Origin of the sequence: Corynebacterium striatum ATCC 6940 (genome assembly GCF_000159135.1) — a bacterium.
GTDB lineage: Bacteria > Actinomycetota > Actinomycetes > Mycobacteriales > Mycobacteriaceae > Corynebacterium > Corynebacterium striatum.
In genome coordinates, this window is sequence record NZ_GG667521.1 from 195039 (window position 1) to 244980 (window position 49942).

General features: G+C 60.1%; 41 protein-coding genes. 30 read left to right on the forward strand and 11 right to left on the reverse strand.

All coding sequences use genetic code 11. The annotated features are described in order from the left end of the window. From HMPREF0308_RS06045 to exaC, 6 genes are all read left to right on the forward strand, one after another. The coding region (locus tag HMPREF0308_RS06045; RefSeq protein WP_005529724.1) for an ABC transporter ATP-binding protein at positions 1-830 on the forward strand (830 nt) is incomplete at its 5' end. Positions 831-1059: 229 nt separating this feature from the next. Continuing rightward, the gene (gene dnaK, locus HMPREF0308_RS06050; protein ID WP_005529726.1) at positions 1060-2904 is read left to right on the forward strand and encodes a molecular chaperone DnaK; all 1845 of its coding nucleotides are present in this window, start codon (positions 1060-1062) and stop codon (positions 2902-2904) included. Next, positions 2904-3662 (forward strand): nucleotide exchange factor GrpE, encoded by a 759-nt coding sequence (gene grpE, locus HMPREF0308_RS06055; RefSeq protein ID WP_005529727.1) that lies wholly within the window; start codon positions 2904-2906, stop codon positions 3660-3662. The genes dnaK and grpE overlap by 1 nt, the downstream gene beginning before the upstream one ends. Positions 3663-3860: 198 nt before the next feature. Further along, on the forward strand, positions 3861-5090 hold the full coding sequence (gene dnaJ, locus HMPREF0308_RS06060) for a molecular chaperone DnaJ (RefSeq protein WP_005529729.1): 1230 nt from the start codon (positions 3861-3863) through the stop codon (positions 5088-5090). A gap of 11 nt (positions 5091-5101) precedes the next feature. After that, the gene (locus HMPREF0308_RS06065) at positions 5102-5527 is read left to right on the forward strand and encodes a heat shock protein transcriptional repressor HspR (protein ID WP_005529730.1); all 426 of its coding nucleotides are present in this window, start codon (positions 5102-5104) and stop codon (positions 5525-5527) included. A 241-nt stretch (positions 5528-5768) separates the two neighbouring features. Further along, complete coding sequence (exaC, locus tag HMPREF0308_RS06070; protein WP_005529733.1) at positions 5769-7289, forward strand: acetaldehyde dehydrogenase ExaC; 1521 nt, start codon at positions 5769-5771, stop codon at positions 7287-7289. A 30-nt stretch (positions 7290-7319) separates the two neighbouring features. Here exaC and HMPREF0308_RS06075 read toward each other — a convergent pair whose 3' ends face one another. Continuing rightward, positions 7320-8480, reverse strand: coding sequence for an alpha/beta hydrolase (locus HMPREF0308_RS06075; RefSeq protein WP_005529734.1), 1161 nt, complete (start codon positions 8478-8480; stop codon positions 7320-7322). Beyond that, entirely contained in the window at positions 8477-8737 is a 261-nt protein-coding gene (locus HMPREF0308_RS06080; protein ID WP_034657090.1) for a hypothetical protein, read from the reverse strand. Before HMPREF0308_RS06080 ends, HMPREF0308_RS06075 begins: the two co-directional genes overlap by 4 nt. A 103-nt stretch (positions 8738-8840) precedes the next feature. Here HMPREF0308_RS06080 and HMPREF0308_RS06085 point away from each other — a divergent pair, with 103 nt between their 5' ends. Further along, on the forward strand, positions 8841-9650 hold the full coding sequence (locus tag HMPREF0308_RS06085) for a carbon-nitrogen hydrolase family protein (RefSeq protein ID WP_005529738.1): 810 nt from the start codon (positions 8841-8843) through the stop codon (positions 9648-9650). 15 nt (positions 9651-9665) lie between these two features. Here HMPREF0308_RS06085 and HMPREF0308_RS06090 read toward each other — a convergent pair whose 3' ends face one another. Together HMPREF0308_RS06090 and HMPREF0308_RS06095 are read right to left on the reverse strand one after the other, a co-directional pair. Then, entirely contained in the window at positions 9666-10913 is a 1248-nt protein-coding gene (locus tag HMPREF0308_RS06090) for an FAD-binding oxidoreductase (protein WP_005529740.1), read from the reverse strand. A 77-nt stretch (positions 10914-10990) separates the two neighbouring features. Continuing rightward, the gene (locus HMPREF0308_RS06095) at positions 10991-12058 is read right to left on the reverse strand and encodes an LLM class flavin-dependent oxidoreductase (RefSeq protein ID WP_005529742.1); all 1068 of its coding nucleotides are present in this window, start codon (positions 12056-12058) and stop codon (positions 10991-10993) included. Positions 12059-12271: 213 nt separating this feature from the next. On the opposite strand from HMPREF0308_RS06095, the gene HMPREF0308_RS06105 reads away from it, so the two are divergent. The 12 genes from HMPREF0308_RS06105 to HMPREF0308_RS06160 all read left to right on the forward strand — a co-directional run bounded on the left by HMPREF0308_RS06105 (position 12272) and on the right by HMPREF0308_RS06160 (position 26209). Next, on the forward strand, positions 12272-13090 hold the full coding sequence (locus HMPREF0308_RS06105; RefSeq protein ID WP_005529744.1) for an ATP-binding cassette domain-containing protein: 819 nt from the start codon (positions 12272-12274) through the stop codon (positions 13088-13090). Then, positions 13087-13731 carry an ABC transporter permease gene (locus HMPREF0308_RS06110; RefSeq protein ID WP_005529745.1) on the forward strand — a complete coding sequence of 215 codons (645 nt, stop codon included), beginning with the start codon at positions 13087-13089 and terminating at the stop codon, positions 13729-13731. The genes HMPREF0308_RS06105 and HMPREF0308_RS06110 overlap by 4 nt, the downstream gene beginning before the upstream one ends. Continuing rightward, positions 13728-14405 carry an ABC transporter permease gene (locus HMPREF0308_RS06115; RefSeq protein WP_005529747.1) on the forward strand — a complete coding sequence of 226 codons (678 nt, stop codon included), beginning with the start codon at positions 13728-13730 and terminating at the stop codon, positions 14403-14405. The genes HMPREF0308_RS06110 and HMPREF0308_RS06115 overlap by 4 nt, the downstream gene beginning before the upstream one ends. Positions 14406-14574: 169 nt before the next feature. Next, positions 14575-15552 carry a glycine betaine ABC transporter substrate-binding protein gene (locus HMPREF0308_RS06120; RefSeq protein ID WP_005529749.1) on the forward strand — a complete coding sequence of 326 codons (978 nt, stop codon included), beginning with the start codon at positions 14575-14577 and terminating at the stop codon, positions 15550-15552. A 539-nt stretch (positions 15553-16091) separates the two neighbouring features. Beyond that, positions 16092-18650: an ATP-dependent chaperone ClpB gene (gene clpB, locus HMPREF0308_RS06125; protein WP_005529752.1), complete on the forward strand. Its 2559-nt coding sequence runs from the start codon at positions 16092-16094 to the stop codon at positions 18648-18650. A gap of 165 nt (positions 18651-18815) precedes the next feature. Next, positions 18816-19664 (forward strand): sulfurtransferase, encoded by an 849-nt coding sequence (locus HMPREF0308_RS06130; RefSeq protein WP_005529754.1) that lies wholly within the window; start codon positions 18816-18818, stop codon positions 19662-19664. A 54-nt stretch (positions 19665-19718) separates the two neighbouring features. Then, on the forward strand, positions 19719-20906 hold the full coding sequence (locus tag HMPREF0308_RS06135) for a type III secretion system chaperone family protein (protein ID WP_034657092.1): 1188 nt from the start codon (positions 19719-19721) through the stop codon (positions 20904-20906). 71 nt (positions 20907-20977) lie between these two features. Further along, on the forward strand, positions 20978-21523 hold the full coding sequence (gene pyrE, locus HMPREF0308_RS06140; protein ID WP_005529758.1) for an orotate phosphoribosyltransferase: 546 nt from the start codon (positions 20978-20980) through the stop codon (positions 21521-21523). Then, entirely contained in the window at positions 21510-22199 is a 690-nt protein-coding gene (locus HMPREF0308_RS06145) for a TrmH family RNA methyltransferase (RefSeq protein ID WP_005529761.1), read from the forward strand. Before pyrE ends, HMPREF0308_RS06145 begins: the two co-directional genes overlap by 14 nt. Before the next feature lie 73 nt (positions 22200-22272). Next, positions 22273-23469 carry a glycoside hydrolase family 76 protein gene (locus HMPREF0308_RS06150; protein ID WP_005529763.1) on the forward strand — a complete coding sequence of 399 codons (1197 nt, stop codon included), beginning with the start codon at positions 22273-22275 and terminating at the stop codon, positions 23467-23469. Between the two features lie 174 nt (positions 23470-23643). Beyond that, positions 23644-24678, forward strand: a complete 1035-nt coding sequence (gene fbaA, locus HMPREF0308_RS06155; RefSeq protein WP_005529764.1) for a class II fructose-bisphosphate aldolase — start codon at positions 23644-23646, stop codon at positions 24676-24678. Between the two features lie 322 nt (positions 24679-25000). Beyond that, on the forward strand, positions 25001-26209 hold the full coding sequence (locus tag HMPREF0308_RS06160; protein WP_005529766.1) for an FUSC family protein: 1209 nt from the start codon (positions 25001-25003) through the stop codon (positions 26207-26209). A 20-nt stretch (positions 26210-26229) separates the two neighbouring features. Here HMPREF0308_RS06160 and HMPREF0308_RS06165 read toward each other — a convergent pair whose 3' ends face one another. Further along, positions 26230-27129, reverse strand: a complete 900-nt coding sequence (locus HMPREF0308_RS06165; RefSeq protein ID WP_005529767.1) for a diacylglycerol kinase family protein — start codon at positions 27127-27129, stop codon at positions 26230-26232. Between the two features lie 217 nt (positions 27130-27346). Here HMPREF0308_RS06165 and gltS point away from each other — a divergent pair, with 217 nt between their 5' ends. The 4 genes from gltS (at position 27347) to purT (ending at position 33575) form a co-directional block, all read left to right on the forward strand. After that, a complete protein-coding gene (gene gltS, locus HMPREF0308_RS06170; RefSeq protein WP_200973396.1) occupies positions 27347-28567 on the forward strand; it encodes a sodium/glutamate symporter in 1221 nt (406 codons plus the stop codon). 182 nt (positions 28568-28749) lie between these two features. After that, positions 28750-30042, forward strand: coding sequence for an adenylosuccinate synthase (locus HMPREF0308_RS06175; protein ID WP_005529771.1), 1293 nt, complete (start codon positions 28750-28752; stop codon positions 30040-30042). Positions 30043-30546: 504 nt separating this feature from the next. Beyond that, positions 30547-31995 carry a hypothetical protein gene (locus HMPREF0308_RS13005; protein ID WP_005529775.1) on the forward strand — a complete coding sequence of 483 codons (1449 nt, stop codon included), beginning with the start codon at positions 30547-30549 and terminating at the stop codon, positions 31993-31995. Between the two features lie 230 nt (positions 31996-32225). Further along, a complete protein-coding gene (gene purT, locus HMPREF0308_RS06185) occupies positions 32226-33575 on the forward strand; it encodes a formate-dependent phosphoribosylglycinamide formyltransferase (protein ID WP_005529777.1) in 1350 nt (449 codons plus the stop codon). Here the strand turns inward: purT and HMPREF0308_RS06190 are convergent. The 3 genes from HMPREF0308_RS06190 to HMPREF0308_RS06200 form a co-directional block, all read right to left on the reverse strand. Beyond that, positions 33572-34042: a GNAT family N-acetyltransferase gene (locus tag HMPREF0308_RS06190; RefSeq protein ID WP_005529779.1), complete on the reverse strand. Its 471-nt coding sequence runs from the start codon at positions 34040-34042 to the stop codon at positions 33572-33574. The genes purT and HMPREF0308_RS06190 overlap by 4 nt on opposite strands. Positions 34043-34089: 47 nt before the next feature. Beyond that, positions 34090-34950, reverse strand: a complete 861-nt coding sequence (locus tag HMPREF0308_RS06195; RefSeq protein ID WP_005529781.1) for a PRD domain-containing protein — start codon at positions 34948-34950, stop codon at positions 34090-34092. 116 nt (positions 34951-35066) lie between these two features. Further along, complete coding sequence (locus HMPREF0308_RS06200) at positions 35067-37079, reverse strand: glucose PTS transporter subunit IIA (RefSeq protein ID WP_005529783.1); 2013 nt, start codon at positions 37077-37079, stop codon at positions 35067-35069. A gap of 388 nt (positions 37080-37467) precedes the next feature. Between HMPREF0308_RS06200 and pta the strand changes: the two genes are divergently transcribed. From pta to HMPREF0308_RS06215, 3 genes are all read left to right on the forward strand, one after another. Next, a complete protein-coding gene (gene pta / locus HMPREF0308_RS06205) occupies positions 37468-38826 on the forward strand; it encodes a phosphate acetyltransferase (RefSeq protein WP_005529785.1) in 1359 nt (452 codons plus the stop codon). Next, on the forward strand, positions 38827-40047 hold the full coding sequence (locus HMPREF0308_RS06210; RefSeq protein WP_005529787.1) for an acetate kinase: 1221 nt from the start codon (positions 38827-38829) through the stop codon (positions 40045-40047). It begins immediately after the preceding gene. 366 nt (positions 40048-40413) lie between these two features. Then, entirely contained in the window at positions 40414-41028 is a 615-nt protein-coding gene (locus HMPREF0308_RS06215; protein WP_169305112.1) for a hypothetical protein, read from the forward strand. A gap of 320 nt (positions 41029-41348) precedes the next feature. On the opposite strand, the gene HMPREF0308_RS06220 is transcribed toward HMPREF0308_RS06215, so the two are convergent. Genes HMPREF0308_RS06220 through HMPREF0308_RS06230 form a run of 3 tightly spaced genes read right to left on the reverse strand, consistent with a single transcriptional unit; the run spans position 41349 to position 46398 of the window. Then, the gene (locus tag HMPREF0308_RS06220) at positions 41349-43853 is read right to left on the reverse strand and encodes a serine/threonine protein kinase (RefSeq protein ID WP_005529792.1); all 2505 of its coding nucleotides are present in this window, start codon (positions 43851-43853) and stop codon (positions 41349-41351) included. After that, positions 43850-44917 carry a glutamate ABC transporter substrate-binding protein gene (locus HMPREF0308_RS06225; RefSeq protein ID WP_005529794.1) on the reverse strand — a complete coding sequence of 356 codons (1068 nt, stop codon included), beginning with the start codon at positions 44915-44917 and terminating at the stop codon, positions 43850-43852. Before HMPREF0308_RS06225 ends, HMPREF0308_RS06220 begins: the two co-directional genes overlap by 4 nt. Beyond that, positions 44917-46398, reverse strand: a complete 1482-nt coding sequence (locus HMPREF0308_RS06230; RefSeq protein WP_005529796.1) for a hypothetical protein — start codon at positions 46396-46398, stop codon at positions 44917-44919. The genes HMPREF0308_RS06225 and HMPREF0308_RS06230 overlap by 1 nt, the downstream gene beginning before the upstream one ends. An 83-nt stretch (positions 46399-46481) precedes the next feature. On the opposite strand from HMPREF0308_RS06230, the gene HMPREF0308_RS06235 reads away from it, so the two are divergent. The 4 genes from HMPREF0308_RS06235 to HMPREF0308_RS06250 are packed head-to-tail and all read left to right on the forward strand — an operon-like array spanning position 46482 to position 49926. Next, on the forward strand, positions 46482-46997 hold the full coding sequence (locus tag HMPREF0308_RS06235; RefSeq protein ID WP_005529798.1) for an NUDIX domain-containing protein: 516 nt from the start codon (positions 46482-46484) through the stop codon (positions 46995-46997). Between the two features lie 30 nt (positions 46998-47027). Beyond that, positions 47028-47993 (forward strand): ABC transporter ATP-binding protein, encoded by a 966-nt coding sequence (locus HMPREF0308_RS06240; RefSeq protein WP_005529799.1) that lies wholly within the window; start codon positions 47028-47030, stop codon positions 47991-47993. After that, positions 47993-48763 (forward strand): ABC transporter permease, encoded by a 771-nt coding sequence (locus tag HMPREF0308_RS06245; RefSeq protein ID WP_005529801.1) that lies wholly within the window; start codon positions 47993-47995, stop codon positions 48761-48763. Before HMPREF0308_RS06240 ends, HMPREF0308_RS06245 begins: the two co-directional genes overlap by 1 nt. Continuing rightward, a complete protein-coding gene (locus HMPREF0308_RS06250) occupies positions 48760-49926 on the forward strand; it encodes a multidrug effflux MFS transporter (protein ID WP_005529803.1) in 1167 nt (388 codons plus the stop codon). The genes HMPREF0308_RS06245 and HMPREF0308_RS06250 overlap by 4 nt, the downstream gene beginning before the upstream one ends. Positions 49927-49942 lie beyond the last annotated feature (16 nt).

A 49942-nucleotide genomic window follows, 5' to 3' on the forward strand; every position in this document is an offset into this window, starting at 1 on the left:
TCCCGATTTGCGCGCGTGAAAGGCCGGTAAAAATGAACGAACAAAAAGTGTATGACGGTGCGCCGGGCGTGAGGGCTGAAAGGCTGAGCATGTCCTATGGCAGAACTGCCCCGTTAATTCTCGACTCGGTGGATGTGTCTTTCCCCGCGGGCAAATTCTCAGCCATCATCGGCCCGAATGGTTGTGGAAAGTCCACCCTGGTGAAGGTGCTTGCGCGGTTAGAAACACCGAGCGCAGGTGCGGTGCATATTGGCCAAGAAGACGCAGCTTTACTCTCGCGGCGAAAATATGCCCAGCGCGTTGCTGTGATGTCGCAGCAATCCGTAGCCCCTGAGGGGATTAATGTCCGAGAATTGGTTGCGCGAGGGCGCTTCGCTCACCAAGGATTTATGGGGTGGAGGAGCCAGGAAGACGAGCGTGCTGTTAGTCGTGCGCTAGCGGAGGTAGGCCTTGAGGAATTGGAAGAGGCCGAGGTGGCGGCGTTGTCAGGTGGTCAGCGTCAACGTGCTTGGCTGGCCATGGCTCTCGCACAGGAAACGCCTGTACTTTTCTTGGATGAGCCAACGAGTGCCTTGGATATTGGGTATCAGCATTCCTTCATGAAGTTGATGAAAGAGCTGGCGGGTAGCAAGACCCTCGTTGCGGTAATTCATGACTTGGCGCATGTGTTGCGTTATGCCGATTACGTCGTGGCGATGAAAGATGGAACGGTGTGGGATGCGGGCGCGCCGCGCGATGTCATTAACCCTGCCCTGATCGAGGATCTTTACGGCTTGGCAGTCCGCGTTGTGAATGCGGACGGAGAGCCAGCAATCGTCCCAGTGGGGTGAGCCGCCAATTGAGCAGCTTCATTTCCCCAGCGTGCTGGCAATAAATAAAAAGTTGAGTCGATCGGGAACAACTTTGAGTTTGTCCGCGTTGTGTAGATTGAGTGACCGGCGCTCAGGTTTGGATGACTTTGAGTGTTGCTTCTGTTAGAGTCGCTGACTGGACGCGGCAGAAGTTGAGTCGCGCATTATCAACTTAAGAACAAACCCAACCAAGCAAGGAGAAAAGATCATGGGACGCGCAGTAGGCATTGACCTCGGTACCACCAACTCGGTCGTTTCCGTTCTGGAAGGTGGCGAGGCAACCGTTATTGCTAACTCTGAAGGTGCACGCACCACCCCGTCCGTCGTTGCTTTTGCAAAGAACGGCGAAATCCTGGTCGGCCAGTCCGCTAAGAACCAGGCGGTTACCAACGTTGACCGCACCATCCGTTCCGTCAAGCGCCACATCGGCACCGACTGGACCATCGACATCGATGACAAGAAGTACACCCCGCAGGAGATCTCCGCTCGCACGCTGATGAAGCTGAAGCGCGACGCTGAGGCATACCTCGGTGAGGACGTTACCGACGCAGTTATTACCGTCCCGGCATACTTTGAGGACTCCCAGCGTCAGGCCACCAAGGAAGCTGGCCAAATTGCAGGCCTGAACGTTCTGCGTATCGTCAACGAGCCAACCGCAGCTGCACTGGCTTACGGCCTGGAGAAGGGCGAGCAGGAGCAGACCATCCTGGTCTTCGACCTAGGCGGCGGCACCTTCGACGTTTCCCTGCTGGAAATCGGCGACGGCGTCGTTGAGGTTATGGCAACCGCTGGTGACAACCAGCTCGGCGGCGATGACTGGGATCAGCGCATCGTTGACTGGCTTGTTGAGAAGTTCAAGTCCGCTAACGGCATCGACCTGACCAAGGACAAGATGGCCCTGCAGCGTCTGCGTGAGGCTGCTGAGAAGGCAAAGATCGAGCTGTCTTCCTCCCAGTCCGCAAACATCAACCTGCCGTACATCACTGTTGACTCCGAGAAGAACCCGCTCTTCCTGGATGAGACCCTGTCCCGCACCGAGTTCCAGAAGATCACCCAGGATCTGCTGGACCGCACCAAGGCTCCGTTCAACCAGGTCATCAAGGACGCAGGCCTGTCCCTGTCCGAGGTTGACCACGTCGTTCTCGTTGGTGGTTCCACCCGTATGCCGGCTGTTTCCGAGCTGGTCAAGGAAATGACGGGCCGCGAGCCGAACAAGGGCGTTAACCCGGACGAGGTCGTTGCTGTCGGCGCTGCTCTGCAGGCAGGCGTTCTGCGCGGCGAGGTCAAGGACGTGCTGCTTCTCGACGTCACCCCACTGTCCCTCGGCATCGAGACTAAGGGTGGCGTGATGACCAAGCTCATCGAGCGCAACACCACCATTCCGACCAAGAAGTCCGAGACCTTCACTACCGCGGAAGATAACCAGCCTTCCGTTCAGATCCAGGTCTTCCAGGGCGAGCGCGAGATGGCTTCCGCTAACAAGCTGCTCGGCTCCTTCGAACTCGGCGGCATCGCTCCGGCACCGCGCGGCGTCCCACAGATCGAGGTCACCTTCGACATCGACGCCAACGGCATCGTCTCCGTTTCCGCTAAGGACAAGGGCACCGGCAAGGAAAACACCATCAAGATTCAGGATGGTTCCGGCCTGTCCCAGGAGGAGATCGACCGCATGGTCAAGGACGCTGAGGCACACGCCGAAGAGGATAAGAAGCGCCGCGAGGAGCAGGAGCTGCGCAACCAGGCAGAGTCCACCTCCTACCAGACTCGCAAGTTCCTGGATGAGAATTCCGACAAGGTTTCCGAGGACGTTAAGACCCAGGTCACCGAGGCTGCCGACGCCGTCGATGAGGCGCTGAAGGGCGACGACATCGAGGCAATCAAGTCCGCAGTGGAGAAGCTGGGCACCGTCTCCCAGGAGATGGGCAAGCAGATCTACGAGGCACAGGCTGCTGAGGCCGGTGCTGAGGGCGCCGCAGCTGGCGCCGAGTCCGACCCAAACGTTGTTGACGCAGAGGTAGTCGACGAAGACGAGACCAAGGATGGCGACAAGTAATGACTCAGGACAGCGGAATGCCGCAAAACCCAGGCGACCCGGACAACACCGATCCGGAAGCAACCTCGGCGGACCGCGCTGAGGCAGCTGCCGCAGAAGCTCAGGAGGCCCAGGCTGCACAAGATGCGCAGGCTGACTCCGCCGAAGAGGCAGTACTCGATCCCACCTTGGACGCTGACCTTGAGGCAGCGCTTGCCGACGTCACTGAAGACGACGCCGCCGCAGAGGCTGAGGCTGATGCCACCGCCGATGCTGCGGAGGAATCCGGCAACGGCCTCGAGGCGCAGCTCGCCGAGCGAACTGAAGATTTGCAGCGTCTGAACGCGGAGTACACCAACTACCGTCGCCGCACCGAGCGCGAGCGTCAAGCTGTCATCGAGACTTCCAAGGCCAAGGTCCTGGCAGAATTCCTGCCTATCCTTGATGACCTAGAACTCGCACGTCAGCACGGTGACCTCGAAGCAGGTCCTTTGAAGGCAATCGCGGACAAGCTGATCGGCGTGCTGGATAAGAACAACCTCGTGGCCTTCGGCGCAGAGGGCGATGCCTTCGACCCAGAGATCCACGAAGCCGTTCAGGATCTGTCTAACGGTGGCGAGCAGGCAGTGGGAACTGTCCTTCGTCGGGGCTACAAGGTCGGCGAGAAGCTGGTGCGCACCGCGATGGTGATCATCGCAGATGCACCTAGCGCGACCGACGCTTCCGCGGACGGTACGGGCGGTAGCGATACCGCGAACTCGGAATCTGATTCCGAATAGGGTGAGGTGGCGTCAGGGTCTTATACCTTGGCGCCATTTCAGTCAGTAGCCCAGAAGCTGGCAGCCCCGGAGCGCGGGGCCGCACTGACTCTTGGCCGCTTTTAGAACACTTAAATAGAATTAGAACAACTTTTTTAGAAGCTCTAGCCCCCTAAAATCCACCGCAGTGGTGGTTTTCAAGAAAGGAGGGGATGCCCAGTGAGCGCTAAACCCGAATGGGCAGACAAAGATTACTATGCGGATCTGGGGGTCTCCTCTTCCGCGTCAGCAGAAGAGATCAAGCGCAGCTACCGCAAGCTAGCGCGTGAGAATCACCCGGACACTAACCCCGATAACCCGGCGGCAGCAGAGAAATTTAAGCGTGTTGCCGAAGCCTATGACGTGCTTTCCGACGCCACGACGCGCAAGGAATACGACCAGTTTAAGGCCATGGTCCGCAGCGGCGGTGGGTTTGGACGGATGGGAGGCGCCGGCTTTCCCGGCGGGTTTCGATCTTCGCACATGGGCCAAGGAGCGGCGGAAGAATTCGACCTCTCCGACATCTTCGGAGGACGATCGACTGGAGGAGCGTCTCAAGGCGGCGGTTTTGGGGATATCTTCGGTGGCGTTTTCAACCGCGGCGGTAGTGCTGGCCACACAGCTCGGCCGTCGCGGGGGGCCGACGTCGAAACGGAAATAACCCTCGAGTTCCGCGAGGCCGCAAAGGGCACCACGATTCCTCTGCAACTCACGGGTGAAGCTCCGTGCACCACCTGTCACGGTTCCGGTTCTAAGTCCGGTAAGACCTCGCAGTGCAAGAACTGCAAGGGCACCGGATTTTCCTCCGAAAACCGCGGGGCCTTCGCCTTCTCCGCGCCATGTACCGAGTGCGACGGTACGGGCCAGAAGATCGAGGACCCCTGCACTGACTGCAACGGCTCTGGCACGGTCCATCGAACCCGTTCGATTACCGTCCGCATCCCTGCTGGCGTCATTGATGGCCAGAAGGTCCGGTTGGCGGGCCAGGGTGAGGCTGGCCCCAACGGCACACCGGCCGGCGACCTCTTCGTCGCCGTCAAGGTAAAGCCGGACAAGGTCTTCACACGGGAGGGCGACGACCTGCACGTCACCGTGCCGGTATCCTTCGCCGAACTGGCGTTGGGCGACACCATTACTGTGCCGACCCTCGATTCCCCGGTCCGTGTCAAGGTTCCCGCGGGCACCTCAGACAGACGGACGTTGCGCGTGCGCAACCGCGGCGTCGCCAAGCGTGGCGGCAAGTCCGGTGACCTTCTAGTTACGGTCCAAGTGACCGTGCCAACGAATCTCGATGGCGCAGCAACCAGCGCTTTGCGCACTTACGCGCAGGCTGAACGGGACTCGGGCTTCGATCCGCGCGCTGGCTGGGAGGGCAACGTCTCCCACGGTAGTGCCGCGGGCAGCGCTTAAAGGAGGCAACGATGAGCAAGGAAAACCAGGCAGGCACCAAGGCGGTCTACGTGATTTCCGTTGCCGCCGAGCTCTCCGGTATGCATGCACAAACCCTGCGCACCTATGACCGCATCGGGCTCGTTTCGCCCGCTCGTACCCAGGGCGGCGGACGCCGTTACTCTGACCGGGACATCGAGTTGCTGCGCAAGATTCAGGTCCTCTCGCATGACGAAGGCGTGAACTTGGCAGGTATCAAGTCGATTATCGAGCTCACCGAGGAGCGCGACCAGCTAGAGGCCGAGCGCGATTCTTTGCTCGCCGAGGTGCAACAACTGCGCGAGCAGGCAGGCATGCGCCAACCGCGCGGCGAACTCGTGCACGTTCCGCGGTCCACCTCAGTTGTGATGTGGACGCCGCGGCGAAACCGTCGCCGAAGCGAAGCAGGAAACGATTAGAACTACCCCCGCTATCTGGATTGGATATAAATCCGGTTACCGGGGTTTTTCTGTATTCAGTAGAACCAGGATGGCAGCTCATTAACCCCGTTGTGAAGATTTGAGGCAAGAAAACAACAACATTTTGCAAAGCTTGTTATGATGGCAGCCAGAAATTGTGGGATGTCACACATTCTCCAACAGGGGTGACGTCACGCAGTTACACACAGCAACCCAACCTGTTGAAAAGAAAGGCTTCACCATGACCCACTACGCAAATCCCGGTACCGAAGGCGCTATCGTCAACTTCCGCGAGCGTTATGACAACTACATTGGCGGCGAATGGGTACCTCCGGTCGACGGCGAGTACATGGACAACATCACGCCGGTCACTGGTGAGGTCTTTTGCCAGGTAGCCCGCGGTAAGGAAGCCGACATCAACCTGGCTATCGACGCTGCGGAGAAGGCCTTCGAAACCTTCGGCAAGACCACTCCGGCTGAGCGCGCGCTGCTCCTGCACCGTATTGCGGATCGCATCGAGGAAAACCTCGAGAAGATCGCCGTGGCCGAGACCTGGGAGAACGGCAAGGCGGTGCGCGAGACCCTCGCGGCGGACATCCCACTCGCCGTCGATCACTTCCGCTACTTCGCTGGCGCCATTCGTGCGCAGGAAGGCCGCCTTTCGCAGATCGACCAAGACACCGTGGCTTATCACTTCCACGAGCCGCTTGGCGTCGTGGGGCAGATCATTCCGTGGAACTTCCCGCTGCTCATGGCCGCTTGGAAGATCGCGCCTGCCCTGGCCGCCGGCAATACCATCGTCATGAAGCCAGCCGAGCAGACCCCGGCGTCCATTCTTCTGCTCATCGATATCATCGGTGACCTTCTCCCCAAGGGCGTGCTCAACATTGTCAACGGCATTGGTGAGGAGGCCGGAACGGCCCTGTCCGGCTCCGATCGCATCGCCAAGATTGCGTTCACCGGCTCCACCCCAGTGGGCAAGATCATCAACAAGGCCGCAGCTGACAAGGTCATCCCCGTCACCCTCGAGCTGGGCGGCAAGTCCCCGTCCATCTTCTTCGCGGACATCATGGACAAGGATGACGCCTACCTCGAGAAGTGCGTCGAAGGCTTCGTGATGTTTGCGCTCAACCAGGGCGAGGTGTGTACCTGCCCGTCGCGTGCGCTCATCCACGAAGACATCGCGGACAAGTTCCTCGAGCTGGCTGTCGAGCGCGTCAAGAAGATCAAGATCGGGCACCCGCTCGACACCGAGACCATGATGGGCGCGCAGGCCTCCCAGGAACAGATGGAAAAGATTTCCGAGTACCTGGAAATCGGCCCGAAGGAGGGCGCGGAGACCCTCGTCGGCGGCAACGTGAACAAGGTCGAAGGCCTCGAGAACGGTTACTACATCGAGCCGACCGTGTTCAAGGGCACCAACGACATGCGCATCTTCCGTGAGGAAATCTTCGGCCCGGTGCTCTCTGTGGCTACGTTCAAGACCTTCGAGGAAGCCATCCAGATTGCAAATGACACAAACTTCGGCCTCGGCGCCGGTGTCTGGTCGCGCCACCAGAACACCTGCTACCGCGCGGGCCGCGAGATTCAGGCGGGCCGCGTGTGGGTCAACCACTACCACGTCTACCCAGCGCACAGCGCGTTTGGCGGCTACAAGGAGTCCGGCATCGGCCGTGAGAACCACCTCATGATGCTGGCCCACTACCAGGAGACCAAGAACATGCTGGTGTCCTACTCCGAGGAGCACGCTGGTCTCTTCTAAGTCTTTCGTTTCGAGCAGCTGCTGCTTGGGTTAGCGCCGAGCAATCCTTCCTAGGCCCCGCAGGAATGCGGGGTCTTCGAAGTATGAGCTGTGGTCACCGGGCAGACGGTTAGCCCCTGGCAGGGGTGTGGCGCCGAAGGCCGCGGAGCTCGGGTCCGGGCCGTGGATTCCACCGCCTGGGCCTGTGGTGGTGCCGATGGGATCGTGCGCGTTTGTCGACGCCCATGTGCGCGCTCTTAGCTCGCTAGCTGTTGTGGCATCGGTGCCGGGGCTGCCGACGAAGACCACGTCATCCGCAACGTTGTCGGCGCGCACTGCCTTTCCCGCCACCACAGAACCGTAGGAATAGCCCACGATTATTCGCTGCGCGCTAGGAAAGCGTTGGCCCACGGCGCGCTGGAAGCGCTGTAAATCCTGTGCGCCGCGTGTAGCTGGTGCCTCGTGCAGCGCCCCGCTTAGGTTGCGTGGCGCGGAGTATCCCATCCACGCCACGGCTGGACCGCCGGTCGCGTGCGCGATTGCCCGCGCGCGTTCGATGCCCCGCTGCCAGCCGCCGGGGTCCGAGGAACCAACGCCGCCGATAAACGTGGTGACGCTAGCGGCCGCGGTTCCCACCTTTGTCGGATCGACAAGCACCGCGACTCGGCCGGGACCTGCTTCGAGAATCTTTACGTCGGGATTGTTGGCGGCAAGGGCGGCTGCCTCCGGTGGGGCGGTGCTCAGTTGCATTTGGTGCAGGCTGTCTAAAGGCATCTCGGAGAAGTCTTCGAAGTAGTTGCCGCCCGGGGCGAGCTCCGGGGTGCATAGTGCATCGATTTGGGCGGCGCAGGCCCAGTCGAGGGCGTCAGCAAGAGCGTCAAGTGCATTCAACATTGTGCCCAGCTGATTGGACCACGGCTGGACCTCATCCATTCGGGTAAGCATGCCGATTGCCTGGGCGCGGAGTTCTTCGACGCGAGTAAGTAGGGGTTGGTAGCTCTCCAACACCAGTGCCGCGGCGCGCATGGCCTCGGCGGGAATCATGAGCTGGCCGGTGGTGGCCGAAAGCTGGCTCCGGGCGGCCTCCGCAAAGTCGCCGAAAATTGGCAGGCGTACCCAATTATCGAGCGAACCCTTAATAAATAAGTCGAGCTCAGCGCCTGAGTTGTGGAGGTGTCGTGCGCTCAGTGTGAGGCTTGCTGCACGATTCATTGCAGGCCCCCGTCCAGTGTCTGCGCCAGGTCTATGTCTAAATGCTGGGCATGGCCCAGGAATTGATCGAGGTTGTTAAGGGCGGCGTCGTGAAGCGCGGCGTTCTTGCTCAGCGTTGAATCCCACTTAGCCTGAATGCGGGCCAGCGCCGTTGCGGTGCGCGGGTACTCAGGCGGTGGGGGAGCCGTTGGGAGGTGCCGGCGGCCAAGAAGGGAACTGACGGTGGAACGGGCGGAATCTGCGATAAAGAAGTTCATAAACCCAGCCTTGCGGAAGATGTCAAGGATTTTCCATACCCAAATTCTCTGCGAGGGCAGATCTGTGGATAACTCATCGCGACTTGCGCTATTTTGGGTAGTCATGTTGGTAGCTGCAGTGCAAATTCAGACCGGCGGAGACATCGAGGAGAACCTCGAGTTGGCCGTGGAGAAAATCCGTGTGGCCGCGGAAGGCGGCGCGCAGCTCATCGTGCTGCCGGAGGCTACCTCCCAAGCTTTCGGAGCAGGTCGCCTCGACAAGCAGGCACAGGGGCTCGAAGGCAACTTCGTGACCACCATTCGTGCGGTGGCGCAGCAGCTCGGTGTCACCGTGGTGCTGGGCATGTTCAGCCCAGCGGACACCGTTGAGCGTGATGGCAAGACCATCAACCGCGTGAGCAACACTGCGCTCATCGCGGGGCCGGACGTTCTTGGCGGTTACGACAAAATCCACACTTATGACGCCTTCAATTACAAGGAATCCGACACGGTGCGCCCGGGTGAGGCGCTTGTGGCTTTCGACGTCGCCGGCATCACCGTAGGCGTGGCAATCTGCTACGACATCCGCTTCCCAGAGCAGTTCAAAGAGCTGGCTCGCCAAGGCGCCCAGGTCATCGTGGTGCCTACGAGCTGGGCTGATGGCCCGGGCAAGCTCGACCAGTGGCGCCTGCTCAGTGCGGCGCGCGCGTTGGATTCCACCTCGTACATCGTCGCGGCGGGTCAAGCCCGCCCGGGTGGCAAGGAAAAGGCCGGTGAGGATTCTGGCCCCACCGGCATTGGTCACTCCGTTGTCGTGGCGCCTGACGGCACCCGCGTAGTTGAAGCCGGCTACGAACCGGAGATCATCTATGCCGAAATTGATGCCGCGCTCGTGGAGAAGACGCGCAAGGCAATCCCTGTGCTCGAGGCTTAAGGCTCGCCCACCACGCTATTGCTTTGTCCACTCGGACTTTTTCCATGCGGCCCATGCGTCCCAGTCCTCCCAGCCGTCGAGATCGGCTGCGGAAGCTGCCCACTCATGTCCGCGCTGCCAGGACGTTTCTTCGATGTGCTCAGCTGGGACCCCGTGGTTGAGCAGCGCTTCGCGGGAAACCTCCACGCGGTCGGCTGGGCCAACCAGGATGAAGCGCTTGCGCTTAGCTGCCGTGCCCTCGTGCAGGAGGACAGCCTCCATAGGGTCTTCGGTGGACTCCACGCTAAAGCCCTCCGCCTGAGGCTGCGCGCCCAGCAACCACGGGTCTTGGGCGCTACGCGCGATGCAGTGCAGCGACAGTCGCGGTGCAAGGGCTTGGACGTTGGCTTGGAAATGCGTGTCGTAGTGCTCGCCCGGGGAGGGCATCACGCTGTAGATGCTGAGTCCTGCGGGAAGGTCATTGGAGTTCAAGCAATCCAGCAGCGCTGCGCGTGCGGCCGCCCAGCCGGTTCCGAAGCTAATCAAGGCGGTACCTGCTTGGCCTGCTTGCGAAGCAGCTTTTGTACGCAGCTCAAGCGGCTCGCCGGCAGGCGCGCCCAAAGTCCACCAGTCCCCAGGTTTGGCCTTGGCCAGCATGGAGGAGGCGTCGCCAGCTAGCGCCACGTGGAAGGTCAGCTGCCCGGTCGCATCGGCGGGGTGGGCTGGAGTGAGCATGCGCCATGTGCCGGGCAGCAGCTGCGAGGTGATGGGAAAGTGCTGGCCGGTTTGGTAGTCAATGGGAGCGCCGGATTCCACCCGGATGATGGCGGTCTTGCGGTTGGGGTGCTCGACCGCCACGACCTGGGCGCTGTGCGCAGGGGCGACGTCGGCGACGTCGTCAGCATGCGCTGCCTCCGCCATGGCTTGGCACACCATGTGGAGGGCGCGAGTGGCGACCTGCTGTTGGTGGCTGGTGAGCGCTAGGGCTTCGAAGCCTTTAATGAGGGAAGCTTCGAACTTGGGATAGATTTCCGGTGGGAAGCCGTGGCGGCGGTGCTCGCGGCCGAGTTGCTTGATGCGCTCGAGGGTTTCCGCAGGCACTGTGCCGTCGTCTTCAGCGGCGTCGAGTACCCAGGCCACGGCCGGGCCGAGCGCTGGGTGCGTATCGCGCATGGACAGGGCGAAAATCTGGCGTGACTCCGCCACGGTGGCGAAGAAGTGCTCGTGCACCGCGTCGCGGTAATCGTCAGCGTGTCTGCGTACGTGTTCGCCCAATTCCTTCATGTCAGTCAATCCTACTTGGGGCCTTGGAAGAAAGAGGACGAAGAAAGTGGGCTAGTCCCCCTCGGTTGAGCCTCGCTTTAGGCAATCTCGTAGCCAGTGACTGGGCCTTGGTCGTTCGGGATCCAACCGAGTTCCGGCGCTACGTGCTTGGCAAAGCTTTCCAGGATGCGCACGTTTACGTCCAAGCCCATGGTGGTGGGCACCGTGATGAGGAGCGTATCGGCGGCCATGATTGCCGGGTCAGCCTTGAGCTGTTCAATCAGCTTGTCCGGCTCGGCGGCGTAGGTGCGGCCGAAGGTGGAGGCGCCAACCTCCGGCAGGAAGCCCACCTGGTCGTGCCCGGTGGCCTGCATGCCGAAGCGCTGCATATCTGCGCCATCGACGATGGGGAAGATGGAACGCGAGACAGAAACGCGCGGGGTCCAGTCGTGGCCAGCTTCCTTCCATGCGGCGCGGAAGCGGTTGATCTGGTCCACCTGAATCTCGCCGAGAGTCTCAGCGGAGGTTTCCGAAACGAGGGTGGAGGACATAAGGTTTACGCCATCCTTGGCGGCCTGCTCCGCGGTGTGGTGCGTGCCAGAACCCCAGAAGATGTTCTTGCGCAGCTCAGGGGAGTGTGGGAAGACCGGTAGCTGGGAACCCGGCTGATACATGTTGGGGTACTGGTTCTCCAGTGGGGCGGCGGTGGCCATGCCATAGCCGTCGATGGCGGCCATGAACTTTTCGAAGTTGGCGCGGGCCAAGTCCGCGCCGTTGGGGGCCTCGGAACTGTAGCCGAAGGACTCCCAGCCGCGGTCGGCTACCTCGGGAGCGCCGCGGGAGACACCCAAGGCCACGCGGCCGCGTGCGATTTGGTTCAGGGAGGCTGCTTCCTCTGCCAGGTACAGCGGGTTTTCGTAGCGCATATCGATAACGCCGGTGCCCACCTCGATGTGCTTGGTGGAACCCGCCACTGCGCCCAGGAGCGGCATCGGCGCGGAGGCTTGCGGCACGAAGTGGTGGACGCGGAAGGAGGCGTTGTTGACGCCGATTTCGTCCGCGGCTTGTGCAAGGTCGAGGTGGATCTTGGCCATGTCCTCGGCCGACGGGCCGCGCTGTCCGCCGAAGGCGTAATGACCAAAGCTTAGAAAGCCGAATGCTTTCATATCTAACTCCCTAATTTTATTGACGTAACAACAAAAAGGTTAACACTTTTAGCTTGAAGCGTCGAGTGTGCGGAGAGCTTACACGGCAGCCCGCGCCGCGAGCCCGGCCTGACCGGCGCCGATGACGGCGAGGTGAAAGTGGGGCTGTGGGATGCCGGCGTTCGAATTTACTCTCGCCACTGTAATACCTAGGAGGGGTAAGCTTGTTGGGCAATGATTGAATTCGACAACGTCTCGGTCCAGTATCCGAGAACCCCGACCCCCGCGGTGGAGAGCTTTTCCTATGCCCTGCAGCCGCGCAAGACCACCATTCTGGTAGGCCCTTCAGGCTGTGGGAAGACCACCCTTTTAAGGTTGGTTAACCGGATGGTGGAGCCATCCCACGGTCGAGTGCTTATCGATGGCATTCCTGTGGCCGAACGCGATGCTGTGCATCTGCGCAGGTCAATTGGTTATGTAATGCAGAACTCCGGGCTTCTGCCGCACTTTACGGCGCTCGACAACGTGGCCGCGGTGGCCAGGCTGAGTGGGGCCACTAAAAAGCAAGCGCGGGAACAGGCGGCCCAGTGGCTGGAGCGAGTCCACGTCGCCTCCGAATTCTTCGACCGCTACCCAGGTGAGCTCTCCGGCGGCCAGGCGCAACGCGTGGGCGTGGCCCGTGGCCTCGTGGCCGACCCCGACATCGTGCTCATGGACGAGCCTTTTGGCGCTGTTGATCCAGTGGTGCGCCGCGAGTTGCAGCGTGAGGTCCTGCAGCTGCAGGAGGACATCGGCAAGACCATCCTCATGGTCACCCATGACGTTGATGAGGCATTTTTGCTTGGCGACGACGTGGTGCTCCTCGGAGAGCGCGCCCACATCCGTCAGCACGGCAAAGCGGAGCAATTCATTACGAGCCCCGCCAGCACCGAGGTTGAGCACTTCGTGGGGTTGGAAGCTAAGCGCCTCCATGTTGAGACCTGCGACGGGCGCAAGGTGTTGGTGGGCGAAGACGGAACGGTGGCCGGAATATTGGCGGATGGTCCCGCATGAAGTGGGACTGGTTAAGCAGCAACTTTTCGCGCTTGGTGGAGCTGGGCATCGCGCACGCTAACTTGGCGTGGCCGCCTATCCTGCTTGCTTTGCTGGTGGCGCTGCCAATTGGCTGGGTGGCGCACCGCTACCGGCGAATTCGCGAGATTGTCGTGGGCCTGAGCAGCGCGCTCTACATCATTCCTTCGTTGGCGCTGTTCATCTTGCTGCCTTTGGTTATTGGAACTTCGGTGTTGTCGTCACTCAACGTGATCATCGCGATGACACTGTACGGGCTGGCCTTGCAAGTGCGCTCCACGGCGGATTCCTTCGACACCGTCCCAGCGGCGGTGGCTTCTGCGGCGACCGCGATGGGATACTCGCCGCTGCAGCGAGTGTTCCAGGTGGAGCTACCCCTTGCAGGACCTGGCATTATCGCCGGCCTGCGCGTGGTCTCTGCCTCGACGATTTCGCTCATCTCAGTGGGTGCGCTGGTGGGCGTGCACTCTTTGGGCACGCTTTTTACCGAAGGGTTCCAGCGCAACTTTCCCACGCAGATCATCGCGGGTTTTGTAGGTACCGTGTTGCTCGCTGTGCTCTTTGACCTGCTGCTTGTCCTTATCGGGCGTGTGCTGCTGCCCTGGGCTAGGAAAGCGTCATGAACTTTCTTCTAGAGGCCTTTTCATTCATCGCTGATGGCGCGAATTGGAGCGGTGCAAATGGGTTGGGGCAGCGCCTGTTGGCACACTTGGGCTATACCCTAGCGGCAGTGACAATCGCAGCCGTCGTCGCTTTGCCCTTGGGTGTCCTGATGGGGCACACGCGTCGCGGCGTGAACGGCGTCGTTGCTGTGTCGGGCGCATTGCGCGCGTTGCCTTCTTTGGGTCTGCTGACCTGGCTGACCCTGGAGTTTAGTTTCGGGGTGCGCATTCCCGTAATTCCGGCGATTGTAACGCTCGTCATTTTGGCTATCCCGCCGATGCTGGCGGGTACAGTTACCGGCGTGATGGCCATTCCGCGCGGGGTGGTGGACTCGGCCCGAGCTGCGGGATTTAGCGAATCGGACATTGTGCGGCAGGTGGAGCTGCCGCTTGCCGCGCCTTCCATCGTGGGCGGCATACGCTCTGCGGCGGTCCAGGTGCTGGCCACCGCGACCATCGTGGCTTATATCGGGTTGTCTGGGCTGGGCCGCTACCTCATTGATGGCTTGGCGCTGCGTGACTACCCGCAGATGCTTGTCGGCGCACTCATGGTGGCTCTTTTGGCATTAGCTGTCGACGGTGTCTTGGCGCTGTGCCAGCGATTGCTACGCCCGAATACGGGCATGCGGAACTAAGTCTGTGGCCGGAGGTAGCTACAAGAGTTGGACGCTGAGGAGGCATATAAAGAAGGCATGACGGAATGAATCTGGGTACCGTGGAGTTAGCGCAGTTAAAAACTCAACAGTTTTTGTCGCTACGTCTAGATACAACGCTCCTTACTCCCTAGCCCGGAAGGTATGTCTCATGCGCTCATTTTCACTTCTTCACTCTGGCCTGCAGCGCGGTACCTTGCATCGCGGCGTGGCCGCGGTTTGTGCAGCTGTCACCAGCGCGGCCCTTCTGGCGTCGTGTAGCTCCGCGGATCCTACGGCGGAGCCGGGGGCGTCGGAAAGCGCCGGCGATAGCAAGACCATCGTCATCGGTACCGCAAACTTCCCAGAGTCCGAGATCTTGGGCCAACTGTGGGCCGCGACCTTGGAGGACGCAGGCTTCGATGTCGAAGTGAAGTCCGGGATTGGTTCCCGCGAGATTTATATGAAGGCCCTAGAAGAGGGAACTGTGGACATTGTGCCGGAATACACCGGCAACTTGGCGCAGTTCTACAAGGCGAAACTTCCTAGCGGGGCTGATGAGCAGAAGGTTTATGAGGCACTCGAAGGCGTGCTGCCCGAAGCGCTTGCCGCTGGCGCATTCGCCCCCGCAGAATCGAAAGACGCCTATCATGTGACGCCTGAGGTAGCGAAGAAATACAAGCTAGCTTCCCTCGCTGACCTGAAGAACTTGGACGAGATTAAGCTGGCGGGAAACCCGGAGCTTGCGGAGCGTCCGTACGGCCCACGCGGACTCAGTCAAACCTATGGCGCGGACGAGGACAAGTTCACCATGCACGCAATTTCCGATGGTGGCGGCCCGCTGACTATTGCGGCGCTTTTGGAGGGTGAGGCCAACGTAGCAGATATTTACACCACCTCGCCCATCCTGGATCGTGATGGCAAAGAGGTAAAACTTGTGCGCCTGGAAGATCCCCAGAACCTGGTAGCCCCGCAGAACGTTGTACCTGTCTACCGCAGTGCGGATGTTCCGCAAAAGGCGGTGGAGGCACTCGATAAGTTTGATGGAAACTTAAAGACTGAAGACCTTGTAGCGATGAACTTAAGAAATTCCGGTAATGAGAAGGCGGAGCCGGCTGCTATCGCCCGCGATTTTATTGACGCGTCTTAAAAATTTTCCCTTATTTGGAGCCGATTTTTTCAATTCCTTCCTGACTTCCTGATTACCTGCACCGGCGCAAACTGGAATGCCTACGCGGACTTGACCTCCGGGAGCGCGCTGAACATATTTATGATTCGTTTCCTGAGGATACTTTCCTAATCTCGCGTACATCGGCAATGCCTGTGGCGTATATCGACATGGCTGTTTCGCGGCCAGTGCTTCTGCCGATACTTGTGTTTAACGTGGGAAAGGGCGGGCAGCGTGCTCGTAGTACGGCGACCTAGCTCTACTCTTGCGGTTTTCTCCCAATTTTCGGGGAAGGCCGCATTTCTTATGCATTGTGGTTGCACAGGGCGGCTCTGCACCCGGCATTCAAAACTTGAGTCTGGTACGCTCAGGCGGGAAAATGGAAAAATTTGAAGTTGAGTGGAACAAACTCAACTTTATGTGCGTTGAGATAAGTAGCAGCGAAGGAAAAGTCCTTCGAGCTGTGGAAACATAACAAATCTAACTTCACAAACTCCGACTTAACTTCCAAGGAGGAAGCCATGAGTGCTTTCAACCCCACCACCAAAACCCAAGAGGCCCTGCAGCAAGCGCTGCAGACTGCCTCGTCCAATGGCAACCCGGACATCCGCCCGGCCCACCTGCTCGCTGCAATCCTTAGCCAAGAAGAGGGCATTGCGGCCCCGGTCCTGAAGGCCACTGGCGTGGATCCGGAGACCGTGCTCAAGGAAGCGCGCGGCCTTGTTGATTCCTACCCCAAGGCTGAGGGTTCCGGGATGGCGAATCCCAACTTTAACCGCGACGGGCTCAACGTCCTGACCCGCGCGCAGGAGCTCGCCGGCGAGCTCGGTGATGAGTACGTCTCCACCGAGGTGCTGCTGGCAGCTATCGCAGGGTCCAAGACGGATGCTGCTGAGCTGCTTACCTCACGCGGCGCTACTTTCGACGCCCTCAAGGGCGCTTTCCCCTCCGTGCGCGGTGCGGCCAAGGTGACCTCTGAAAATCCCGAAGAACAGTTCCAGGCACTTGAGAAGTACGCCACCGACCTGACCGCTCGTGCGCGTGAAGGCAAGATCGACCCGGTCATCGGCCGTGACCAGGAAATCCGCCGCGTGGTTCAGGTCTTGAGCCGCCGCACCAAGAACAACCCGGTCCTCATCGGTGAGCCCGGTGTTGGTAAGACCGCCATCGTTGAAGGCCTGGCCCGTCGCATTGTGGCTGGTGACGTACCTGAGTCCCTCAAGGGCAAGACCTTGCTGAGCCTGGATTTGGGCTCGATGGTCGCCGGTGCGAAGTACCGCGGTGAATTCGAGGAGCGCCTCAAGGCTGTCCTCGATGAGATTAAGGCTTCCGACGGCCAGATCATCACCTTCATCGACGAGCTGCACACTATCGTCGGCGCAGGCGCCACGGGTGAAGGCTCGATGGACGCCGGCAACATGATTAAGCCGATGCTGGCTCGTGGTGAGCTGCGCCTCGTGGGCGCAACCACCCTCGACGAGTACCGCAAGTACATCGAGAAGGATGCTGCGCTTGAGCGCCGCTTCCAGCAGGTTTATGCCGCTGAGCCTTCCGTCGAGGACACCGTTGGTATCTTGCGTGGTCTGAAGGAGCGCTACGAGGTGCACCACGGTGTGCGCATCATGGACTCCGCGTTGGTTGCTGCGGCCGAGCTGTCGAACCGCTACATCACCAACCGCTTCCTGCCAGATAAGGCAATCGATCTCGTGGACGAGGCTGGGTCCCGCCTGCGCATGGAAATTGACTCCTCCCCGCAGGAGATCGACGAACTCGAGCGCGTGGTCCGTCGTATGGAAATCGAGGAGCTGGCGCTCAAGAAGGAGACCGATGCTGCCTCCCAGGATCGACTTTCCAAGCTGCAGCAGGAGCTGGCTGACGAGCGTGAGAAGCTCGGTGAGCTCAAGGCTCGCTGGGTCAACGAGAAGAAGGCTATCGATGAGGTCCAGCGAGCGAAGGAAGAGCTCGAGGACCTGAAGCGCCAGGCTGAGATTGCAGAGCGCGACGGTGACTACGAGTTGACTTCCGAGCTGCGTTACGGCCGCATTCCGGAGCTGGAGAAGCAGGTTGCCGACGCCGAGATTCGCGCCAACGCTCAGTCCAACACCATGCTGACCGAGGAAGTCACCCCGGACACCATCGCTGAGGTCGTCTCGGCATGGACCGGCATCCCGGCTGGCAAGATGCTGCAGGGTGAGACCCAGAAGCTGCTCAACATGGAGGCCGAGCTGGGCCGCCGCGTGGTGGGTCAGAAAGAAGCGGTCAAGGCCGTCTCCGATGCCGTGCGCCGCGCTCGCGCGGGCGTTGCTGACCCGAACCGCCCGACCGGTTCCTTCCTCTTCTTGGGCCCGACGGGCGTTGGTAAGACAGAGCTGGCCAAGGCTCTGGCTGACTTCCTCTTCGACGATGAATCCGCCATGGTCCGCATCGATATGTCTGAGTACGGCGAGAAGCACTCCGTTGCGCGTCTTGTCGGTGCCCCTCCGGGATACGTTGGCTACGATGCCGGCGGCCAGCTCACGGAGGCCGTGCGTCGCCGCCCGTACACGCTCGTGCTTTTCGACGAAGTGGAAAAGGCGCACCAAGACGTCTTCGACGTTCTGCTGCAGGTTCTCGATGAGGGCCGCCTGACCGACGGCCAGGGCCGCACCGTGGACTTCCGCAATACGGTCATCATCCTGACCTCGAACCTCGGTGCTGGTGGCACCAAGGAGGAGGTCATGGAGGCCGTCAAGCGCAACTTCAAGCCGGAGTTCATTAACCGTCTCGATGATGTCGTGATGTTCGAGTCCCTGTCCTCCGAGCTGCTGGCCGGCATCGTCGACATCCAGCTCGATGCTCTGGCATCGAGGTTGCAAGGCCGTCGCCTCAACCTGCAGGTTTCCGACGCCGCCAAGCTGTGGCTCGCGGAGCGCGGCTATGACCCGGCTTATGGTGCCCGCCCGCTGCGCCGCCTAGTACAGCAGGCCATCGGCGACCAGCTGGCTCGCCAGTTGCTGGCTGGCGACGTCCTCGACGGCGACACCGTCCACGTCGATGTCGCTGAAGGCGGCGAGAGCCTCGAGCTCAAGGCACTCGGCTAAACGAAGTCGCGCCCACAACGCGCCTAAGTAGTAGCTAAACCAGGCACTGGAAGCCGCTGCAGCGGGGAAGACTCCATATAAGGAGCCTTCCCCGTTTCTTTAAAGAGAGTTCCCGCATGGGCGGCCCCTCGGCAGGAAACTCCGCGTGCCCCTAGAATCAGGGACATGAGCAATTTGGTTTCTCCGAGCGAACTCCAACAATCCATCTATCGCGGCGACCGCGTCGCAGTTCTGGCATCCCTATGGGCTCCCGGTGAAGGGGAGGCCTACAACCAGTTCACGTCCCTCCACATTCCTACAGCGCAGTTTGCCGACGCCGCACACTCCTTCGTTGGCCTTCCAGGTTCCAAGGTGGGTCGTAACCCGCTTGTTAACCCGGAGCGTCTTCAGGAAAGCTGCGAGGAATGGGGCCTGCGCCCTGATTGGCAGATCGTGGTCTACGACGAGGGCCGTGGTCTCTTCTCTGCCCGCGCATGGTGGACCCTGCGCTGGGCAGGCTTTAAGAACGTTCGCATGCTCGACGGTGGCCTAGCCAACTGGCGTCGCCAAGGCTTTAATACATTGACTGGCCCGGGCAACCTAGGCCTAGCCACCGAAATTGAGATCACCCCAGGCTCGATGCCTACCGCGACTATCGAGGATGTCAAGGCACACGAGGGCCTTCTCATCGACTCCCGCACAGCTAACCGCTTCGCTGGCCGCCGTGAGCACCTTGACCTCAAGGCCGGCCACATCCCAGGAGCTGTGAACCTCCCTGAGCGATTGTTCCACAACCTGGATCAGACCATCAAGAGCGACGATGAAATCCTCGACATCCTCGATGCTGCCGGAATCACGCAGGACAACGTCCAGGACGCAATCATCTACTCGGGCTCCGGCAACCACTCCGCACTGACAATCGGCATCCTGGAGAACCTCGGTTTCACTGGCCTGCGCCACTTCGTCGGCGGTTGGTCCCAGTGGTCAGCTAATCCGGACAACCCAATCGAGCGCGGCGACCGCACCCACGTCTAAAAGCCAGCGCGCCAGCTCACGCACCCCAAGACTTCCTACTAAAGTCTTGGGGTGATGCCTTATCTAATCATTCTCCTCGCTCTTGCCTGCGGCGTCGCGGGCGTTGCCATCCTGCTTATAGAAAAGCGTCAACGTTCCGCTCAGCTTGGCGGCGTACCTACCCCTAATATCCCTGCCATCGAGACTGCCGAACCGGAAGCGCCGGAAAACCACCAGACCGCAACTCCAGCCCCGGTGGCGGCTCCGCATCCAGAACCTGAACCAGCCCCTGCCGCCAATATAGAGCCAGAACTGGCCGCCGAGCCGGTTGCCGAATCGGCACCAGAACCCACGCCAGAGTCGGGCGGTGGCCGCTCCCATGCCACACGAGCTCGCAGCTTCGTGCCGGGCTCCATGCGCCGCGGCCGCAGGGCGTGGGGCGAAGAGCATGGTTTTGAGTACACCAAGCAGGACGATTACCTTGCCGATGAATGGATGCGCGGAGCCGCCGCTTTGGGCGCGGCGCCGAAGGACATCGTCGCAGGCTTCGTGCACGGCCACGAGATGCTGATGATGGACCTGGGCGGCATCAACGTCATGGCCATGCGCACTGGCGCTACCTCCGACATCGTGGTGGATTTCCGCCGCGTGGGGATTGAGGAGGACTCAGCCTCGGAAGACCTATTCATGGTCGATGAAATCGAAGGCTTTGAAGTCTTCGCCACCGACGTGGGCGTCGGCAAGCGGCTCATCGATGAGCGCCTCGAAGTGGCGCTCCACCTCCTGCCCGCCGAAGTCACCGCTGTGTGGATGGAGTCCGAGTGGGTACTCGCGCAGACCACCAAACACGCACGTGCTGCGGAGTGGGACGCCATGCTCGCCCCCATGGCCAAACTTGCCGACGTCGCGCGTGTCCTCCCGCCGCGTTCTTCCGCGGCGCAAGTCCTCCGCGTCGAGGAGCTCGACCCTAGCCGTGAGATCCCCGCCCCTCCGCAGGCAGAGCCGACCGGCCCCACCCTGGTCCCAGACCACGAGGAGATCCAGCGCCCGCACATCCAGCGGCCTGAGGAGCCTGTGGAGCTGCCCAGCCGCACGCGCAGCGAAGTCCGCGGCGTAGTTGACCACAGCGCACTTGGCGCTGATGAAGTCGACGCCATTGCTGATGGTCGCGAGCGCCCGCTGCCCGATAAAGCGCAGGCCCGTATGCGCCGCAACCTCAACCGCCGCTCGACCATCTTCGGTGACGAAGACTCGAACGAGTAGTCTTTAAATCGGTTAAACCCTAAAACCCCGCAAACAATCTAAAGCACTCAGCATTAACGCGAAGGAGCGCCATGAGCTTGGATTCACAAAAGAAGGCCCGTCTGGCAGAGCTAGTCAAGGAGCTTGCCGTTGTTCACGGCAAGGTCACCTTGTCCTCCGGTAAGGAGGCCGACTACTACGTCGACCTGCGCCGCGCGACCCTGCAGCATGAGGCTTCCCGCCTCATCGGCTCGCTGCTGCGTGAACTCACCGCCGACTGGGATTACGTCGCCGTCGGTGGCCTGACCCTAGGCGCAGACCCAGTTGCTACCTCCGTGATGCACGCTGATGGTCGCGACATCGATGCCTTCGTCGTGCGCAAGGAAGCCAAGAAGCACGGCATGCAGCGCCGCATCGAGGGCTTCGACGTTGCAAGCCAGAAGGTGCTCGTTGTCGAAGACACCACCACCACGGGCAACTCCCCGCTGACCGCGGTGGCAGCACTGCGCGAGGCTGGCGCGGAGGTCGTCGGCGTGGCTACCGTCGTGGACCGCGCTACAGGTGCTGACAAGGTCATCGCTGAAGAGGGCTTGGAGTACCGCTACCTGCTGAGCTTGGAAGATCTTGACCTCGCCTAAGGAAGAACCCCGCGAGCGCTTGCAGGAGGAGACTTCTGCTAAGGGCCCTACCGAATGGAACGAAGGACGGCACGGAGTCGGCCCATGGGAAGGCCCGCTGCCGGAAGGCCCGCAGTACGATCCCGAGCTGCTTCGCGACGGCGATCACCGCAACGTGGTGGACGCCTACCGCTACTGGAGCAGGGAAGCTATTACCGCGGACATCGATAAGCGCAGGCATGCGCTCCACATCGCCATCGAGAACTTTGAGAATGACTCGAACATCGGCACCGTGGTCCGTACCGCCAACGCCTTTGCCGTGGATACCGTTCACATCGTGGGGCGTCGCCGGTGGAATCGCCGCGGCGCCATGGTGACTGACCGCTACCAACACCTGATGCACCATGCCACCGTCGCTGAGCTTCTGGAATGGGCGAGTGATAAGGGGCTTACCGTTGTAGCGATCGACAACACTCCCGGCTGCGTTCCCCTTGAGACTGCGGAGCTTCCCGAGCGCTGCTTGTTACTGTTTGGCCAGGAAGGGCCTGGTGTCACCCAGGAGGCCCAGGACGCTGCGATGATGACGTGTTCCATCGCCCAATTTGGTTCGACGCGCTCGATTAATGCGGGCGTTGCAGCAGGCATTGCGATGCATGCCTGGATCCGTCAGCATGCTGACCTCGAGCAAGCTTGGTAAAAGCGTGGTAAATCACTATTCGGAATGGATAGGATGAAGTAACAAAAACATAATCGGGAGTGATTAACCAACTGTGGAAGAGACATGGGCTCACCGCGCTGACCTCGCGGAAACTGCCATCAATGATCGCCATGCGCAAGCCGTATGGTCAATCCCGCGTACCAATCTCGCGGTTGTGAGCTGGCCGCCGACGAGCAAGGAAAAGCTCTTCGTGCACTGGCACTATTGGTGGCAAGCTCACTATCTCGATTGCCTAGTCGATGCCGCGCTTCGTAACAACACCAAGGTACGTCGAGCCCGCATCGCGGACACCATGCGCGGTATCCGCCTGCGTAACCTTTCTCAGCTGAACAAAAATCGCTACTACGATGACAAGGCTTGGCTCGCACTCGCCATGGGGAGGGCGGAAAACCTCAAGAAGGTCAAGGTACACAAGCGCCTTGGCAGCTTGCAGCGCAATATTCGCGAAGGCGTTGACCCAACCATCGGTGTGCTGCCGTGGCGCGAAGGGGAGACCTTCCTCAACGTGCCGTCGAATGGCCCGGGCGCAATCATGTTGGCTCGCATGGGCCGTATCAACGAAGCCCGCCACATCGTGGACTGGATTTATGATCACCTCGTTGATGATGACGGATTCATCATGGACGGCATCCGCATGCGCATGGATGGCCCAGAGATTGTGAAGGCAATCCACCCGTACTGCCAGGGCGTCGTGCTGGGCGCGTGCTTGGAGATCGCGCTTGCTCTGCGGGAAAAGGCTGGTCTGTTCTCCCTCGAGCGCATCGATACCGTGCAAGAGGCCGAGCTGGCTGCGGATATGATGCACTACATCACCAACATTCGTGGCTTGGTCCAAGCGGTGGCGACGGGCATGGCGACTCCTTCCGGAGTCATCAACTGGAAGACGGGCGATGGTGATGGTGGCCTGTTCAAGGGCATCCTCGTGCGCTACCTTGCCGACGTCGCGGTGCGCCTGCCCGGCGATTCCCCGGCCAACCGGGCAACCAAGAAGCTGGCGGCGCGCATGGTGGTGGCTTCTGCGGAGTCGGTGTGGGAGCATCGCTTGGAAGTTGATGGTCTGCCGATCTTCGGATCCGACTGGACTGCCGATGCCCGCCTGCCGCACAATTATGGATTCGGGCCGAATACCCTCGGCGAAAAGGTCGGAATCATCCGCGTCGCCGAGCGCGATTTGTCGGTCCAATTGTCCGGTTGGATGCTCTTGGAGGCCTGCGCGAGGGTCACAAAGTACCAATCTGAAGAAGGATAAAAACGCATTACAAGCGTACTATTTTGTGGTTTTGCCTGCTTATTGCATGAGGCTTGGAACGCGCTAGCCTGCGTTAACTAACCTCACAAAAATTGGCGCGGCGAAAACGGACAAAAACAGGCATACTTGGGAACTGGAACGTGATTCTCCGAAACACACAAAGGATGGAACTTCATGCCAATCGCAACTCCTGAGGTCTATAACCAGATGCTTGACACCGCCAAGAAGGGCGGCTTCGCATTCCCGGCTATCAACTGCACCTCCTCCGAGACCATCAACGCCGCACTCCGTGGCTTTGCCGAGGCAGAGTCCGACGGCATCATCCAGTTCTCCACCGGCGGCGCTGAGTTCGGCTCCGGTCTGTCCGTGAAGAACAAGGTTGCAGGCGCTCAAGCTCTGGCTGCTTTCGCTTACGAGGCAGCAAAGCACTATGGCATCAACGTTGCACTGCACACGGACCACTGCCAGAAGGAAGTTCTGGACGAGTACGTCCGCCCGCTCATCGCCATCTCCCAGGAGCGCGTTGACCGCGGCGAGCTGCCTCTCTTCCAGTCCCACATGTGGGACGGCTCCGCTATTCCAATCGACGAGAACCTCGTCATCGCACAGGAGCTGCTGGAGAAGGCACACAACGCAAACATCATCCTTGAGGTTGAGATCGGCGTCGTCGGCGGCGAAGAGGATGGCGTTCAGGCTAAGGCTGGCGCAAACCTCTACACCTCCACCGAGGACTTTGAGAAGACCGTCGACGCACTGGGCACCGGTGAGAAGGGCCGCTACCTGCTGGCTGCTACCTTCGGCAACGTTCATGGCGTCTACAAGCCAGGCAACGTGAAGCTGCGCCCAGAGGTTCTTGATGAGGGCCAGAAGGCTGCAGTCAAGAAGCTTGGCCTGGATGAGAACGCCCAGCCGTTCGACTTCGTCTTCCACGGTGGCTCTGGCTCTGAGAAGGAGAAGATTGAGCAGGCTCTGTCCTACGGCGTTGTGAAGATGAACGTTGACACTGACACCCAGTACGCGTTCACCAACCCAGTTGCTCGCCACATGTTCGAGAACTACGACGGCGTCTTCAAGATCGACGGCGAGGTCGGCAACAAGAAGGTTTACGACCCACGCTCCTACATGAAGAAGGCTGAGCAGTCCATGGCTGACCGTGTTGTCGAGGCCTGCACCGACCTGCACTCCGTGGGCAAGACCGTTTCCAAGTAAGGCTGACCACCAAACCCACACCACACAGAGCCGTTCCTCCACACCCCGCAGCCGCAGGGAGGGAGGAGCGGCTTTGCTGCGTTTAGCTTCAAAGAATGCCCCGGCAAAGTTCCTGGCAAAGTCCCTGCCCGAATCAAGACCGGTATCAAAACCCAAATGGTGAGGTCACCGTGCAGCAAAAGGGACTAGTGTAAGCCAATGGGGCAAATGGGAACCGCAAATGGTGAGATCAGCTCACCATCTAGAGCGAACCCAGCCACGACCCAGGCCGACCCCAACCAGAGCCAAGCAATCCACACGGGCGAACTAAGATAGGGAAACTATGGCGGATGACAAAAACACCAGCACAACTCAGCGGGTGAAACTTAGCACTCGCGAACAGCTGCGCAGCGTCGACCGCTCGATGAAGTCTCGGTTCGCACGCGTGAAGTCGCGCTTCATGTTTATCCTGCAGTCAACGCTGGGAGCGGGCTTGGCATTCTTCGTCGCCCACGTGGTCTTTGGCCACTCGCAGCCGTTCTTCGCACCGATGTCGGTCATCATCATCCTTGGTCTTTCCGGCAGTGACCGTCTCAAACGTGCAGTGGACCTGTCTATCGGCGGCATTGTTGGCGTCATCGTGGGCACTCTGCTCGTCGACGGCGTGGGTACCGGCCCCGTCCACATGACCATCATCATCGGTTGCTCGCTGCTGATTGCCTCCTTTGTCACGAGTTCGCAGCTGGTCAGTAACCAGATCGCCATCGGCGCCATTCTGATTGCCACCATCATGCCACCTGAAGAAATGGGTGGTCTCTCCCGCGCGATCGACGCCATCATCGGTGCGGTCATCGGTATCAGCATGGTTGCACTCATTCCTACATCCCCATTGCGTGCGGTACGCAAGGAAATCTCCAAGGTGTTGGGAGTGGCCTCATCAGTGCTTTCCGACGTCGCAGAAGGCTTGCGCGCCAACGACCCCCGGACGATTTTGGAAGCTCGTGATGCGGTACGTGGCACCCAGGGGGACATCAACAGCATGCTGAATGCCGCCAAAGGCGGGGCCGAAACCGTTAAGGTCTCGCCGTTTCTATGGAGCCGGCAGCGTAACGTGAAGTCGCTTGAACGCATTCTTACCCCAGTGGACAACGCGGTGCGCGGTGTGCGCGTGCTGTCCCGCCGTGCGTTGGTCCTTGCCGAGGACGGGGACCACGTGACCGACGAACAGATCGAGCTAATCGACGAGCTTTCCGACGTCACGATGGAACTCTCCGAGCTGTATGCCCAGGAATCCTCCAATGAGAGCCGTGCCAACGAGGCTGTGGTGATTCCAGAGATAGTGCGGAAGCTGCGCATTCTTGGCGCGCGATCGACCATGGAAGTGATCGGCGAGGACGGGGTGCTTTCTGCCTATTCAATGCTGGCGCAAACGCGCTCTATCATCGTGGATCTGCTCATGGTGTCCGGCATGTCGCGTGAATCTGCGGTGGCGCAACTGGCGCCGACCTCCGACCATCCGGCGTATCCACCAGAAGTGTGGGACGGCGAATAGAGACGAGAAAGGGTCCGCCGTTACGGACGAACCACCTGCAGATCGCGCAGGTGACGGTAGAACGTCACGCGGTTGACTGGGCGCTTGGCGCTGACACCATCGACCACGACGCGCAGCTCAGGGCCACCTGCCTGAACTGCACGGCCGGTGCATACGGTATCTTCATCAAGCTGTCCTGGTGCGGCCGGTGTGGAGAACTTCGAACGCAGCCAGGCGCCGAAACCGGATGGCTTAGCCGTGTCCGCAGCAAGGCCGAACGACGCCGACGCGGCGACGGGGGAGACGGCTTTTGCCGCGAGGATTCCCGGTGCATCGACCATGGGGACCAAGCGCGCACCGTACGTTCCGATCCCAGTGGTATTGGTGGCTTCGTGGCGAACCACCACGTGGTCATCGACGATGATCTCCCCCGTGATCTCCCCGTTGCTCCACTCTGAGATGGAAGCGGAACCAGCGATGGCTAGGCCGGCGTCGTTACGGATGAGTGGTACCGGGCGCACTGGCGCGCTCAGCGCGACGCTCAATGCAGACTCGAAATCGGTGGGCAGGCCCCAGTTGCGGGCAACCGTCGACTCCTCCACGGGCACGAAACCCAGCTCGGCCCACAGGTAGTCGCTACGCATCATGCGAGTAAGCACGGCGGATAAAGCGGCGTCGGTCCCCACCACGACGACGCGTAGCGGATCCTTAAGGTGCGGTGCTTGCGGCGCGAGTTCGGGGGTGCCGAGGTGGCGCACGTCTGGCTGGGCCGCGATCTCGTCGAGCGTAGGCGTGGGATCGTGGGGGAGTGCGATGGCAGCGGCGTCGTCAAGCGCGCGTAGCTCTTTACGGGTGGGAACCGCGCTGACGTCGAGAAGTGTGGCCTCAGGGGGCAGTTCTAAGGAGACGTCGCTGCCGCATCGAATAACAATGAGAGCCACCGTGTGAAACCTTGCCTTTCCAGGGACGTTGCCCGGCAGTGTGCGGGCCGTAACCCCTTCACCCTACAACGCGTAGTACCCCCATGAATAACGGCCGATTGGGGTGTACAGGGTCACATATGGCTATATTCTTATTCCGCATTACTTTCTATTTGGTGTCCAGGCACATGCTTGGGCGCAAAAGCTATTTTCCAAACAATTTCGCGGAGGCTCCATCGTGGCTATTGAATTCACCATGATCCAGTCCATCGGCATCGCTGTTGTGTTGCTTATGCTGGGTCTCTGGCTTAAGCAGCGCATCTACTTCTTTGAACGTTTTGCCATCCCCGCCCCTGTTATCGGCGGGTTCCTTTTTGCCATCATCAACCTGGTCCTACACCAGACCGGCATTTTGGACATCACCTTTGATACCACGCTGCAAAGCTTCTTCATGGTCATCTTCTTCACCACGGTGGGCTACGGCGCATCGCTGAAGGTGCTGCGCGCTGCTGGGCCAAAGGTCATGCTCTTCCTGGTTGTGGCCCTGGTTCTGACGATTCTGCAGAACGTCGTGGCAGTGGGACTGGCGCCCCTCGTTGGCGTTGACGCGCAGCTCGCGCTCATGACGGGCTCCGTTTCGATGACCGGTGGCCACGGAGTTTCCGGCGGTATTGCTCCTCTCGTGGAAGAAGGCGGCGTGACCGGTGCTGAGACCGTGGCCTACACTGCAGCGACGTTCGGCCTGGTTATTGGCTCGCTCATGGGCGGACCGTTGGCGAACCGCTTGATCCTGAAGAACAAGTTGATGGACAAGGAATCCGCTGAGGTTGACATTGACGAGTCCATCCTGCAGCACGTATCTCGCAAACTGCGTGGCGACGCCGTGCTGCACGCCTTTGTGATGATCCTCGTGGCGATGCTGCTGGGCAGCTTCCTGACCGACGCAATGAACTACCTCGTGGGTCTGCTCACCGACAAGGCTGCGTTCCCGCTCTACTTCGGCTCCATGATCGTGGCCATCATCCTGCGTTATATCAATGACAGCCGTGAACAGAAGATGTACAAGGAATTGGTTCCGACCGAAGAGGTGGAGATCATCGGTGTCATTGGCCTGAACTTCTTCTTGGCAATGGCTCTCATGAACATCAAGCTGTGGGAGCTGGCTGAGCTGGCTATCCCGATGCTTATTCTGCTGCTCGCGCAGACCATCCTCATGTGGCTCTTCGCCAACTTCGTCACCTTCCGCGTCATGGGCCGCGATTACGATGCCGCCGTACTCACCGCTGGTCACTGTGGTTTCGGCATGGGTGCAACCCCGAACGGTATGGCCAACATGGACTCGGTGGTCACCAAATTCAAGGAATCCAAACTGGCGTTCTTCATTCTGCCGATTATCGGTGGCATGTTTATTGACTTTGCCAACATCGTGAACATCCTGGTGTTCCTCAACTTGGCATAAGCCAATCCATTAGGCCATCTCCCCGTCAATTTAGCCCAGCGTATTCAAGCTGGCAGGAGGCGTACTCGCTGAAGAATTGTCGGGATTTGGCATAAGCATGTCACATTAGCCACCGCTACCCATGGTCTAGGGGTAAAGTAGTTGCGTATTTGGCTTCAATCATTAGGAAGTGACTCCCAGAAATGGCAGCAATCGTCATCGTTGGCGCTCAGTGGGGCGACGAAGGTAAAGGTAAGGCCACCGACATCCTCGGTGGCAAGGTTGACTACGTAGTCAAGCCGAATGGCGGCAACAACGCTGGCCATACTGTTGTAGTTGGCGGCGAGAAGTATGAGCTCAAGCTCCTTCCCGCCGGCATTCTCTCTGAGAACGCAATTCCGGTGCTGGGCAATGGCGTGGTTATCAATCTCGAGGCCCTCTTTGATGAGATCGACGGCCTTGAGGCACGCGGCGCGAATGCCTCGCGCCTGCGTATCTCCGCGAACGCTCATCTTGTGGCGCCGTACCACCAGACTTTGGACCGCGTGCAGGAGCGTTTCTTGGGCAAGCGCGCCATTGGCACCACGGGCCGCGGCATCGGTCCGGCTTACTCTGACAAGGTCGCCCGTATTGGCATCCGCGTGCAGGACATCTTCGATGAGTCCATCCTGCGCCAGAAGGTTGAGTCTGCGCTGGACATTAAGAACCAGATGCTGGTGAAGATGTACAACCGCAAGGCAATTGATCCTGACCAGATCGTGGAATACTTCTTGAGCTACCGTGACCGTTTGGCTCCCATGGTTATTGATGCTGAACTGGAACTCAACAAGGCTCTTGAGGCTGGTAAGCACGTCCTCATGGAGGGCGGCCAGGCAACGATGCTGGACGTTGACCACGGAACTTACCCGTTCGTGACCTCCTCCAACCCATCTGCCGGCGGTGCTTCGGTGGGCTCGGGTATTGGCCCGACCCGTATTAAAACCTCGCTGGGCATCATCAAGGCCTACACCACCCGTGTGGGTGCCGGCCCGTTCCCGACCGAGCTCTTCGACAAGTGGGGCGAATACCTACAGACCACCGGTGGTGAGATTGGCGTAAATACCGGCCGTAAGCGTCGCTGTGGTTGGTACGATTCCGTGGTGGCTCGTTATGCCACCCGCGTTAATGGGTTCACAGACTACTTCCTGACCAAGCTGGACGTGCTCACTGGTATTGGTGAGATTCCGATCTGCGTGGCTTACGACGTCGATGGCAAGCGCTACGACGAGATGCCGCTGACCCAGTCTGAGTTCCACCACGCCACGCCAATCTTTGAGACCATGCCGGCCTGGGATGAGGACATTACAGGCTGCAAGACCTTCGAGGAACTCCCACAGAAGGCTCAGGACTACGTCCTACGCCTTGAGGAACTCTCTGGTTGCCGCATGTCCTACATCGGCGTTGGACCGGGCCGCGACCAGACCATCGTGCGCCACGATGTAATGAGTGATCACTAATCCGAATATCCAATACGAGATACTCAACTTAAATTAAGGCAGGGTTCCCTAACGGGGTCCTGCCTTTTTGCGTAGTTACCACCGTTTGCGAGATACATTCCTATGTCGAAAGTTCCATAAACTATTCCTTAAATAGAAAATCCGAGATTAACCAAGTGGCCGAGCATTTGCATTTTCACCGTGGCAGCAATCACAATGTTGTTTCCTAACACTAAATTAGAAGGATGTTCCTGGTAGGGGCGTGTATAGGAATGCTTAATGGCCAAATCTAAGGGAGGATTGGGGGTTTATGGCATCAGCATCACTGGCGCACTTAAGTTGGTTTAATTTAAGCTGTCTCACGAGTTCAGAGTGAGGCCTCGCCCAATACTCTTACCTTGCTTGGCGGACCACGCTGGGCTGGCTCCCAGCCGTTTTCCTTAAATGGCTGGCTTCTTCTATGGACCATGCCATCCCTGAAACCCATAGTTAATTTCTCAGGGACTATTAGAAAGGACTTCTTGTATGATCAAGAAGGGCATTCGGCCGACTGTTAAAGCGCGTCGTCGCGGCACCTCTATTGCCGCTGCTGTACTCTCAGTCGCACTTGTCTCCCCATTCATTCACGCAGTTTCTGCGCCGGTTGCTTACGCGCAGACCACAACTGGCACTACTGCACCGGATACCACCGCTGGCCCAAACGACCGCGATACCGACGGCGACGGTCTGACCGACGACCAGGAAGTCAACGTTACCAAGACTGACCCGACCAACCCGGACACCGATGGCGATGGCCTGACCGACGGCCAGGAAGTCAACGTTCACAAGACTGACCCAACCGAGCCTGACACCGATGGCGACAACATCAAAGATGGTGACGAGGTCAACGGCAACAACGGCAACAAGGATTGGGACGGCGACGGCAATCCGGATCCGACGAGTCCGAACCATGCTGACTCCGATGGTGACGACAACGACGACGATAAGGAGATTCTGCAGGGCACCAATCCTAACGATCCGGACTCCAAGCCTTCCGGCAAGGACTCCGATGGTGACGGCCTGACCGATGAGGATGAAACCAGTGGCGAAAGGAACACTGGATTCGGCAAAAAGCCGACCGAACCGAACAACCCGGACACCGATGACGACGGCGTCAAAGACGGCCATGAAATCCTCGACGGCACCGATCCGAACAACTCGGACACCGATTACGATGGCTTGATTGACGGTGACGAGAAGGCTAAGGGCACCGATCCGAAGAAGGCTGATACCGATGGGGACGGCATCAAAGATGGTGACGAGGTCAGCGGCAACAACGGCAACAAGGATTGGGACGGTGACGGCAATCCGGATCCGACGAATCCTACCAAGCGTGACTCCGACAATGATGGCGTTGACGACAAGACTGAGATCGAGAAAGGCACCAACCCGAACGATCCGAACTCCAAGCCTTCCGACGAGGGTGAGACCACCAAGGCTCCTAATTGGAACGACGGCAAGACCTCCCCGGGCAAGAAGGTAGAGCTTCCTAACAACGGTGGCGCTGTTCAGGACGGCACCACCGTTGAGGTTAAAGGTCCGGGCAAGGCTGAAATCGACGAGAGGGGCCAACTCGTTGTTACCCCGAGTGATGACGCTAAGCCGGGCGATACGATCACCGTTACTGTCAAGGCCAAGGACGGCAAGGTCGTCGACACCGTTACCGTGACCGTCGTGAAGGAGAAGGGGGATTCTTCCAACGGCGGTTCTTCCAACGGTGACCTGGGTCGTTTTATCCTAGCTGGCCTGGCTGTAGGCCTGCCGCTGCTGTTCCTGATTCCGGGTGGCTTGGCTTCCCAGATCAAGGTTCCGGGTCTGTCCCCGTTCATCGAGCAGATTTCCAGCCAGCTTGGCAAGGCCAACATCGAACTGCTGAAGCAATTGGGCATCTACAACCCGGCTATTGCTAAGCAGCTTGCTGGCATCAACGCTTAGTTCGGTAAGTACGGCGAGTCAGCTGGCAAGGTTGCTGGCGGTGTCGCTCTGGTTGCCACTAGCTTTACCACCAAGCGAAACGCCTGTCTTCTACATCTTTCCAAGTAGAAGGCGGGCGTTTGGAGATCGCTCGGCCTTCGTTCTTGCCTGCGGCCTGCCGCGGCGTTAAATATCTTGCATCCTGGCTTTTCAGTAATAAGACTGTGAAGAACATGTGCAATAATTCAAGGATGGATATTTCAGGCGACATCGCAGGTTATATAGGTACCCCCCTTACCGGTAACGCCACCAAAGTGCTGTTGCTTGGCGCAGGCGAGCTAGGCAAGCAACTAGTTATTGCCTTCCAGAACTTGGGCCTTGAGGTACACGCCGTCGACCGCTACGCCGGCGCCCCTGCACAACAGCTCGCGCACTTTAGCTACATCGCGGACATCACCGATGAAGCCAAGGTGCTCGAAATCGCCGAGCGCATCCGGCCAGACTATATCGTCCCCGAAGTTGAGATTGTGGCCGTCGAGGCGCTGTCGCGGCTTGAGTCCGAAACCCCCGCCGTCGTCGTCCCTAGCGCCCGGGCGTGCGAACTGACCCAGTCCCGCCAGACCATTCGTGAAACGGCCGAAAACATTGGCCTGCCCGTAACCGCATACCGCTTTGCCAGCTCCGCGGAGGAGCTTGCCGAAGCCGTCCATGAGCTGGGCATGCCGTGCATCGTAAAGCCGGATGTGGCAACCTCCGGCAAGGGCCACATGCTGGTCAAGGACGAGGAAGATCTCAAGGACGCATGGAACCTCGTGCGCCGTGTATCTTCCGATGAAAAGCGCGTCATCGCTGAGCGCTTCGTAGACTTCGACTACGAGGTCACCCTTCTTGCAGTGCGCTCCATCGATCCTGTCTCCGGCAAGCTGTGCACGTGGTTTAGCGAGCCTATCGGCCACCGCCACGAGCGCGGCGACCTCATCGAATCCTGGCAGCCGCTGGCCATGAGTGAGATCGCACTTGAGAACGCACGCTCCGTTGCCGCGCGCATCTCCAACGAGCTGGGCGGGCGCGGCGTCTACGGCGTTGAGCTCTTCGTCGCCGACGAGGACGTGTACTTCTCTTCCGTCTCCCCGCGCCCTTCCGATACCGCCATGCTCACGGGTTACACGCAGCGCTTCTCCGAATTCGAGCTGCACGCCCGCGCCATCCTGGGCTACCCAATCGACGTCACCCTAACCTCACCCGGCGCCAGCGTGGTGCTGCATGCCGACGCCGCGACAGACGACGTCGCCTATAGCGGCGTTGCAGAGGCCATGACCTTCGAAGAGACCGACGTCCGTCTCTTTGGCAAGCCCGGTGCCTACGTTGGTCGCCGCATGGGCATGGTGGCTACCACCGCAGAAGACGTCGAGACTGCGCGCGATCGTGCCGCGCTTGCCGCCGCCAAGATCAGCATCAGCCAGACCCCGAACGCGCCGGTTGTCGCCAACGCACAGGCCGTGGACCCAGTAGCTAACGATGCCGTCGACATCGATTTCATCGAGGTCGCTGAGCCCGTCGTCGAGGTCGACCCAGCTCTCAACCGTTCCGCAGACGATTAGCCCTCGCGGCGCAGGATCATCGGCTGGTGGGGGATACCCTCGTCGTCGAAAAGCTCGCCGCACACCTCAAAGCCGTAGGCACTGTAGTAATCCACCAGCGGTGCCTGTGCCTCCAAGTAGACCGGCTGGCCGCTCATGGCCACTGCGGCATACTGCAACGCTGCTTCCATGACCTGCTTGCCCAGGCCCGTGCCGCGAGCCTGTTTATCCAGAGCAAAGCGGCCAAATTGGGCCACCTCCTCGCCATCTAGCGTGGAGGGGAAGACGCGCGCGGTGCCAACAATACCGCGGGTGTCGTCGTCGAAAGCCAAGATATGCACTGTGGAATCGAGCGCATCGGTGTCATCGATTTCGGCATACGGGCACTGCTGCTCATGCACGAAGACGTCCACGCGCAGTTTGTAGAGCGCGTGGACGTCAAGCGGATTCATGTGGGTAATGGGCGCAGCAGTGAGCGTGTAAGTCATGCCCGCGATCTTAGCGGTGGTAGTTCGACTTGGTATCTGCTCGGTGCTTACTTGGTCGCTTGGCTTAGGCGCGCAATGTGCAGGGTTAGATACGTGATTTCATCCGCGGTGAGACTCTCATTCATGCGCAGCTCGATGACTCCGGCGACTGTACGGGCGCACTGTGCGGCATCCGGGTATTGGTCGTTGATGACGTTGGATACAGGAGACCCCGGCGAATCCAGCTGCGAGTGCTCAGCCATGCGTACGAACAAGTAACGCAAGTGCGTGATAAAGCGGGCAACAGAAAGATCTTCGCTTTCAAGTTCCACGCCGTTGTGGCTGCCGATGATGTCCAGCAGCTGCTGGATAAGTCCTGTCATGCGGTAGGTGCCGGATAGGTCGCCCACCGTGAAACCGGCATTGACCAGGTGCAAGGTCAGCGCCACTGCCTCAGACTCAGGCAGTGGGGAATGCAGCCCTTTATTGATCTCCTGGAGCAGAGTGCTGGCCAGCGCGAAATCCTCAGCGTAGAGATGGCGGACCTCAGCCTCGAGCGGATACTCGATGCTTATTCCGCGGTTGACCGCCGAATGCACGTGGTCTGCTAGAGCCACCACCAGGGTGAGTTTGCTGCGCAGCGTATCCGGCACGTGAGCGCGGTCCATGGCTTCCAGCACTAGCTGGATGAACTCACCCGGGACGGCGGCGAGCATGGCAGCAGAGTGATCGGGGTCCCGGCCTGAGGCCGGTACGAATACCTTGACCACTTTGGCTGGATCGACGGCGTCGCCAGCCTTTGCCTGAAAGCCGATTCCGCGGCCGGTCACGATGACGTCTTCTGTGTCCTCGCCTGCGGGAGTGCCAGCGTTGCTGCCGGTACGGCGCGCCAAGACGACGTTGTTGTTGAAGACGCGCAGGATCTGCATTGCTGAATCAATTCCTTCTTCAGGCGGTGGGCACGGATAAGGCCCGATAGTAGTTAAGACTATCGGGCCTATAGGGCACGCGCGCCGAGGCGCGGAGCCCTAATTCAGGGTTGTTACTAGCGGGTAGCGGTGATGATGATATCGCCAGCCGTAGCCTTCTTAATTCCGGCCGGAGTTACCTCGGCCAGTGCCTTGGTGTTGGTCACGGCCACCACGATGGTGGTGTCGTAGCCTGCGGCGCGTACGGCACCGAAATCGACGGTGGCCAGGAGCTCGCCGGCCTTGATGGTATCGCCCTTCTTGACGGCTGGGGCGAATCCCTCGCCCTTCATCTTCACGGTGTTGATGCCGATGTGGACGAGGACCTCGACGCCGGACTCGGTCTTGATGCCATAAGCGTGGCCGGTCTTCATCGCGCTGACGATTACGCCGGATACCGGGGCGTAGACCTCGTCGGAAGCGGGGATGACACCCACGCCGTCGCCCAGCGTTCCTGCGGAGAACACTGGGTCATTGATTTCGGTCATCGGAACAACTTCGCCCTCAGCGGGGGAAGTGATGACGGTCTCGGTTTCAGCGGGGGCCTCGGCAGCGGTGTCGGGGGCGGCGGCCTCGGCCGGGGCGTCGTCAAGCGCAGCAGCGCCTGCACCAGCGGCAGCGGCCTTCTGGGCGGCGCGCTCCTCTGGGGTGCGGTAGTCGGAGATGAAGACCGCGATGAAAGCAACCACGAATGCCACGGTGATGGCGATGACGTACTTGAGCATCGGGTTGAAGACGGAGATGGTCAGCAGCGAGGTAAAGACGAAGGCGTCGGTGGTGATGCCGTTGGAGCCTAGGGTAAGCAGTGCAACGGTGAGGCCGCCGGCGAAGCAGCCCACCAGCATGCGCGGGTAAATCCTCTTGTAGCGCAAGTGAATACCGTACAGGGAAGGCTCGGAGACGCCACCCAGCAGACCGGCGGCGAGAGCGGAACCAGAGGTCTGGCGCATCACGGTGTCCTTGTCGCGGATGGACAAAGCAAGCACAGCGGCGGTTGCGCCGAAGCAGGCGAAGTTCCATGCACCCATTGGGCCCTGGATGAAGTCGTAGCCCAAGGTCTGGATGTTAACCAGCATCAGGGCGTTCAGTGGCCAGTGCAGACCCAGCGGAACCAGGAATGGGTAGAGCATCGGGATAGCGAGAGCGAAGACGAATGGCACGTTGTCGTTCATCCAGGACAGGCCAGCGCCAATGCCGTTACCAGCCCACACACCGAACGGGCCGATGAGGAAGGCGGTCAGTGGGATAACGATGAGCATGGTGAAGAAAGGAACGAAGACCATGTGGATGGAAGTAGGAATGATCTTCTGGAAGAAGCGGTAGACCAGCGCTGCTACATAAGCCATCATCAAAGGCACGAAGACGTTGCCGCCGTAATCAGGCAGCTGCATGGTCATGCCAAAGATTGGGATGGTGCACTGTTCGGTGCCCAGGGTGTCATTGACAACGCATTGAACGGCCGGGTTCTCAGTGAGGTTGAGGAACTCCGGGGTGAGCAGCGCTGCCATGATGGCGGCCGGGACCCAAGGGTCGATGCGCAGCTTCTTGCCAGCGTTGTAAGCCACCATCAAAGGCAGGAAGTAGAAGACGGAACGCCACATGGCGTCGACGAAGAACCACGAGGCCGGCTTGTCAGGCGCGCGGAAGTCGACGATTCCGAATGCGTCGAGGATCGACGCGAACGCGATGATGAGCGAGGCGCCCAGCAGGACACCCAGAATTGGACGGAAGGAATCGGACAGGTACTCAAAGAACTTGTCCATGAAAGGGACCTTGCCCTTGGCCTTGGCGCGAGCGGCAGCCTTGATGTCCGCATCGCTTGGGCCGCCGTCCTTCATGGCGGGCAAGGCGTTGATCTCGTCGTAGACGGTGGCAACGTCGCCACCGATAACGACCTGGTAGTTCGAGCCGCCCTGGGGGACTGCGCCCAGCACCTTAGGGATGGCCTCGAGGGCCTCCTTGTTGACCTTCGAGGAGTCATTGAGCTGGAAGCGCAAGCGAGTGGCACAGTGAGTAAACGATGCAATGTTGTCTGCGCCGCCAATGCCATCGAGGATGGCCTCAGCTGCGGAGCGCGTTTGCGTCGACATGTGAGTTCCTTTCGAAATCCTGGGGCGGACTTTGTAGTTCCTGAGGCGGCGAATGTGCCCTAAAACCACAAAAGACCCAGGGCGCTGGGGCGATGCCGCGTATGCTTACGCGACGCTCATAGCGTCCTAGGTCTTGCCCGAAGTAACAATCCTTAACTCGGAGCTTACTCTGGGGGGCTCACTGTTCCAAGTGTATGTGTCTGAACGCACAATTTTTGGGTGGCGGTGGGTGGGATTGACTCATGCAGTGTGTTTTACGTTTCACAATCGCTATTAGAAACGGCTTTATTCGGACATCTCCAGTAAAGTGAAGGCGTCACTGTGTGCCGCGTTTAGTGACTTGCGGCACACTATTCGTCTACTCTTTGAAAGAGAAAGGCTACTGAGAATGTCTGCACAGAACTCCGCACTCGTGAGTGTCATCGGCCGTGGCTTCGACGGTCTTGATGTCCCCTCGCTGGCGCAAGACCTAGGCGCAACCTTCGCGCAGCTCAACGATCTGGGAACCACCCTTGATCAGATTCTGGTCACTGTTCCAGAAGGCGACGTCGTGTTGCAGGGCACGGGTGTAATGGACTTTGACGCCAAGGCCGCAGCGGCGCTCGGTATCCCGTTCGTTCTGATTACCAACGCTCCAGCACGTACTTCGGACCTTGCCCTTGCCCATGCACGCTCCGTGGGTGCTGAGGTTTTGGGCGCGTTTACCGACGTCGCTTCTGTCCCAGGTGCGCTCTCATCAGTCGGGGAGATTGCCCCGGTTATGAGCGCCGAACTTTTCCAGAAGCAGCTGCTTGACCAGGCTCGCGCAGTCGGTGCACACATCGTGCTCCCAGAGGGCGACGATGACCGCATCATTGAAGCGGCCGGCGCACTCATCGAGGGCAAGGTCGCTAAGCTGACCATCCTCGGTGATGAGGTGGACGTCGCCAAGCGGGCGGAGCGCCTCGGCGTGGATCTCGCCGGCGTAGACGTCATTGATCACCTGAACTCCCCGCTGGCGGAGGAATTCGCCGCTGACTTCGCGGAGCTACGTAAGAAGAAGGGCGTCACCCTGGAGCAGGCGCGCGAGACTATGCAGGACGTTTCCTACTTCGCCACGATGATGGTGCACAAGGGCCTGGCAGATGGCATGGTTTCCGGCGCTGCGCATACCACGGCGCACACCATCAAGCCTTCCTTCCAGATCATCAAGACCGTGCCGGGCGCTTCCGTGGTTTCCTCCATCTTCCTGATGGTCATGCGCGGACGCCTGTGGGCATTCGGTGACTGTGCGGTCAACCCGAACCCAACTGCAGAGCAGCTGGGTGAAATCGCCGTGGTTTCCGCAAAGACCGCAGCGCAGTTCGGCATCGCCCCACGCGTGGCCATGTTGTCTTACTCCACCGGTACTTCGGGCTCCGGCCCGGACGTTGACCGCGCGGTGGCTGCTGTTGAGGCCGCTCGTGCGCTGGATTCCTCCGTCAAGGTGGATGGTCCGCTGCAGTTCGACGCCGCGTGCGACCCAGGCGTGGCTGCCAAGAAGGCGCCGGAGTCTCAAGTTGCTGGTCAGGCAAACGTCTTCATCTTCCCGGATCTCGAGGCAGGCAACATCGGTTACAAGACCGCCCAGCGTACCGGCGGCGCGCTGGCTGTCGGCCCGATTCTGCAGGGCCTGAACAAGCCGGTCAACGACCTTTCCCGCGGCGCTACCGTTCCGGACATCATCAACACTGTCGCCATCACGGCAATCCAGGCTGGAGTTAAGTAAATGGCATACGTACTCGTTCTCAACTCAGGTTCCTCATCGGTTAAGTTCCAGCTGGTTGACCCAGAGGGCACGGCTACCGACGCCCCGCTGGTCTCCGGCTTGGTCGAGCAGGTCGGCGAGCCGATGGGTGCCGTCACCGTCAAGACTGGTGGCGAGGAATACAAGGAAGAGCTGGAGATTCCGACCCACTCCTTCGGCCTGGAGCGGGCATTCGACATTATGCACCAGCACAACGTGGGCCCGATGGACGTGGAGGTCGTTGCCGTGGGACACCGCGTTGTCCACGGCGGACGCCTCTTCTCCGACCCGCAGCTGATCACGGATCAGATTGAGTCCATGATTGAGGACCTCATCCCGCTGGCCCCGCTGCACAACCCAGCCAACCTGGACGGCATTCGCGTGGCTCGCAAGATGCTGCCGAACATCCCGCACGTGGCGGTCTTCGATACGGCCTTCTTCAACCATATGCCGCCGGCTGCTGCGCTTTACGCCATCAACAACGAGGTGGCTTCCAAGTACGACATCCGTCGCTACGGCTTCCACGGCACCTCCCACGAGTTTGTGTCGCAGCAGGTCCCGCGCTTGCTGGATAAGGACCCGAAGCGCGTCAACCAGATCACCCTCCACCTAGGCAATGGTGCGTCTGCGGCGGCTATTCGCCACGGCCGTCCAATTGATACCTCGATGGGTCTAACCCCGCTGGCTGGTTTGGCGATGGGCACCCGTTCCGGCGATATCGACCCGGGCATCATCTTTCACCTCTCCCGCCAGGCGGGCATGTCTATCGATGAGATTGACAACCTGCTCAACAAGCAGTCTGGTGTGAAGGGCATTTCCGGCGTCAACGACTTCCGTGTGCTGCGTGAGCGCATCGAAGCCGAGGACCAGGACGCATGGCTGGCATACAACATCTACATCCACCAGCTGCGCCGTTTTATCGGTTCCTACATGATTGCGCTGGGCCGCGTGGACGCCATCACCTTCACTGCAGGCGTGGGCGAAAATGACACTGAGGTACGTCAGGATTCGCTGTTCAACCTGGGTATGTACGGCATTCACTTCGACAAGCAGGCTAACCTAGTCCGCTCGAAGGAGCCGCGCATGATTTCTGAGGCGGACTCTCCGGTCAAGGTCTTCGTTGTGCCGACCAACGAAGAGCTGGCTATCGCACAGAAGTCCGCTGAAATCGCCGATATGGCGCGTGAGGCGGGGCTGTACTAGTCCGCGTTTGGAAGGGGCCAACCTGGTGGCTGGCCCCTTCGTCGCGATGAGTTATCCACAGATTTGGCCTGTTGCACCAATTCCCTCTTGCGCTCGTACTGATCCGGCTAGTGGACTATCTCTATGGAACAATTCGGGGGAGTAGTAGAAGGGCAGTCGCTGCCTTGGCATGAAAAGCAGCTGGCGCGGTGTTTGCGGGCGGGCCATAGTGCTAGGCGGGCGGTGCTCGTGGGAGTTTCGGCGGCGCGGGTGCATGGGCTGTGGGTCCTCCCGCCGCGGTGCGGCGAGGAGCCGGTGACGCTCGCTCTGCGCTCTGGCGTTATGCCACCGCGGAGAGACTGGGGCCACGGCCGAAGTTACAAGAAGATGCGTCTGCCAGATTCTATGGTCGAGAAGGTGCAGGGCGTTCGCGTCACGTCTGCTTTGCGCGCCGCGTTGGACCTCGCGCGCTTCGAAGGCTGGATTCGCGGCTTCGTGGCACTCGAATCATGGTTTCGGATGCATCCTGAACTCGATGTCGAGGCTGCCAAGGCTATGGCTATGGATTGCCTCGCAACTATGGGGCGGGTCAAAGATATCGCTGAAGCGCGTCGAGCTATATCGCTTCTTTCTGGTCAATGCGAGTCTCCCTACGAGGCATTATGCATCGCGTTATTGGTACACGCAAAGATGGGTTATTCCATCCAACAGCAGGTCTGGGTGATTCCCAGTGTTCGCGTTGATGTTCTGATTGATGGTTGGCTGGTATTGGAAATTGATGGAGCCGTGAAGTATGACGGCGCAACCTATGACTCGGATACCCGGCGGGTAATCGTGGAAGAGCGTCGCCGCGAGGTGAGATTGCAGAATGCCGGTTACACGGTATTCCGTGTGACTTCGACTGAGCTGTTTCATCAGCCACAGAAGTTCCTGGCAGAGCTGCGGGCAACTTGGGTGTCTGGCCGTGAGCGGGGACTGCAGCAAGTGGTGCGCCAGGCGTAGGCGCTTCCTCTCACCATTTGCAGGTAGTTGGCCTAGATGGTGAGGTCGAGCTGTAACTACTGTGACTGGCGTTGCCTGCTGGGGCTGGAGATTGCTCACCTCACCATGTGGTCCTCACCATTTGGGCTGAGGCGCGACGCGAATGGTCAAATGGTGAGGTCGCGATGTGGCTAGTGGGGCCAGCGTTAGTTGTTGGGGCTGGTGCTGGCTGGTGAGGTGGCGTTTGGAGCGGTTGACCTCACCATTTGGAAAGGCATCCATGGCGGAAGGCAGGGCCGCCTGGCGGGCCGCGGCGAGAGGCCGGGCGAATGGCGCGCGGCCTAGAACATCGTTACCGGCCGCACCTGGTTCGCCAGGTCCACCAGCGCATAGCGGTGCCGCGCGAAGGGGGCTTGCCGGGCCAGGGCACGCAGAGTATCGGCCAAGCCGTAGCGCAGGCCGCGCTGGGTGAAGGCGAACTCGAAGAGGTCGTTGGGGGAGGCCGCTGCATCGAGGTTGGAATCGCGCAGGAAGTTGAGGCCGGCCGAGATAACTGCCGCCTTGACCTGCAAGAAGCGGGGTTCGTTCTGCGGGATCTCCTCCAGGCGGTGGGCCGCGCGGCGGATGCGGGACTCCGTGAGATCATGGAGCACCAGCTGCAGAATTGTGGTCAGTCGCGCCATGCGATGGTGGCGCGATGCGTTGGGTACGCGGTCCAAAGTGGCCACGGCCAGTTCAATCTGCTGCTCAGCGCGCAGCTGGCGCGCCAGCCCAAACGCGGAGGACACCGTAGTCGGATTGGTGGCCCACACGATGCCGTACAAGCGCATCGAGTTGAAACGCAGGTGTGCCGGGTCATCCGTCACGTGGTCCCAGATTCCAGGCTGGTCCGCGAAAGCTTCCGCGGGGAGGTCAGCCAGCGACGTCGTGAGGTTGGCACATGCGCGAGCCACGGCGGCGTCGATAAGCGATGCTTCCTCATAACCGAGCTCCTGCAGAATCAGCTCGTTGATGGCGGCGATGGCCAGCTTCGGCGCGGGCTCGCCAGGCAGCAGGTTGAGCACATTGGAGAAGTGCACCTGGGCGGCGCGGAAGTCGTCGAGGAGCAGCACCGCGACGCCCGAATACCACTGGAAGCGCCAGTCTTTACCGAGCTTGTCCTCAATGGAGGCCAGCCACTCGCGGGCCTGGCCGGTATAACCCAGGTCGATCATCGAGCGCACCACGCCGAGCGGAATCTCCGCGGACTCCTCGTATTCTGGGGCCTGCATTGCCTGGCGCAGCGTCTCCAACGCTTCCTGCGGCTCGGTGTAGGAAGCACCTTGGAGGAGTGCGGCGCCGACGTCGGAGCGGTCAACCAGCGGGGTAGGCAAGGCGGATACCACCTCGGGCGCGGTGATGCGCACCGTGCGCTCAATGCCGTCGATGAGCTGGTCAGTGCGGAAAACCAAGTGCTTGGTGCCAAAAGTCGTACGTTGCGGCGAAAACAGCGAGTGCTGAGTGGGATGCTGGATTCCGTCGCGCAGGGCGATGACCTCGCGGAGCACACCGTAAAGCTGGTCGCGCAGCTGCGCAACGCTCTGGAAGCGCTTGGCCGGGTCAGGGTCGGTGGCGCGCTGCAGCAGGCGATAGAAGGAAAGATAGCGGCGCAGCAAAGGCTCATCGGTAGGGGAGGGAAGCCCCGGCAAGTAGACGCCGTCTTCCTGCGGAAGCGTAATGGTCAGGCAGGCCAGCGTGCGGCCGATGGTGTAAATATCCGAGGCCACCGACGGGCCAGACTTGACGATCTCGGGGGCTTGGAAACCCTTAGTTCCGTAGATATGCCCGAAAGCTCCAATACCCGAGACCGCGCCCAGGTCAATGAGCTTGACTTGGTCCTCGGTGACGATGATGTTGGAAGGCTTCAAGTCGTTGTAGACCACGCCGCGGGCGTGCAGGTAGTCCAACGCCGGCAGCAGTTCCAGAATGTAGGCGATGGCCGTGTCTACTGGGAAGAGCCGGTCCTTCTGGTCATTGCGGCGTTGCTGGAGAGAAGGGCCGCCGACGTACTCCATGACGATAAAGCCACCGTCGACGCGCTCGTCATCGACGAAATTGAAAATCTTCACGATTCCCGGGTGTGTGATGTCCGCTAGGAACTCGCGCTCGACTTCGGCGGTGGCGGTTTCGTCGGCCGACTTCTCCGACTGCATGCCTTTTAGGACGACGATGCGCCCAGAGACGAAGTGGTCGTTGGCCAGGTAAATCCAGCCCAGACCGCCGTGTGCGATAACGCCCAAAATCTCGTATTGCCCGGCTACGATATCGCCCGGGGAAAGCTGCGGTGGAGCGACGTTTTCTTTGGTTGGGTCGATGAGCGCGGCAGTGGGGTTGCCCGGCACGATGAAGGGCAGGGTGGCCATTCCGTCGGCCACCTCGCGGTCGGTGCGCTTGGCGGCGCGGCGCTGGCGGAACGTATCCAAGGCTTGGCGCCGCGAGCGTTGCGAAGCATCTTCATGTTGCTCCTGCTTGCGACGATCGCGTAGTTGTCCCAGCTCCGCGATGAGAGCCGCAATGTTGTCGGGGTCGGTGTAGGTTCCTGCAACATCGGCGCCCTCGTCAGATTCGTCGTCCTCGTCAGCGAAAGGATCGAAGGCAACTGCCGAGGTTCCTACCTCGTCTTCGTCCGCAAAGGGGTCGTATGGCACCGCTTGCGTGGCAGGCTCTGCGTCATCGGCATTTAAAGCCGTGCCGGGGTTTGCCGCGTCAGTGTCAACCGCCGCACCTGTCGCGGGATCTTCTAGCGCCTCCGGCTCGAGGTGATCGAGCTCGTCCTCGCTGAAGCTATGGCCATGCGTAGGACTCATCGCTGCGCCTCCTTTGTAGCGTCGGCGTCTTTGGAGCTTTCTTCCTCCGGCAAGTAATTCGGTGCGGGCAGCGTTGGCTTTTCTAGATAGTCACCCAGCCACGTGGCAAAGAGTCTATCCCAGGTGCCGTCCTGGCGGATGCGCTCCAGCGTGGAGTTAACTTGACGCAGCAACGGCTTGGAATCGTAGAAGCTATCGGGCTTGCGCACTGCCACGCCGTAATCCTCGCTAGTGAGTGGCGCCCCCACGATGGAGGTATAGGAGTCCTGCGCCAGCATTCCAGACAATAGGGCGTCATCAGCCACCACGCCGTCGATCTGGTTGAGTTGTAGGGCCATCAAGCAATCGCCCCACGAGCGGGTCTGCAGGATGTTCGACGTGCTTGCCTCGCGACGCACCGTGTCCACGATGGTGGAGCCTTGCACTGCGCACAGCGTCTTGCCTGCGGTGTCGTCGATGGAGCGAATGCCCGAACTGCTGAGCACCAAAAGCTTGGTCTTGGTGGTCATATACGGCGCGGAGAAGGCCACCTCGCGCTGGCGCTCGGCGCTAATGGACATCGTGCGAATTACAATATCCACGCTGCGCTCGTTCAGCGCTGAGGTGCGCTCCGAGGACTCCACGAAACGGAAATCCACCTTATTTGGATCGTCAAAGATGTCGCGGGCGATTTCCCGCGCGATGTCCACCTCAAAGCCGCGGACCTCGCCGGAAGCTGTGTCGCGGTAGCTCATCAGATTGTTGGAGCGGTCTACGCCCACGATGATGCGTCCGCGCTTGTAAATATCAGGAATGCGCTCACGCGGAGTCTTGTCATCCGGCCGGTAGGTGCCAGTCACCGGCACCTTCGTGCGTGGGTGCGGCTCTATGCTGCCAGCGCTTTCCCAGATCGAGTTGTTGGGCAAAGGCGGCCCTGCCTCTGAGTTCAAGGAGGCCTGTGGGATCGCCTTCTCATCCTGTTGTGGGGCCAAGCGTTGGGGCACGCTACACGACGTCGCCCCCACCAACGCCACCGTGCACGCCGCGGTAGTAGCCAGTAGTAGTCGCCGAAACTTCGAAGTCATTAGAGGTACTCCTGGAGTCGAGGGCGGATACCCAGCCACACTGCGATGATGGCGCCGCTGGTCAGCAAGAACACCATAGTGGAAACCATGGTCATAGCGTTGAGCCCCTGCTCCAAATAGGAACGCATGGACACGCGGGCCTCACTGATCAGACCCGCCAAAGAATTATCCACGTCGTCGAAAGCGCTAGCGGCCGTTGGCGATCCATTGGGCGTGCTCACAGTGGCTTCGTAGATCGCCTTGTCATAGTCGCCGTCGGCAAGCGCATTCATGAACTCCTCGTGCGAGTCCTCCCACTCCTGCGCGGCCTGCTTGGCGGCGGGCAGAAGCGCAGGATCGTTGATGGGGATATCGTCGTCGGCAAGCGCGGCTTCGTAGTCCTCGAGGGCGTTAGAAATGGAATACAACGTCGAACTAAAACGCACCGACATGTCAGACTCCGAGGAACGCAGGACCAGCGCCAGCGTCTCAGAAGTGCGAGTCTGCTGCGCTTCAATTCGGGAAGCAGTGAGCGAATCCCACGGGCGCGAGACTGTCTCAAAGCCGTGGTAGCCAGAACTCCACGTGGCAAAGTTGGCGGCCGAAGCCCACGTGAGCGCCAAAAAGAGCAGCACGCTGGCGGTGAGGAAGCCGCGGTTGAAGCGGCGGCGCGTTAGCCGCCACAACCACCATTGCGCGATGAGGAGGAAGAAGAGTGCTGCCACCAGGCCAGAAAGCGGCACCCATTGAGGGCTGGTCAGGCGCTGCTGCTGTTCCTTGACCTTGGCGGAGGTAAGCGAAAACAGTTCGGAGGCCGCCGGCAGGATTTTGTCGCGCATCAGGGAGGATGCATTGGACATATAGGAGTTTGCCACCGCGTTGCCAGCCCTGTGGTTGGTGCGGGCCTTCTCCACGAGCGCGGTATATACGGGCAGCTCGCGCTGGATGTAGGTCACCAGCTCGCGGATGCGGGCGTCATCGCTATTGGTACCGAGGACGGACTGCGTGGCGGCCACGGAGGCCGCGTCGATGGCTTCGTTATAGCGCTCGCGGTTAGCCTCTGACTCCACGCCAGCTTGCACGAAGCCCGTGGTGGCCACGGTGTCAGCCAGCGAGAGGTTGGTATAGAGATGGTGCGCCGCATTCGACATTGGCTCTGTGGAGTTGAGCAGATCGTCCAAGGCCGCGTGGCGATTGGCGGAAGTGTTCGACATCGACAAGCCTGCGGCGGCCAACGCCACGGTGAGGATCAGCGTCACGGTAAAGAGCTTGCCTGGCGTGGTGGCGGCGAAGTGATACAGGCGGCGTACCAAGCGCGCCGGGCCGACAAAAGAGCTCATGGCCAGTTGGGTGGCGTTGCTGAAAGCAGGAGCGGCTGGCTCGGTTACTTCATCCAGCCAGTGGTCAGCAGGATGATCGTGATGATTCCTCGCCGCATCATCCGGATGCGTGGCGGCACGCTCGCCCGGACGTGCGGCGCCCTCCAACCCTGTGCCAGTCATTCCCTTAGAATAGCGCAGAATAAAGGCGCTTTGGTGATGCACGCCACCACATTTGGAGGCGGTGCAGGGCGCTGCCCCGTAGGATGGGCGGCATGACGGCAGGAGAAGAAACACACACCAGTGGGGATGGCTGGGCCGCAGGCCCGGGAGGCAGCAAGCTGTGGGGTAAGTTCGGCGCGGCCGGGCTGTTTCTTCTAGCTGGCGATAAAGTCCTTCTTCAACACCGCGCCGAGTGGACCAACCACGGCGGAACTTGGGGAATCCCAGGCGGAGCGCGCGATTTACACGAGACCCCCGAGGAAGCAGCCTTGCGTGAGACCTGCGAGGAATGCGCCATCGCGCCTGCCGACGTCGAGGTGCTTTGCTCCTCCGTGACCTCTGGGCCCTTCCCTCCCGCGGGTGGGCTGCCGGGCAACTGGACCTACACCACGGTCATTGCACGGACCCGCAGCGGCCAGCCGCTTGCCGTGGAAGCAAACGGGGAATCCAATGAGCTGCGCTGGGTGCCGCTAGGAGAGGTGGAAAAATTACCTCTGTTGGGGGCATTTCGGCAGGCTTTTCCGGCTCTGCTAAAACAAATCGAGGGGCTACGCAGGTAACTGCCAGAAAACTATGGCACCCTTGACAGCATGATTGAAGTTGAGGGACTGACAAAACAATATAAGTCTGTCCGTGCAGTAGATGACCTCACCTTTAAGGTGGAGCCAGGCATTGTGACCGGCTTTCTAGGTCCGAACGGTGCGGGTAAGTCGACGACCATGCGCATGATTCTAGGCCTGGATAGCCCCACAGCGGGCCAGACCCGTATTAACGGCAAGACCTACCGCGAGCTGAAGAACCCGCTGCGGGAGGTCGGTGCGCTGCTCGACGCCAAGGCAGTGCACCCCAACCGCACCGCCGCCAACCACCTGAAGTGGATGGCACAGTCCAATGGAATCCCTACCAAGCGCGTGGAGGAGGTCCTGGGGCTGGTCGGGCTTTCCGACGTCGCCGGTAAAAAGGCCGGCGGCTTCTCTCTCGGTATGGGCCAGCGCCTCGGCTTGGCAGGTGCCCTGTTGGGTGACCCGGGAATCCTCATCCTCGACGAGCCGGTTAACGGCCTCGACCCAGAAGGCATTCGCTGGGTGCGCTCCTTGGTGCGCGCACTCGCAGCTGAGGGCCGTACCGTGCTGATTTCCTCCCATCTTCTTTCCGAGATGTCTCTGACGGCTGACCACCTCGTGGTCATTGGCCGCGGCCGCTTGGTGGCAAACCAGTCCACGTATGACTTCGTGAAGGAGCACTCACAGTCTTCCGTCATCGTGCGTTCCGACCACCTCGAGGAATTCGGCGGCGCTCTGCGCGAGGCAAACGTTTCCTTCCGCACCAGCACCGACGAGGAAGGCCGCGATACGTTCATCATCGAGGACCAAAGCACTGACTTCATCGGCCAATTGGCGTACTCCACGGGCGTCCCGCTTAATGAGCTCAGCCTGAAACGTGCTTCCCTGGAGGATGCATTTATGCAGATGACCGGCGAAGACGTGCAGTACCATGCCAGCACCCCAGGTGCTCCGGCAACCAACCAAAACATCGCACAGGAGGAGCAGAACTAATGTTTGTTAACACCCTGCGCGCCGAGTGGACCAAGCTTTGCACTACGAAGTCCTTCTACTGGACCACCGGCCTCATTTTCATCCTGTCGATCGGTTGGGCGCTGCTTAACTCCCTCAATGCGCCCGAAGTAGATCCGGCCTTCCCCGTCAGCCCGCTTACGGCGCAGGGAATGAACTCCATCCTCTTGGCGCTGGTTATCCCGATCATCATGATCCAAGCCATCATGGTGGTTACTACTGAGTATCGCTTCGGCCTGCAATCCACCGTGTACATGTCAAACCCTAACCGCAGCATCGTGGCTTTAGTGAAGGTGCTCTTGTACGGCGTTATTGCGGCCGTAATCATGTTCTTGGCTCTGGTGCTGATCTACTTCCTCTCGGAGATGCTAGCGCCGGACTCTGTGAAGGAACTTTACGAGCCTTTCAAAGAGGATGCTGGTAAGCGTTCCCTGTGGATGTTCCCGCTGCTCAGCTTCTTGGTTACCATCTTTGTCCAAGGCCTAGGCTGGCTGCTGCGTCAGACTGCCGGCACTGTTGCTTTATCCCTCATCCTGTACCTGGGTATTGAGAACGTTGTTCGCGTCTTGCCCAAGATCGGCGACGACATCATCCACTTCATGCCTTTCTCGGCCTTCAACAGCTGGGCATCCGACTCAGTTGCTGAAAATGCGCCGTGGGATTCCTCCACGGGCAGCGCGATCGTCTTCATTGCGTGGGCTGCGATCCTGTGGATACTGGGTGTCTTCGTGCTTGAAAAACGCGACGCATGATCCCACTGCCTCTCCTGGCTACCTTGGCGCTGTTGTCTGCAACAGCGCCTTTTGCTACTGATATGTACTTGCCGGTCATGCCGGCAATTGTTTCTGACCTGGAAACTACGCGCGCAGCGGTGCAGTTAACCCTCACTGGCTTCTTCATCGGAATGGGCGTGGGGCAGCTGGTGATCGGCCCGCTTTCCGACGCCGTCGGCCGCAAGCGCCTCCTCATCCTCGGCGCGGGCGTGGCTTTGGCGGCGTCGGCAGTGGCGGCACTCGCCCCGAGCATCGCCGTCTTGATTGCCGCGCGTGCCTTCCAAGGCTTGGGCGGCGGTGCCTGCGTGGTGCTCTCGCGTGCCGTGGTGCCGGACCTGCTGACTGGCGCGGCGGCTGCGAAGGCCTATTCGCTGCTCATGGCGCTGCAGGGTATCGCGCCTGCGTTGGCACCGGTCATGGGCGGCTTCCTGGCCGAACCGATTGGCTGGCGCGGCATCTTCTGGGTGCTTACAGGCCTGCATGCATTGCAGTTCGTACTGGCGATTCTGGTCGTCCCGGAGACCGCAGGCGGCCGCCCGCATGACCATTTGGTGCGCACGGTCATCGGCAATTACCTGACCGTGATGCGCAATGGGCGTTTCTGGGGATTCTTGGTCACGGTGGCCTTTGGATTCTGTGCGATGTTTTCGTACATATCGGCCTCCTCGTTCGTCCTACAGCAGCAGTGGGGCTTTAGCGCGACGAGCTACTCGCTCATCTTCGCGATGAACTCCATGGGCATGTTTGCCCTAACCATCGTGAATGCGAAGGCACTTAATACATATACTCCGAAGGCGATGCTCAGCATCGGCGTCGGGGCAGCTTTTTTCTGCAACTTCTTGCTTTTCCTAGCTATTTTCCTCGGTGCGCCGGTGTGGCTTATGGTGTTGATTCTCTTCTGCTGCATCGCGCCGACGGGCTTCATCATGGGTAACGCTACGGCGCTGGCTACGGGGCTCATGCGCGAAAAGGCCGGTTCGGTTTCCGCGATTATCGGCTTTGTGCAGTCGATTTTGGCGGGCATGGTTAGCCCGTTGATGGGTCTGGGCAATAATCCGGCCCTCACGATGGGCATCGGCATGGTGGTCTGCTCGGCCATTGCTGTGTGCGGTGCTTTCGCGGCCCTGCGCAAGCACGTTTAGCGGCTTGCCTGCTGCC

Bases quoted from the DNA above. Each gene is read 5' to 3' on its own strand.
- HMPREF0308_RS06105 (WP_005529744.1), top strand. From the start codon at position 12,272: ATGATTGAATTCGACAACGTCTCGGTCCAGTATCCGAGAACCCCGACC.
- HMPREF0308_RS06175 (WP_005529771.1), top strand. From the start codon at position 28,750: ATGGCAGCAATCGTCATCGTTGGCGCTCAGTGGGGCGACGAAGGTAAA.
- HMPREF0308_RS06090 (WP_005529740.1), bottom strand. From the start codon at position 10,913: ATGAAGGAATTGGGCGAACACGTACGCAGACACGCTGACGATTACCGC.
- HMPREF0308_RS06065 (WP_005529730.1), top strand. From the start codon at position 5,102: ATGAGCAAGGAAAACCAGGCAGGCACCAAGGCGGTCTACGTGATTTCC.
- exaC (WP_005529733.1), top strand. From the start codon at position 5,769: ATGACCCACTACGCAAATCCCGGTACCGAAGGCGCTATCGTCAACTTC.
- dnaK (WP_005529726.1), top strand. From the start codon at position 1,060: ATGGGACGCGCAGTAGGCATTGACCTCGGTACCACCAACTCGGTCGTT.
- HMPREF0308_RS06220 (WP_005529792.1), bottom strand. From the start codon at position 43,853: ATGAGTCCTACGCATGGCCATAGCTTCAGCGAGGACGAGCTCGATCAC.
- HMPREF0308_RS06075 (WP_005529734.1), bottom strand. From the start codon at position 8,480: ATGAATCGTGCAGCAAGCCTCACACTGAGCGCACGACACCTCCACAAC.
- HMPREF0308_RS06215 (WP_169305112.1), top strand. From the start codon at position 40,414: ATGCGTCTGCCAGATTCTATGGTCGAGAAGGTGCAGGGCGTTCGCGTC.
- HMPREF0308_RS06110 (WP_005529745.1), top strand. From the start codon at position 13,087: ATGAAGTGGGACTGGTTAAGCAGCAACTTTTCGCGCTTGGTGGAGCTG.
- HMPREF0308_RS13005 (WP_005529775.1), top strand. From the start codon at position 30,547: ATGATCAAGAAGGGCATTCGGCCGACTGTTAAAGCGCGTCGTCGCGGC.
- HMPREF0308_RS06245 (WP_005529801.1), top strand. From the start codon at position 47,993: ATGTTTGTTAACACCCTGCGCGCCGAGTGGACCAAGCTTTGCACTACG.
- HMPREF0308_RS06230 (WP_005529796.1), bottom strand. From the start codon at position 46,398: ATGACTGGCACAGGGTTGGAGGGCGCCGCACGTCCGGGCGAGCGTGCC.
- HMPREF0308_RS06235 (WP_005529798.1), top strand. From the start codon at position 46,482: ATGGGCGGCATGACGGCAGGAGAAGAAACACACACCAGTGGGGATGGC.
- pta (WP_005529785.1), top strand. From the start codon at position 37,468: ATGTCTGCACAGAACTCCGCACTCGTGAGTGTCATCGGCCGTGGCTTC.
- HMPREF0308_RS06195 (WP_005529781.1), bottom strand. From the start codon at position 34,950: ATGCAGATCCTGCGCGTCTTCAACAACAACGTCGTCTTGGCGCGCCGT.
- HMPREF0308_RS06225 (WP_005529794.1), bottom strand. From the start codon at position 44,917: ATGACTTCGAAGTTTCGGCGACTACTACTGGCTACTACCGCGGCGTGC.
- HMPREF0308_RS06095 (WP_005529742.1), bottom strand. From the start codon at position 12,058: ATGAAAGCATTCGGCTTTCTAAGCTTTGGTCATTACGCCTTCGGCGGA.
- HMPREF0308_RS06250 (WP_005529803.1), top strand. From the start codon at position 48,760: ATGATCCCACTGCCTCTCCTGGCTACCTTGGCGCTGTTGTCTGCAACA.
- HMPREF0308_RS06135 (WP_034657092.1), top strand. From the start codon at position 19,719: ATGCCTTATCTAATCATTCTCCTCGCTCTTGCCTGCGGCGTCGCGGGC.
- pyrE (WP_005529758.1), top strand. From the start codon at position 20,978: ATGAGCTTGGATTCACAAAAGAAGGCCCGTCTGGCAGAGCTAGTCAAG.
- HMPREF0308_RS06210 (WP_005529787.1), top strand. From the start codon at position 38,827: ATGGCATACGTACTCGTTCTCAACTCAGGTTCCTCATCGGTTAAGTTC.
- HMPREF0308_RS06080 (WP_034657090.1), bottom strand. From the start codon at position 8,737: ATGAACTTCTTTATCGCAGATTCCGCCCGTTCCACCGTCAGTTCCCTT.
- HMPREF0308_RS06085 (WP_005529738.1), top strand. From the start codon at position 8,841: ATGTTGGTAGCTGCAGTGCAAATTCAGACCGGCGGAGACATCGAGGAG.
- HMPREF0308_RS06120 (WP_005529749.1), top strand. From the start codon at position 14,575: ATGCGCTCATTTTCACTTCTTCACTCTGGCCTGCAGCGCGGTACCTTG.
- HMPREF0308_RS06190 (WP_005529779.1), bottom strand. From the start codon at position 34,042: ATGACTTACACGCTCACTGCTGCGCCCATTACCCACATGAATCCGCTT.
- HMPREF0308_RS06130 (WP_005529754.1), top strand. From the start codon at position 18,816: ATGAGCAATTTGGTTTCTCCGAGCGAACTCCAACAATCCATCTATCGC.
- HMPREF0308_RS06200 (WP_005529783.1), bottom strand. From the start codon at position 37,079: ATGTCGACGCAAACGCGCTCCGCAGCTGAGGCCATCCTCGATGGCATT.
- HMPREF0308_RS06115 (WP_005529747.1), top strand. From the start codon at position 13,728: ATGAACTTTCTTCTAGAGGCCTTTTCATTCATCGCTGATGGCGCGAAT.
- grpE (WP_005529727.1), top strand. From the start codon at position 2,904: ATGACTCAGGACAGCGGAATGCCGCAAAACCCAGGCGACCCGGACAAC.
- HMPREF0308_RS06160 (WP_005529766.1), top strand. From the start codon at position 25,001: ATGGCGGATGACAAAAACACCAGCACAACTCAGCGGGTGAAACTTAGC.
- purT (WP_005529777.1), top strand. From the start codon at position 32,226: ATGGATATTTCAGGCGACATCGCAGGTTATATAGGTACCCCCCTTACC.
- HMPREF0308_RS06240 (WP_005529799.1), top strand. From the start codon at position 47,028: ATGATTGAAGTTGAGGGACTGACAAAACAATATAAGTCTGTCCGTGCA.
- fbaA (WP_005529764.1), top strand. From the start codon at position 23,644: ATGCCAATCGCAACTCCTGAGGTCTATAACCAGATGCTTGACACCGCC.
- clpB (WP_005529752.1), top strand. From the start codon at position 16,092: ATGAGTGCTTTCAACCCCACCACCAAAACCCAAGAGGCCCTGCAGCAA.